General features: G+C 41.1%; 54 protein-coding genes (1 of these 54 running past the window's edge). 21 read left to right on the forward strand and 33 right to left on the reverse strand.

What is annotated here, in order from left to right; all coding sequences use genetic code 11:
• The 4 genes in view from ACXAFE_RS18260 to ACXAFE_RS18275 are tightly spaced (each overlapping or abutting the next) and all read right to left on the reverse strand, a layout consistent with a single transcriptional unit that may run on beyond the window.
• Window positions 1-540, reverse strand: partial view of a cryptochrome/photolyase family protein gene (locus ACXAFE_RS18260; protein ID WP_475155993.1) — the beginning only. The gene continues 1,020 nt to the left of window position 1, outside the view; only the first 540 of its 1,560 coding nucleotides appear in the window; its start codon is at window positions 538-540; the stop codon falls past the left edge of the window.
• The gene (locus tag ACXAFE_RS18265; protein WP_475155996.1) at window positions 530-682 is read right to left on the reverse strand and encodes a DUF2256 domain-containing protein; all 153 of its coding nucleotides are present in this window, start codon (window positions 680-682) and stop codon (window positions 530-532) included. Before ACXAFE_RS18265 ends, ACXAFE_RS18260 begins: the two co-directional genes overlap by 11 nt.
• Window positions 682-2,133: a cryptochrome/deoxyribodipyrimidine photo-lyase family protein gene (locus ACXAFE_RS18270; protein WP_475155997.1), complete on the reverse strand. Its 1,452-nt coding sequence runs from the start codon at window positions 2,131-2,133 to the stop codon at window positions 682-684. Before ACXAFE_RS18270 ends, ACXAFE_RS18265 begins: the two co-directional genes overlap by 1 nt.
• Window positions 2,134-3,492: a DASH family cryptochrome gene (locus ACXAFE_RS18275; protein WP_475156001.1), complete on the reverse strand. Its 1,359-nt coding sequence runs from the start codon at window positions 3,490-3,492 to the stop codon at window positions 2,134-2,136. It abuts the gene before it with no gap.
• Window positions 3,493-3,665: 173 nt separating this feature from the next.
• Between ACXAFE_RS18275 and ACXAFE_RS18280 the strand changes: the two genes are divergently transcribed.
• Both ACXAFE_RS18280 and ACXAFE_RS18285 read left to right on the forward strand, forming a co-directional pair.
• On the forward strand, window positions 3,666-4,715 hold the full coding sequence (locus ACXAFE_RS18280; protein ID WP_475156003.1) for a helix-turn-helix transcriptional regulator: 1,050 nt from the start codon (window positions 3,666-3,668) through the stop codon (window positions 4,713-4,715).
• A gap of 86 nt (window positions 4,716-4,801) precedes the next feature.
• Entirely contained in the window at window positions 4,802-5,926 is a 1,125-nt protein-coding gene (locus ACXAFE_RS18285; protein ID WP_475156005.1) for an alpha/beta hydrolase, read from the forward strand.
• 15 nt (window positions 5,927-5,941) lie between these two features.
• Here ACXAFE_RS18285 and ACXAFE_RS18290 read toward each other — a convergent pair whose 3' ends face one another.
• The 5 genes from ACXAFE_RS18290 to ACXAFE_RS18310 form a co-directional block, all read right to left on the reverse strand.
• The gene (locus ACXAFE_RS18290) at window positions 5,942-6,499 is read right to left on the reverse strand and encodes a prepilin-type N-terminal cleavage/methylation domain-containing protein (protein ID WP_336436471.1); all 558 of its coding nucleotides are present in this window, start codon (window positions 6,497-6,499) and stop codon (window positions 5,942-5,944) included.
• Between the two features lie 153 nt (window positions 6,500-6,652).
• Complete coding sequence (locus tag ACXAFE_RS18295) at window positions 6,653-8,128, reverse strand: sensor histidine kinase (protein ID WP_475156010.1); 1,476 nt, start codon at window positions 8,126-8,128, stop codon at window positions 6,653-6,655.
• Complete coding sequence (locus tag ACXAFE_RS18300; protein ID WP_475156012.1) at window positions 8,125-8,862, reverse strand: response regulator transcription factor; 738 nt, start codon at window positions 8,860-8,862, stop codon at window positions 8,125-8,127. Before ACXAFE_RS18300 ends, ACXAFE_RS18295 begins: the two co-directional genes overlap by 4 nt.
• A 142-nt stretch (window positions 8,863-9,004) precedes the next feature.
• Complete coding sequence (locus tag ACXAFE_RS18305) at window positions 9,005-9,715, reverse strand: spondin domain-containing protein (RefSeq protein ID WP_475156014.1); 711 nt, start codon at window positions 9,713-9,715, stop codon at window positions 9,005-9,007.
• A 12-nt stretch (window positions 9,716-9,727) separates the two neighbouring features.
• Complete coding sequence (locus ACXAFE_RS18310) at window positions 9,728-10,432, reverse strand: spondin domain-containing protein (protein ID WP_475156018.1); 705 nt, start codon at window positions 10,430-10,432, stop codon at window positions 9,728-9,730.
• Window positions 10,433-10,858: 426 nt separating this feature from the next.
• Here ACXAFE_RS18310 and ACXAFE_RS18315 point away from each other — a divergent pair, with 426 nt between their 5' ends.
• Together ACXAFE_RS18315 and ACXAFE_RS18320 are read left to right on the forward strand one after the other, a co-directional pair.
• Complete coding sequence (locus ACXAFE_RS18315) at window positions 10,859-11,194, forward strand: DUF2834 domain-containing protein (protein WP_475156021.1); 336 nt, start codon at window positions 10,859-10,861, stop codon at window positions 11,192-11,194.
• Window positions 11,195-11,203: 9 nt separating this feature from the next.
• Entirely contained in the window at window positions 11,204-11,818 is a 615-nt protein-coding gene (locus ACXAFE_RS18320; RefSeq protein ID WP_475156025.1) for a LysE family translocator, read from the forward strand.
• Here the strand turns inward: ACXAFE_RS18320 and ACXAFE_RS18325 are convergent.
• A complete protein-coding gene (locus ACXAFE_RS18325) occupies window positions 11,807-12,712 on the reverse strand; it encodes a LysR family transcriptional regulator (protein ID WP_475156029.1) in 906 nt (301 codons plus the stop codon). The two genes, ACXAFE_RS18320 and ACXAFE_RS18325, sit on opposite strands and share 12 nt — an antisense overlap.
• Before the next feature lie 102 nt (window positions 12,713-12,814).
• Here ACXAFE_RS18325 and ACXAFE_RS18330 point away from each other — a divergent pair, with 102 nt between their 5' ends.
• On the forward strand, window positions 12,815-13,318 hold the full coding sequence (locus ACXAFE_RS18330) for a lactoylglutathione lyase family protein (protein WP_010558335.1): 504 nt from the start codon (window positions 12,815-12,817) through the stop codon (window positions 13,316-13,318).
• Window positions 13,319-13,442: 124 nt separating this feature from the next.
• Here ACXAFE_RS18330 and ACXAFE_RS18335 read toward each other — a convergent pair whose 3' ends face one another.
• From ACXAFE_RS18335 to ACXAFE_RS18355, 5 genes are all read right to left on the reverse strand, one after another.
• On the reverse strand, window positions 13,443-14,399 hold the full coding sequence (locus ACXAFE_RS18335; RefSeq protein ID WP_475156037.1) for a glycerophosphodiester phosphodiesterase family protein: 957 nt from the start codon (window positions 14,397-14,399) through the stop codon (window positions 13,443-13,445).
• 73 nt (window positions 14,400-14,472) lie between these two features.
• Entirely contained in the window at window positions 14,473-14,946 is a 474-nt protein-coding gene (locus ACXAFE_RS18340) for a hypothetical protein (protein WP_475156042.1), read from the reverse strand.
• A 333-nt stretch (window positions 14,947-15,279) separates the two neighbouring features.
• Window positions 15,280-16,062 (reverse strand): hypothetical protein, encoded by a 783-nt coding sequence (locus tag ACXAFE_RS18345; protein ID WP_475156047.1) that lies wholly within the window; start codon window positions 16,060-16,062, stop codon window positions 15,280-15,282.
• A 69-nt stretch (window positions 16,063-16,131) separates the two neighbouring features.
• Window positions 16,132-16,938 (reverse strand): hypothetical protein, encoded by an 807-nt coding sequence (locus tag ACXAFE_RS18350; protein WP_475156054.1) that lies wholly within the window; start codon window positions 16,936-16,938, stop codon window positions 16,132-16,134.
• A 767-nt stretch (window positions 16,939-17,705) separates the two neighbouring features.
• Window positions 17,706-18,185: a nuclear transport factor 2 family protein gene (locus tag ACXAFE_RS18355; protein WP_475156057.1), complete on the reverse strand. Its 480-nt coding sequence runs from the start codon at window positions 18,183-18,185 to the stop codon at window positions 17,706-17,708.
• A gap of 111 nt (window positions 18,186-18,296) precedes the next feature.
• On the opposite strand from ACXAFE_RS18355, the gene ACXAFE_RS18360 reads away from it, so the two are divergent.
• Window positions 18,297-18,701 carry a winged helix-turn-helix transcriptional regulator gene (locus ACXAFE_RS18360; RefSeq protein WP_475156062.1) on the forward strand — a complete coding sequence of 135 codons (405 nt, stop codon included), beginning with the start codon at window positions 18,297-18,299 and terminating at the stop codon, window positions 18,699-18,701.
• A gap of 28 nt (window positions 18,702-18,729) precedes the next feature.
• Here the strand turns inward: ACXAFE_RS18360 and bla are convergent, their stop codons facing one another.
• Together bla and ACXAFE_RS18370 are read right to left on the reverse strand one after the other, a co-directional pair.
• On the reverse strand, window positions 18,730-19,476 hold the full coding sequence (bla, locus tag ACXAFE_RS18365; protein WP_475156067.1) for a subclass B1 metallo-beta-lactamase: 747 nt from the start codon (window positions 19,474-19,476) through the stop codon (window positions 18,730-18,732).
• A gap of 77 nt (window positions 19,477-19,553) precedes the next feature.
• Window positions 19,554-20,954 carry an alkaline phosphatase PhoX gene (locus ACXAFE_RS18370; protein ID WP_475156071.1) on the reverse strand — a complete coding sequence of 467 codons (1,401 nt, stop codon included), beginning with the start codon at window positions 20,952-20,954 and terminating at the stop codon, window positions 19,554-19,556.
• Between the two features lie 133 nt (window positions 20,955-21,087).
• Here ACXAFE_RS18370 and ACXAFE_RS18375 point away from each other — a divergent pair, with 133 nt between their 5' ends.
• From ACXAFE_RS18375 to ACXAFE_RS18400, 6 genes are all read left to right on the forward strand, one after another.
• Window positions 21,088-21,537 (forward strand): Fur family transcriptional regulator, encoded by a 450-nt coding sequence (locus ACXAFE_RS18375; protein ID WP_475156077.1) that lies wholly within the window; start codon window positions 21,088-21,090, stop codon window positions 21,535-21,537.
• Window positions 21,538-21,568: 31 nt separating this feature from the next.
• Entirely contained in the window at window positions 21,569-22,897 is a 1,329-nt protein-coding gene (locus tag ACXAFE_RS18380) for a dihydroorotase (RefSeq protein WP_475156082.1), read from the forward strand.
• A 115-nt stretch (window positions 22,898-23,012) separates the two neighbouring features.
• Window positions 23,013-23,678: a DUF1826 domain-containing protein gene (locus ACXAFE_RS18385; protein WP_475156086.1), complete on the forward strand. Its 666-nt coding sequence runs from the start codon at window positions 23,013-23,015 to the stop codon at window positions 23,676-23,678.
• A gap of 166 nt (window positions 23,679-23,844) precedes the next feature.
• Window positions 23,845-26,274, forward strand: coding sequence for a M1 family metallopeptidase (locus ACXAFE_RS18390; RefSeq protein ID WP_475156089.1), 2,430 nt, complete (start codon window positions 23,845-23,847; stop codon window positions 26,272-26,274).
• A gap of 14 nt (window positions 26,275-26,288) precedes the next feature.
• The gene (locus tag ACXAFE_RS18395) at window positions 26,289-26,774 is read left to right on the forward strand and encodes a DUF6702 family protein (RefSeq protein ID WP_475157776.1); all 486 of its coding nucleotides are present in this window, start codon (window positions 26,289-26,291) and stop codon (window positions 26,772-26,774) included.
• 51 nt (window positions 26,775-26,825) lie between these two features.
• Window positions 26,826-27,761, forward strand: coding sequence for a GTP-binding protein (locus ACXAFE_RS18400; RefSeq protein WP_475156093.1), 936 nt, complete (start codon window positions 26,826-26,828; stop codon window positions 27,759-27,761).
• Between the two features lie 77 nt (window positions 27,762-27,838).
• Here the strand turns inward: ACXAFE_RS18400 and ACXAFE_RS18405 are convergent, their stop codons facing one another.
• The 4 genes from ACXAFE_RS18405 to ACXAFE_RS18420 form a co-directional block, all read right to left on the reverse strand.
• Window positions 27,839-28,213: a hypothetical protein gene (locus ACXAFE_RS18405; RefSeq protein WP_475156098.1), complete on the reverse strand. Its 375-nt coding sequence runs from the start codon at window positions 28,211-28,213 to the stop codon at window positions 27,839-27,841.
• A gap of 29 nt (window positions 28,214-28,242) precedes the next feature.
• Complete coding sequence (locus tag ACXAFE_RS18410) at window positions 28,243-29,049, reverse strand: substrate-binding periplasmic protein (protein WP_475156102.1); 807 nt, start codon at window positions 29,047-29,049, stop codon at window positions 28,243-28,245.
• Between the two features lie 6 nt (window positions 29,050-29,055).
• Window positions 29,056-30,186, reverse strand: a complete 1,131-nt coding sequence (locus tag ACXAFE_RS18415; protein ID WP_475156105.1) for a porin — start codon at window positions 30,184-30,186, stop codon at window positions 29,056-29,058.
• A 65-nt stretch (window positions 30,187-30,251) separates the two neighbouring features.
• On the reverse strand, window positions 30,252-32,123 hold the full coding sequence (locus ACXAFE_RS18420; protein WP_475156111.1) for a methyl-accepting chemotaxis protein: 1,872 nt from the start codon (window positions 32,121-32,123) through the stop codon (window positions 30,252-30,254).
• Between the two features lie 701 nt (window positions 32,124-32,824).
• Here ACXAFE_RS18420 and ACXAFE_RS18425 point away from each other — a divergent pair.
• Both ACXAFE_RS18425 and ACXAFE_RS18430 read left to right on the forward strand, forming a co-directional pair.
• The gene (locus tag ACXAFE_RS18425) at window positions 32,825-33,034 is read left to right on the forward strand and encodes a cold-shock protein (protein ID WP_010558354.1); all 210 of its coding nucleotides are present in this window, start codon (window positions 32,825-32,827) and stop codon (window positions 33,032-33,034) included.
• A gap of 163 nt (window positions 33,035-33,197) precedes the next feature.
• Window positions 33,198-33,557: a hypothetical protein gene (locus ACXAFE_RS18430; protein ID WP_475156120.1), complete on the forward strand. Its 360-nt coding sequence runs from the start codon at window positions 33,198-33,200 to the stop codon at window positions 33,555-33,557.
• Window positions 33,558-33,696: 139 nt separating this feature from the next.
• Here ACXAFE_RS18430 and ACXAFE_RS18435 read toward each other — a convergent pair whose 3' ends face one another.
• Window positions 33,697-34,161, reverse strand: a complete 465-nt coding sequence (locus ACXAFE_RS18435) for an HPP family protein (protein WP_475156123.1) — start codon at window positions 34,159-34,161, stop codon at window positions 33,697-33,699.
• 105 nt (window positions 34,162-34,266) lie between these two features.
• Here ACXAFE_RS18435 and ACXAFE_RS18440 point away from each other — a divergent pair, with 105 nt between their 5' ends.
• Window positions 34,267-34,818 (forward strand): TetR/AcrR family transcriptional regulator, encoded by a 552-nt coding sequence (locus ACXAFE_RS18440; protein WP_475156127.1) that lies wholly within the window; start codon window positions 34,267-34,269, stop codon window positions 34,816-34,818.
• Between the two features lie 62 nt (window positions 34,819-34,880).
• On the opposite strand, the gene ACXAFE_RS18445 is transcribed toward ACXAFE_RS18440, so the two are convergent.
• Window positions 34,881-35,300 (reverse strand): acyltransferase family protein, encoded by a 420-nt coding sequence (locus tag ACXAFE_RS18445; RefSeq protein ID WP_475156134.1) that lies wholly within the window; start codon window positions 35,298-35,300, stop codon window positions 34,881-34,883.
• A 440-nt stretch (window positions 35,301-35,740) separates the two neighbouring features.
• On the opposite strand from ACXAFE_RS18445, the gene ACXAFE_RS18450 reads away from it, so the two are divergent.
• Genes ACXAFE_RS18450 through ACXAFE_RS18460 form a run of 3 tightly spaced genes read left to right on the forward strand, consistent with a single transcriptional unit; the run spans window position 35,741 to window position 40,704 of the window.
• The gene (locus ACXAFE_RS18450) at window positions 35,741-36,694 is read left to right on the forward strand and encodes an ABC transporter ATP-binding protein (RefSeq protein WP_475156137.1); all 954 of its coding nucleotides are present in this window, start codon (window positions 35,741-35,743) and stop codon (window positions 36,692-36,694) included.
• The gene (locus tag ACXAFE_RS18455) at window positions 36,684-39,617 is read left to right on the forward strand and encodes a Gldg family protein (RefSeq protein WP_475156142.1); all 2,934 of its coding nucleotides are present in this window, start codon (window positions 36,684-36,686) and stop codon (window positions 39,615-39,617) included. The genes ACXAFE_RS18450 and ACXAFE_RS18455 overlap by 11 nt, the downstream gene beginning before the upstream one ends.
• Before the next feature lie 10 nt (window positions 39,618-39,627).
• Window positions 39,628-40,704: a DUF4340 domain-containing protein gene (locus ACXAFE_RS18460; RefSeq protein ID WP_475156147.1), complete on the forward strand. Its 1,077-nt coding sequence runs from the start codon at window positions 39,628-39,630 to the stop codon at window positions 40,702-40,704.
• Window positions 40,705-40,778: 74 nt separating this feature from the next.
• On the opposite strand, the gene ACXAFE_RS18465 is transcribed toward ACXAFE_RS18460, so the two are convergent.
• Genes ACXAFE_RS18465 through ACXAFE_RS18485 form a run of 5 tightly spaced genes read right to left on the reverse strand, consistent with a single transcriptional unit; the run spans window position 40,779 to window position 45,399 of the window.
• On the reverse strand, window positions 40,779-41,438 hold the full coding sequence (locus tag ACXAFE_RS18465) for a CoA transferase subunit B (protein WP_475156154.1): 660 nt from the start codon (window positions 41,436-41,438) through the stop codon (window positions 40,779-40,781).
• Window positions 41,438-42,142 carry a CoA transferase subunit A gene (locus ACXAFE_RS18470; protein WP_475156156.1) on the reverse strand — a complete coding sequence of 235 codons (705 nt, stop codon included), beginning with the start codon at window positions 42,140-42,142 and terminating at the stop codon, window positions 41,438-41,440. Before ACXAFE_RS18470 ends, ACXAFE_RS18465 begins: the two co-directional genes overlap by 1 nt.
• A gap of 9 nt (window positions 42,143-42,151) precedes the next feature.
• On the reverse strand, window positions 42,152-42,913 hold the full coding sequence (locus ACXAFE_RS18475) for a 3-hydroxybutyrate dehydrogenase (RefSeq protein WP_475156160.1): 762 nt from the start codon (window positions 42,911-42,913) through the stop codon (window positions 42,152-42,154).
• Window positions 42,913-44,088 (reverse strand): E22 family MetX-like putative esterase, encoded by a 1,176-nt coding sequence (locus ACXAFE_RS18480; RefSeq protein ID WP_475156161.1) that lies wholly within the window; start codon window positions 44,086-44,088, stop codon window positions 42,913-42,915. Before ACXAFE_RS18480 ends, ACXAFE_RS18475 begins: the two co-directional genes overlap by 1 nt.
• A gap of 9 nt (window positions 44,089-44,097) precedes the next feature.
• Window positions 44,098-45,399, reverse strand: a complete 1,302-nt coding sequence (locus ACXAFE_RS18485) for a GntP family permease (RefSeq protein ID WP_475156164.1) — start codon at window positions 45,397-45,399, stop codon at window positions 44,098-44,100.
• Between the two features lie 258 nt (window positions 45,400-45,657).
• On the opposite strand from ACXAFE_RS18485, the gene ACXAFE_RS18490 reads away from it, so the two are divergent.
• The 3 genes from ACXAFE_RS18490 to ACXAFE_RS18500 all read left to right on the forward strand — a co-directional run bounded on the left by ACXAFE_RS18490 (window position 45,658) and on the right by ACXAFE_RS18500 (window position 50,187).
• Entirely contained in the window at window positions 45,658-47,970 is a 2,313-nt protein-coding gene (locus tag ACXAFE_RS18490) for a TonB-dependent receptor (protein WP_475156167.1), read from the forward strand.
• A gap of 110 nt (window positions 47,971-48,080) precedes the next feature.
• Window positions 48,081-48,752 (forward strand): response regulator, encoded by a 672-nt coding sequence (locus ACXAFE_RS18495; RefSeq protein WP_100914639.1) that lies wholly within the window; start codon window positions 48,081-48,083, stop codon window positions 48,750-48,752.
• Window positions 48,753-49,032: 280 nt separating this feature from the next.
• Entirely contained in the window at window positions 49,033-50,187 is a 1,155-nt protein-coding gene (locus ACXAFE_RS18500) for an IS30 family transposase (RefSeq protein ID WP_475146905.1), read from the forward strand.
• Window positions 50,188-50,527: 340 nt separating this feature from the next.
• On the opposite strand, the gene ACXAFE_RS18505 is transcribed toward ACXAFE_RS18500, so the two are convergent.
• The 5 genes from ACXAFE_RS18505 to ACXAFE_RS18525 form a co-directional block, all read right to left on the reverse strand.
• Complete coding sequence (locus ACXAFE_RS18505; protein ID WP_475156170.1) at window positions 50,528-50,974, reverse strand: DUF6714 family protein; 447 nt, start codon at window positions 50,972-50,974, stop codon at window positions 50,528-50,530.
• Between the two features lie 108 nt (window positions 50,975-51,082).
• Complete coding sequence (locus ACXAFE_RS18510) at window positions 51,083-51,553, reverse strand: hypothetical protein (protein ID WP_475156176.1); 471 nt, start codon at window positions 51,551-51,553, stop codon at window positions 51,083-51,085.
• Window positions 51,554-51,663: 110 nt separating this feature from the next.
• Window positions 51,664-51,951 (reverse strand): DUF6881 domain-containing protein, encoded by a 288-nt coding sequence (locus ACXAFE_RS18515; protein WP_475156182.1) that lies wholly within the window; start codon window positions 51,949-51,951, stop codon window positions 51,664-51,666.
• Window positions 51,952-52,434: 483 nt separating this feature from the next.
• Complete coding sequence (locus ACXAFE_RS18520) at window positions 52,435-53,676, reverse strand: EAL and HDOD domain-containing protein (protein ID WP_475156185.1); 1,242 nt, start codon at window positions 53,674-53,676, stop codon at window positions 52,435-52,437.
• A 189-nt stretch (window positions 53,677-53,865) separates the two neighbouring features.
• Window positions 53,866-57,297, reverse strand: a complete 3,432-nt coding sequence (locus tag ACXAFE_RS18525; protein WP_475156187.1) for a PAS domain-containing hybrid sensor histidine kinase/response regulator — start codon at window positions 57,295-57,297, stop codon at window positions 53,866-53,868.
• Window positions 57,298-57,671: the final 374 nt, after the last annotated feature.

The following is a 57,671-nucleotide window of genomic DNA, read 5'->3' on the forward strand; positions in this document are numbered from 1 at the left end:
ACTATCGAAGTTCCACTGCCCCGTAAGGGGTTCATCGCCATCCATTAAGACATTAAATTCCGCGCGCATTTTGCGATAAAAATGCTCTAACCGGTGTTTTTTACCTTGCTTGAAATACCCGCCTAATTGATTATCATCCAAGTAAAAATGCTCGGTATCAAATACCTTGTAGTCGATAGAAAGGCTTTTACAGTAATCAGTTAGCTGGGTGCGTAAACGGTACTCATCGGGCAGTTGATAGCAAAAGGTATGAATACCGTGCTCTTTGATTAAATGATTTAATAAGTCGGGTAAATCAGCGTACTTTTGTGTGTCGTCTAAGGTTAAGTAAATCACTTTATGACCTGCTTTTTCTAATGCGCTGGCAAATGCCTGCATTGCCGCAAAAAACGCCGATATTTTTTGAATATGATGGGTGGTGTAACTCGCTTCTTGATATAGCTCGGCAATCACATATGTCACATTACTCGACTTTTCTTTAAACCATGAATGCTGTGCATTAAGCTGATCGCCTAAAATGAAACGAAGCTCATTGGTCATTGTACTTTCCTTTTTGTCGATTACCCGCACAGCGTTTTGAGCAGTATTTTACGTTGTGCCAATCTCGCTGCCACTTTTTACGCCATGTAAAAGGGCGTTCACACACTTGGCATATTTTTGTAGGTAATTCTGATTTTTTCACTAATTCGGCCTAACATGACGGTTAAGTAACCGCTTACTTTCAATCACAACTTTTGGCTTTTTACGCCATAACCAAAGTAACGCTTGTGCATCTTTATAGCTTTGTTTTACATCAACAATCGGCTCGGGATAATCCTCACCCAATGTAAAGCCATACATCATTTGTTCCATTTGTGATAGCTGCCACGGGCTATGAATTAATGGCGCTGGTACTTCACAAAGTTCAGGCACCCACTTTCTAACGAAGTCGCCCTTTTCGTCTTTTTCTTCCCCTTGTTTTACGGGGCTATAAATTCGAATGGTGTTAATGCCAGTCACACCCGCTTGCATTTGAAATTGACTGAAATGAATACCGGGCTCGAAATCTAAAAATAGACTAGCAAGATGCGCTACACCGCTGCGCCAATCAAGCTCTAAATGATGACACAAAAAACTCACTAACATAGCGCGCATGCGAAAGTTAATATAGCCAGTTTCAATTAGGCAGCGCATACAGGCATCAACCATAGGGATTCCGGTTTGCCCCGTTTTCCAAGCATGTAATCGTTGCTCAGCTAAGTCACCTGTCACCCTTGGTAAATCGTTATAGCCTTTGTTAACGTGGCGAAACTCCATCTCACACTCGCTTTCAAATTTCTGAATAAAGTGGCAATGCCAATGAAGTCGTGATGTAAAAGCAACAAGGCTTCTACGCCAGCCCGGAACTTGCCAGTGACTGAGTACCGTTTGATACACCTGGCGCAAACTGATATTGCCCCACGCTAAATAAGGCGATAACCGAGAGCAATGGATTTGACTTAAACTAGGGCTTGAAAGGTTAAATGCATACTCTTTACCGCGAGCGGTAAAAAAGTCGTTAAGTACATTAAATGCTTCGCTTTCGCCGCCATTTTGAAACTGCCCCTGGATATTTTGAAAGCGCGTTTCAAAGTATGACAACTGGCATTCAAACTCATTATTTTTAAACCAGTTAACCTTGTTTAAATCAAGATTCAAACAAGGCGCGCGCATTACCTGCTGCCAGTTTTCATCCCAATTGGTGCGATGGGTTAAGCCCCGTTGCACCGCCCCTAAAGGGGTTTCATGCCATATTATTTGATTGCTTTTGCACCATGTAGCAAACGCTTTATCACGCTCAAAGGTGTTATCAAGGCCAATTTCTTGATGAGAAAACACCTGCGAAATACCGTATTTAAGATTAAGCGCTTGAAATACCTCTAGCGCATCCCCCTTTGCAACATACAACGCGCCTTTTGGCAGTTTGTTTGCCATATCGCGCAGTGACTGCGAGACAAACCGCCAATGACGTTCAGAATAGTGCGCATCTTCAAGCAACATGTCTTCAAAACAGTACACCAGTAATACTGGCAAACCCGTTTTTGCAGCTTCAAATAGTGGGGCGTGATCAGATAGGCGTAAATCTCGTTTAAACCATACAACTGCGATACTCATTTAAGTTACATCGCTTAAAATTGGCCAATCTGCGGCATCATTGGCATCAAGCTGTGAGCCAACCGCTGAGCCTTGCCACTTTCTAATAAATACGCCTTTTGCGTCAAACAGCTCGGTTTGCTTTTCAATATTGAAATGCCGCCCACCACGAGGGTCAACACCAACGCCAGCAATATATTGCCAATTGCCCCAATTTGATGCTACATCAAAATCAATCAGTTGCTGTTGAAAATAGGCAGCGCCATAACGCCAATCAAATTGTAATTCATTAATAAAACAACTTGCCGCAATTTGCCTGCCACGATTGGACATATAACCGGTAGTATTAAGTTGCTTCATAAGTGCATTAACTAAAGGGTAAGGGGTGTTTCCGCTACACCATTTTTGATATCGCTCAGAAAAAAAACTAGTGAGTGGTTTTGTTTCTCTGAGGCCTGAAAACGCATAAAGGCGCTTTCCTAACTTTAAGCTAAGCCACTGAAAATATTCACGCCATAACAGTTCAAACTTAATCCAATACGTTGACTCGTTAGCGCCATCTGAATGTTCATATTGTAATACCGCATGCCAAATTTGCCGTGGTGATAAATTACCTATCGCTAAATAAGGGCTAAATTTTGTCGAGTTATGCCAGCCATCAAGTTCGTTGCGGGTGTCTTTGTAGGTTTTTGCCGCGCCACTATTTAAATAACTCACTAAGTGATATTTTCCTGCATGCTCGCCAGCAAAAAACGGCATATCATTGGGCATTGAATACGTCCCATCATAACGCTCAAACCAAGCAAGCAGCGCACAATTGTTATCAACCTTAATAGCTTTGGGCCAATGCTCTGGCGTTAAAGTATTTTCCAATGAGGTTGGTGTTGAAACTGTTAATGGCATTTTCTCAACTTTATTGCGAAATTTACTAAAACTGCCCGACATACAATCAAGCTTGTCAATTTGATGCTGTGTGAATAGCGTGTGTTGCCAAAACTGCACAACATTAACTTCTGGAAATGTGTTTTTTAAGTGAAGAACTTGTCGTCTTTCGTATTCACCCACTTGCTCTGCAACCACCAGCTGATTAATGTCATGCTCACGAATAAACTCACCTACTTCACCTTGAGTCTCGCCTTCTAACACAATTAACTGATGACCCAGTGCTTGCAGCTCGTCAGCGAGTTCTTGTAAGGCATTTAAAATAAAGCGTGTTTGATGATCGCCGAGCAATTGGCTGTGATAATTGTTGGCAATTTTCGTACTTGGATCGAGCACATAAACAAAGGCGATTTGCTCACTGTTTTTCAGCGCATATTCAAGCGCAACGTTATCGCTTAAGCGTAAATCATGGGTAAACCAATAAAGGGTTTTAAGCACTATTTCAAACCGAACGTATTGCAAACTATAGTAATAGGTACGTAACTCAAGGTTAAAAAGTTCAACACAATAGAGCGCCTTTTAAAACCGCCCCATGGCGTTGTGCATTTATCACAAAGGGCTTGTTTAAACATTATTGTCAATTAGCCTTGGTATTGTGTGTCGCTAGCGGTATGAGTGAGGAAGTAAATGTGATCACTGCGATTCTATTAGCCGGTTTTGCCCAGAGTTTGGTGTTATCTGGCTTTTTGTACAATAAATCAAAACAACTTAAGCAGTTTAAAATTTTAATGCTGATCCATTTGGTCTTTGCTTTAGACCTCTTTTTGGTATTTGCAGGTCAGCATAACTGGCTTTCGTCGCGTCTAAACGCATGTTGGGGAGCAATTTACGCCATTTTATTTTTTGTTTTTATTCGCAGCTGCATCGGTTTGATGCCGTCAAAACGCGAAATCATGTGTTACTTCGCGCCTTGGCTGGCGCTTAACATTTCTGTTATTGATTTTCTTTACAACCCTAAAAGCACAGTGTTGTCATTACGGCACGAATTATCGGGCTACTTTTTACTGGTTATTTATCTTTATTTTACCATTTGGGCATGTGTAACGGTCAGGCGATATCGCAAACAACAAGGGCGCTTTTCAACTACACTTAGCAACGAAAATATTTTGTTGTTATGGGGAATATGCGCCAGCTTGTTTTTAGCTATTTCTGTTATTCCGTTTCAATATATGCTGCAAACCAGCTTACCTTTGCCCCAGTTGCTAATGTGCTGTGCGATGTATGCCATTACTTATGTGTTATTACTAAAGCCCCAGCTACTTGATTTTAAAGCTAAGCAAATAGCAAATACTAACAAAGAAAAATTGCACGCGAGTGAAGACGCATTACTTGCCGAGCACATCTTAACCTCGCTTGATGAGCAGCAGCTTTTTACCGATCCAAATCTTAATTTACAAACCTTTGCCGAACACTTGGCAATGAAACCCTATTTACTCTCGCAGGTGTTAAACCATCATTTGGGAATAAAATTTATTGATTTAATTAATCAACGGCGAATTGAATATGTTTGCAACCTAATTAAAAATCAGCCACATATGCCAATGTTAACGATTGCGATGCAAGCGGGCTTTAATGCTAAATCAACCTTTAATGCGGCATTTAAAAAATATCGCAACCTCACCCCAAGCGAGTATAAATCACAAGTATTAAGTACAGATTAGCGAATCTGTACGTACAAAAACGCCAATAAGACGACACCAAGCGCGAAACGCTGAACCATAAAGCCTTTAAATAAAAGGAGAACTTTATGAACTACAAAACACTTTTTGCGCTTAGTTTGTCACTGTTATTAATTGCATGTGATAGCGATGACGCACTGTTTGAGAACCCATCTGCACAACACGTTTACCCCGCACCAAGCGGGCAATATCGTGTTGGTATCATGGAGTTTGATATTACCGACTACCGCGAAGATAAACTGGCTCCAGAACTCGGCGAACTGCGACAGTTTACGCTTCGTGTGCATTACCCAAGCCAATTACGTTCAACTCTCTACCACCCGTACTTTGATAAATGGCAACACCAAGTCGATTACCTATCTGCACTGAGGCCGCAAAATGCGCCAATTCACCCAGAGCAACATGAACTGCAAAGCATGTTGTCTTGGTCAAATTCAAAAGCGCCAATCGCATATCATCCGGAAAATGGCTGGCCGGTGCTTTTTTACTCTCATGGCTTAGGGCTTTTTAATGCTGACAACACCGAGCTACAAGAAGCGCTTGCAAGCCACGGCTTTGCTGTGGTTTCAATTAACCATACTTATTTGGCTGGCGTTACCAGTTTTCAAAATGGCGAGCAAAAAGGACTGTATTTACCAAGTGGCAAACACGATGTGCAAACGCCCGCTGGTCGCGCATATTTTGATAATCTCGTTGCCCCTGAAATTGCCAAAGATGTGCTCGCTGCATACCAGTGGTTAGCACAAGAAAGCGGGCAATTTGAACATCAGCTCAATTTAAACAATGTAGGCATGTTAGGTTTTAGCTTAGGCGCAAGTGCTGCAATGAATGCCTGCCAGCAACTTTTAGTATGTAAGGCCGCAGCAAATATGGATGGTATCGTATTGGGCAACGTAGCACTAAATCCACTAAACAAACCACTGTTACTATTTCGTTCGGAAAATCCTTTTTCACAGCTAGAGCCAATTTATCACGCGAACCAAAATGACAGCATTTTGGTATCAATTCACGGCAGCCAGCACAATGACTTTACCGACCAAAACCGCTGGATTGTTGGTTATCCGAGCGAGGTTGATAAAAACACCATGCATAACATTGTTAAACAACATATGCAGCGCTTTTTTAGTCACTATTTAAAGGCGCAGCCATTAATACTTGCCGAATTTGAAGGTGTTAGCATTCAGCAGAAGTGATTCGGCTAATCTAAACTAGCAGCCAGTTTCTACGGTAGAGGCCACTTTACTGGTAACTTGGCTGCCATTTTCAGCAAAAGCGTAATAGGCATAGCATTCGTCTTGTAGGCTGTAGCCTTTAGGGAAAATAAATAATCCCCAGCCCTGAATACTGCTATTTACATAAGATGCCGGGGTTTGATCTATCACACACAAGCGCTCTTGGCAGTTATAGCTCGCAACTAAGCTTGCGCCTAAATCAAAATACCCATTGCCCACATAACTGAAATCTCCGTCCATTAAATCACCCAACGCGTTATTCCAAATCTCTTGCGGCGCACCAAAATAGGTATTAATGGTCACCCCATTAATGGTCACGGACTCATTGCTAACTTTGTGCTTATGTTGAATTACAGCTTTGGCGTAAATGCCATCGGTAAGCTGATCTAGCCCTGCAGCCACTTGTTTAAGTGTTGCAATGTTTGCGTCGCGACTAAGTGAAAGAAATTTAGGCGCAGCAACAACGGCTAACACGCCGAGTACAACAATCACTAAAATCAATTCAATTAAGGTAAAGCCGCGGTGAGAGGTCATAGCAGGTGTACATCTTTTAACATTAAGCATTCAATGGATAAGGGAAACCCTTATGTATGTCTTACAGAGTAAGCCTTCTGGGGGAAATGTTCAAATAATTAAAATAGCGAACATCCGTGTTCCACTAATACTGATTAAAATACCAAATAAACTTTAAACAGGTTTGGAAGCACGTAAGGTAAACGCAAATTCAGTGCCTTTGCCAAGTTCACTTTTTACTTTGATGTCGGATTTAATCAGCTGAATTAAGCGATTTGTTATTGCAAGTCCTAATCCCGCATGGGACTTTTTACAACCTAGGCTGTTACTTGCGCGGTATCGTGCTTCAAAAATATAGGGTAAATCTTCACTGCTAATACCCACGCCGGTATCGGCAACAACAATTTTGTACTGGTTCGAGTCTAAAACGACATTAACGCTAATTGTTCCGCCTTGGTTAGTATGACGCAGCGCATTTTCGATTAAATTCGTTAAAATACGCTCTAATTTTGCGATATCTGAATAAACACTAAAATCACACTCTTTCGGATGTACTTGTAATTGAATCCCCGCTTTTTCAGCGCGTAGGGCAAATTTTGCCATCACATCGTAAATCAGCTCGCCTAAGTTGAATACTTCCAGATTAATATTGGTTTGGCCAGATTCAAGATGGGCGAGTTCAAAAATTTGATCGATTAAGGCTTTTAATTGGCCGCAATTTTTAAGCGTTACATTTAAATAATGTGCAGCTTTTTCATTAGCATTAGGCGTTTCTTTATTGAGTAACTCTAAATAGCCTTGCAGCGAGGCAAGTGGCGTGCGCAAATCATGAGATAAATGGGCAAGTAACTCGCGGCGCTGCTCATCAAGTTTAGTGAGCTGCATCATTTGCTGATTAATGGTGATCAGCATGCGATTTACTGCCGAACCTAATTGATGAATTTCATTATGGTGCTTCGGCCAATCTAGTAAAGGCAATTCTGAAATATCAAATTCAGTTTTATCCACTTTTTGAATAAAGCTGCTTAAGGTTTTAAGCGGTTTAGTAATTGTGCGAAAAATCACTAACATGCTAACCAGCAAAAAGCCTAAACCTAATACTAACCAAATACTGCTTACTAAAATTTGCTCTGAGCTTTTAATCGACGCAAAAATTGAATCATAAATGGATGAGCCTATAATCACGTACAAGTAACCTTGTAGGGTATCGCCGTTATACACAGGGGCAACTGAAAAAATCTTTTTGTGGTCAAAATTGCGCGGATCATCACCGTAAATGGGTAAATTAGATTGATCTTCAATTAAAGTAACAAGCGGCGCTAAGTCGATGAACTGGCGTTTAACTTGCCCTGGTTTGGCTGAAAACGTCAGTAATTTGCCACTTGGGTCAACAAAATAAAACTCAAACGCAGGGCCAAGTACCATTAAGGTATGGAACAAATTCTCTAATGCCTTGTAATCGTATACCCCTTGTTTTAACAGTGGATTATCATTGGCTAAATGTTCGGCCAAACCCAAGTGCAGTGCTTGCTCTGCCTGTGCGCGGCTTACTTGCGATACACTTTGTGTCCACCATAAAAAAAGACTGGCAGTAAGAATGAATATGCTCGCTAATGTGAGTGAGAGCTTGGTATAAAGCGAGTTTTTCATAGTGCAGCAACAGCCAAAGATTTAGCATTGAGTTTGTAACCAACACCCCAAACCGTTTCAATTACATGCTGTTTTGCATGTTTTTCGAGCTTGCCTCGAAGCCGGTTGATATGTGAGTTGACGGTGTGTTCATAGCCACTATGGTCGTAACCCCAAACTGACTCTAATAATTGACTTCTTGAAAACACCTGATTTGGGTGTTTTGCAAAAAACACCATTAGGTCGAATTCGGTAGCGGTAAGCGGTAAGTCTTCTCCTTGAAAACGCACTTCATGGCTAAAGGGGTCGATGTGTAGTGCACCAAAATTAAGCACTTGCGGTTGCTCGCTGTTTTGCATGCTTTGTGCTTGGCTTTGCTGCAATAAGCGAATGTGCCTAATTTGCGTTTTGATACGCGCCTGAAATTCACGATAGCTAAACGGTTTGCAAATATAGTCGTCTGCGCCCATTTCTAGGCCAATAATACGATCCATTTCACTGCTTTTAGATGTGAGTAGTACCACGCTCACCTCGGGCATTTTGGTTTTTATTTCGCGGCATAAGGTTAGCCCGTCTACTGTGGGTAACATTATATCCAGTAAGATAATTTGATAATCTTGTTTTGCTAATTGGGCTAGTGCCGCTTCACCAGTTGTAACATGATCTACATGCAAGTTAAGTTCATTTAAATGAACCTGCAGTAACCCCGCAATATCTTGATCATCTTCAACAATCAGTACCGAGTGTTGCATCATCACACCTCTGCTTATTATAGAAATAAGATAGGCCGACGAAGACAACAACAAGGTACACTAAATAAGTGCGCTACAGTGGTTTAAAGTGCTAACTCGGGTTTACTGCAGCACACTATTCAACGTGGCAAAACAAATCGCCGGCCTATTTAACGCGTGTTACGGTGACAGCCAATAGTGGGTTGTCGAATTTATGAAGACTGCTTAATACCGAAGTACTCAGCCCATCATCTTGTCCAACAACACCTGGATGCATCGCAACTTTATTTATTTCTTCGCGTGCACTGTTAAAGCCTTCACCTCCGTCAGCTGGGCCCGGTATGGTACCTGGCGCTTCAGAATTGGCTTCTGTGCCCGCATCATAAGCAAAGGTTTTATAGTACTGCATATCCCCTACACTCATTGAAGAAACATCTATGGCATTAAGACCGGTAAAGCCATCATTTGTATTCACCATCATCGAAATTAATGATAATTTTTGGCCTTCCAGCATCTCGCTTGTGAGCATCAACTCAACTTTTTGCCCCGGCATTAATACTGCGTCACTTGATGTGCTTGCATTCACCACATCTAATGCCAACAGGCCCGAGTTATCACCGGATTCTGCCAGTACTTCGAGTGGCTCAGATGCCATTTCACCAATTTGCCAAAATTGGCCAGAGGTATGTAACGCACTGCCTAGCGGCGACATAGGTTGTGCCTGCGTTAAATTCACGGCAGTTACCATAAATTCATAGGTCATTGTGGTTGGCGGCGTGACTACTGGAGGCTCAACCGTCATTTTGTCGTTATCGTCGTCCCCACAGGCAACAAGCGCTAAACATGCTGCTGGGATCAAAATTTTACTAAGTCTCATAATGACCCCCAATTACTTCACAGTGACGGTTACTTTCGCAACTGGGTTTAACCAGCGGTGAACTGTATTGTGTAAGTCACTACTACCGCCAGAAGCATTGTCATCGCCAAGGTTTCCGCGGTGGACATGGATCATTTTATTCTCTTCGCTAGTGGTAACGCCTGTGCCATTTTCGCCAGGAACAACCCCAGGAGACGCCGGAATACCAAGTTCACCCGGTGCGCCAGATCCATTTTTTACTAACTCATTATTGGCTTCTGTGCCCGCATCATAGGCATTTAAATAAATGGTGTAAGTGCCCACTTCGCTTGGAATACTCCAACTGTTTAGGCCAACAAAGCCATCATTGGTTGGTAGCATCATACCGACAATTGATAACTGGGTATTGCCGTCGGTTGTCATTAAGTTGGTCATGGTACTCATGGCTGGGGCAAGTAAACCACCCGCTGGGTTTGCCATGGTGTCTGCACCAATACCATCAACCATAGCTACAAGCCCATCTAAGCTGCCGCCTTCGGCCATTGCTTGCAGTTCAGGTGAAGCCGCTTCACCTAATTTATACAACATGGCATCGCTAGAATGCGCCGTAACAAGTAACGGCGTGAAATAAATGCCTTGGGTTAAGTTAGTAATTTTTACATCTATATCTGCAGCACTTGCATTGCCAGCAGCAAGAAGTGCACTAGTAGCAAAAAGTGAAAGGATTTGTGTCTTCATAATTTGTTCTCGGTTGTTTTTGACCCTTTCACTATGAAAAACAAAGTTCTCAATGCCATCACCGAAATCTCACAAAATTATCACGATTTCATAAAAAATTTTAACTTGCGATAAATGAATAAGAATTGTTCAATTGAGCATTGGCAACCTATAAATTAATCTGTAACGCAAAATACGCCTTGGCTAGCTAACCTGAATTCGGGTTAAGAAGTTAACTAAACATTTGAAATATTTGAGCTATGTTGTTTCATACCTTCTAGCTTGATAGTTTTTCACAGTAACAAGGCAAATTTGTGCGTCAATAGCGAGTCTATTGCAAACAAATTTAACGCAGTAATAAGTAAAAATAGCTGCTAGAAAGTAATTTATTATCCCGAATTCAGGTTAGGTTATCGCATAAAACATGAAATGGATGTTCAACGTAATATGAAGCATTTTTATCTCGCAGCTGCACTTTTAGGCAGCATTATTCCTTATGGTGCGTTTCTACCTTGGGTCATTGAAAATGGCGCAAATATACCTTTATTTGTTAAATCGGCATCGGCTAACCCCATTAGCTTATTCGCTTGGCTTGATGTGTTAATTGCCGCAATTACCTTACTTGTGTTTATTATTGTCGATGCAAAAACAAATAAAGTCGCGTTTTGGTACTTAGCGCTTGTGGGCACATTATGTGTGGGCGTGTCATGTGGCTTACCACTTTATTTATATTTACGTACCCGTGAGCAAAATAAGCGCTTAACTCACGCAAAGTCATTTTAAGGAATTGACATGGATTATTTACTGGCAGTGACGCTTTTTGCAATTTCATCATCGGTTACACCGGGTCCTAACAATATTATGGTGATGACTTCTGGAGTAAATTTTGGTGTTCAAAAAAGCTTGCCACTGTTGTTAGGAATTTGTATTGGTTTTAGCTTAATGTTGCTGGTTGTAGGGTTTGGTTTTGCTCAGCTTTTTGCCCTTTATCCCACGTTACATTTCATTATTAAATGCGTGGGCGTCGGCTATTTACTTTATTTAGCCTGGCTTATTGCAAGTAGCAGCTCAGATGTTGAAAAAAGCCGTCAAGCAACCCCTTTTTCGTTTATGAAAGGTGCGCTGTTTCAATGGGTAAATGCTAAAGCATGGATTGTTGCAACAGGTGCTATTGCAGCATTTACCTCAAGTGGTGGCGATTTATTAACTCAGCAATTAATTATCTCACTGACGTTTTTTATTGTGTCGTTCCCTTGTGTTGGCGTGTGGTTATTATTCGGCTCTATGCTGCAAAACGCACTCAATAGCCAAAGCCACAGGCGCATATTTAATTTATCCATGGCTGGTTTATTGGTGTTATCGGTATTACCGATAATGCACGAGATTATTTCCCAGTTACTTACATAATACGTCGCTTGAACCGTCAAAATGCTCACTTATTACATCCATTACGAGGTCGAAACGCGCAGGTAAGTCCCGTTGATATTCTTTAACTAAATACCTTGGCTGTGAAATTGGTTTAGGTAATTCAAATTCACAAAGCACGTTTTTAAAAGGTGAATGAGCAATTGCTACTTGCGGTAAAACGGTAAAACCCAACCCTTTTGATACAGGTAACAGGATTTGATTTAGCTGGTTGATATAACCGCTAACTGGCATAAGCTCCATGCTGCTAGGGTGTTTATCAAGTTGAGTAAACACCATGCTTAGGTAGTGCTTGCCATCTGGGTGATTAATAAACCCGCGTTGGCATAAATCATCAAACGATGTAATCGTGCCCTGCCAAGTTTTTGCCATCACCACAGAAATTTTTTCATGACTTAAGCGTGTTGCTGAAAACCCTTTATCAGCTGAATAGTGGTTAACAATGCCTAAATCAATTGAGCCTTGTTGTATGTGCTCTAAAATACGTTCGTTTGGCGCAATTTCAAGCTCGCACACCAGCTTTGGCAACTTAACTTGTTGTGCAATAAGCTTTTCATAGAGTGAGAGTGCATTAGCCCCAGAGCATGCAATACGACACACCCCTCTGTGTTTATCATCAAAGCTAAGTTGCTCAAGTAAATCAATCTGCCCCTTAAACGTCGACAATGCATAGTCATATACCAACTTTCCTTGCTCGGTAATTTCAAATGCTTTGCCATAGCGCTTTATTAAAGCTTGGCCGCAATAACTCTCTAACTTTTGCAAATGTTGGCTAACACCCGGTTGTGTCATTGCTAATAAATCTGCGGTTTTGGTAAAACTTTTTGTCTCAACTAGGGTGATATAAGTTTTTAACCATATGTTATTTAACATCATAATTTTAAATTATAGGTTTTCTAAAATTTAATAATTTCAATTAATTTAGTTGATTAACTAGGCTTAGCACAAGTAATTTTTCTTATTAATAAAGGAAGCACAATGTCACACACATACCCTAGAAGTTTTTCGCACATTGGTATTTCAGTACCTGACCTAGAAGCCGCAGTAAAATTCTACACTGAGGTGTTAGGCTGGTATTTAATCATGAAACCAACTGAAATTATTGAAGACGACTCACCAATTGGCGAGATGTGTACCGATGTATTTGGTGCTGGCTGGCAGCGTTTTCGCATTGCCCATTTATCTACAGGCGACCGTATTGGTGTTGAACTATTTGAATTTAAAAACCAAGAAAACCCCGAAGATAATTTTGAATATTGGAAAACAGGTATTTTCCACTTTTGTGTGCAAGACCCAGATGTGGAAGGATTGGCTGAAAAAATTGTCGCCGCTGGCGGTAAAAAACGCATGGCAAAACCACGCTATTATTACCCAGGTGAAAAGCCTTACCGTATGATTTATATGGAAGACCCATTTGGCAATATCTTAGAAATATACAGCCACAGTTACGAATTACACTATGCAAGTGGTGCCTATAACTAACTGTTACATTCCTGCTAGGCTGATTATTTAACAGTTAGTTAAGTAATCAGCCCCTTTAACAGTCGCCGTCAAAGGCTTAAGTGCCAACAAATGTCATTCGTAGTAACGCCGTAATAGGTTTGAGCTAGCGCACGTCTTGATTGACGCGTTTGTTAGCTTGTGTTGCACGAATAAAATCAAGATCACTCGTGATAACTCCAATACCCGATGCGACAGCGTCATCGTAGGATTGGGTAATCGATTCATGTCGAGACCAAAGATAAACATCCGAACCATAGCTCTGCAATCTTGATGCGAGGCGTTCAGGATAGCCCCAAAAAAACTTTGTCATCGAGGGAGGTATAAAAAGAATGGTGTCCCTACAGGACTCGGGAACTAATCCAGCCCATCCAACTAAAAGATAATTTAATCCGCAACTCTTTACACTACCAACGCTTGCTAACCGTAAAGACGAATCCTTGTTTCGAAACCACTCCATACCTTTTGACGAGGTAATTACAATATGGTTAGATTTTTTTCCAGCTAGATACTCATATAGAGTTTCGAATGAACGTATGTCGTTATTCTTTAGGTTTAACCAAAACTCATGCTGTGGATACCGCTTGTAAAACGCCTCTAACTTGGAAATCCTAAAACCTTTTCCTCTAAATGGGAAAGTCGCACCATCATCAAACGTATATCCATATCCTGCATCAATACTTTTCAACTGCTCAAACGATGTTTTATGTACTGGCCCAGACCCGTTTGTAGCACAATCTAACGTCCAGTCATGAAAAACAACCAGTTGATCATCACGCGTTCTGTGAACATTTAAATGAATTACGTTAGCCCCCGCTGCAACGGAAGACGCCACAGCTTCTAGTGTGTTCTCAACTGAATTGATCTTTGATGCGTTTATAGAAAGAGAGGTACAGCCAGTTTTTTTTAATTTTTCATAGTTAACTGCACTTCCGCCTCCTCGATAGGCCACAATCTCGCCATATCGCTGTAGGTCAGGAACGAACACATAAGCATTAAACACTCCTAGAGCAATTATGCAAAACAGACAAATCAAAAACGTCTTAACTATTTTTATAAACATTTATTACCTGAATCCTTGATCGATGGTCGATGAAAGCAAACTCCCGCATGCGGGGCGCGACTTGATACGATTGTTAGGGCTTTTTAGCCAAAACAACATCGTAAAAATTGTCTTTAATAAACTTATACAGCCTTAGTTCAGCACCTAGCTCAACCATGTCCTTGATAGGAACTTCCCACTCTTGGAACCCTTCCATTTTGACGAATAGCTTATGCATCGGCACAGCTTCACCGGTGCGCCCTTTTGATATGTACTGAGAGTGGTGAGACTCGTAACGCATAGATTGGACTTTGTTACGCGGAATTCTGATTTCACTGAAAGCGCCATCACGAATATACAAAGTACCGGCTTTAATCCAGGCAGAAGGCTTGGTACCATTTTTAAACCAAAACACAAATGAAGCCAACATAACTACTAGGATAACAATGGGCATAAATGCCCCTAAGCCTTCAGCTTGAGCTGCCATAAACAATACAACTGGAAGAGGCGCTAAGGATGCCATGAAGATCTGAATGTAATTGCGTTCTCTTGGTAATACTGCATCCATAATTAATATTTACCTATAACCATAACGAATGCTAAGCGGATAAAAATAGTTGGCTAAAATTGAGCGACGAAGAAGCAAAAGCCAACTACTTTTTGTCTTTTTAAACTATTTGTTAGTTGCATTTTGCACCAGCTCACTAAATAAAGAGAGTGAGTAAAACAATCAGCGTTCTACATAAAAGATATAAACGCTGTATAAATACATCACTAACACTGAACTTTACTACAATTTCAAACTTCATATTTCTTACCTTTAATTAAGCTATATGAGTAGGATAAGCAGTATTAGTTATCGATATACATGACACTAAAAACAAAATTACTAAATATAGTGTCAGGGAGCAATTCTTATAATTTGTCGTTCGGTAAGTGAAGGGTTATCAAACACAGTTGCAGTGGTGATTGTAACAACTTCCCGTAAAGGCTTCCCTGTTTTATCACGCAATAATTGCGTTAATTTTTTTATAAAATAACTACGTTTTGCATTAGGATGATTTGGTTTGTCTAGTTTTACCGGTTCCCTCGAGTCGCTCCCTATAAAGCCAATATCTTTGTCAGAATCGAGTGTAACTATTTTATTTAATGTTTCGCTAAGGTAACCGGGAGCTAGATCCGGCCACGACTTATATGATGGTTGAGTTTTTTTATGTTCTTCTATATCAATATCTGGTCGAAGAACTTGTAGAGAATGCTTAACAATACTTGCTAACATCAATTTTTGTCGTTTTTGAAGATAAGCTTCCTGCAAAATACGGTCATAATCACTATGCTTTACTAAATTTCTAAGCTTTAATGCGGTAGCTTTTACATCGTTAAGCCATTCAGTATATTCTTTAGGAGTAAGATTATGTGGTTTAGCATCTATGTAAGAGTTGGATAATTGAACCATAGAACTAAATAAAGTTGGTTTAATTTTATATTTAGTTAATTTTTTCCATACTCCTTTCATATCTTCGTATGTCAAAAGCCTAACTAATAAATCAGCCTCTTCTGTTTCAGGTTCTACGGTTGGGAATTTTTTAAACCAATGCTCTATTTCTTCAACTTTTTCTTTCCACTCAGAAATAACCTCTTCTGGTGCCCATTCAGGAAAATTTGGTTTAATAATACTTGCCATATAACATCCATAATTGGCGTAATAATACGATTTGCAGCTAACGCTTGCGTCCTTTGGTTGAGGCACTTGTTAGTTTTTATTTGCTTGAGGAAACTCAAAATGATTTCTATAACCGAAATTATAATTTTGCAAGTTATTGAACAAGGCCTGAGAATTTGTTGGGAGCTCAGCTGTACCTCTGAATTTGGTTAAAAATTCTTTCACAAGTTCAGTAAAGTGATAAGACAAACTGGGGTGTTGCAAGACATCTAACAAATCTAAGTCAAATTCTTTTTTTACATAAACACTTAGACTCTGGAGTTTTCGCTGCCATTTAAATGGATAATCGGCTTCACTACCATCATCTAATTTTTCTTTAGGAGTTACTATTGCTGTACCATGAGCCGCAACATTTCTTAAAGTAAATATAGAGTTTAACCCTGATGTCTTCTCTTTATCTAAAACTGAGTCGATCTTTTTATCAAATACTTCTTGGTATTGCCGCTTTAAATTATCCCACCCCCCTTTAAACTCAACATCTTCTTTATATTTTTTTGTGACAGAGTAAGCTCGACATATTGCTCCATATTCATCATCAGACTTTTTAGATATTGATAGCTCTCCAATTTTACCTGAGTCAATTTCCATAATCTCACAGATAAGTGTTCTCAGTGTACCTTCCAAAACGGCTGCGAGCTGATTAATATAGATCAAATTTAAGCCAATAATTTCGGTACTTAACTTAATGTCTGAATACTTTTCAGTAAAAATATAGTTCGGATAACCTTCACCAGTAAAACGGGCTTTTTTGCGTAATTGAAGTGCAACCTGGTCACATGCTTGCAACAAATAGGTGCTCGTATTCATTTGGATATAACTATAGGTGCTTCTTTCCATGAATTAAAACTCCAATGGTAAGGGTGATTACGAAAACTAACAATTTAATATCGACCCAATGGGTCGTTTTTCTACCGATCCACGGGTTACTTTTATCATTGTACCAGATCTATCACACTTACTAACTTGTTGCTACATATATACTTTTAATCATTATAGAAATTATGAAAAGGATAGAAACAACCAAATGGGTCGTTTTCCTGAATATAGGAGAAACTCATAGCAACTGAACATAATATCAATGCTGAAAAATAATTTTCTAATGACCGCTTTTCAATCAACTGTGACATTGAAGGTTGTTGCTGAGAAAAACTTCCACCTTAAATCCAACCTGAAACTATCGCTTAAATTGATGATACGAGACAGGAAATCTAGCGAGTCGAGTAAGCCATGCTAAGGCATGGGTGAAGAGCGTCTTGAAACGAGCGAAGTTCGGCTAGCTATGAACGTGAGAAATGGCTTTCAAGTTGGCAAGCTTACAGGGATGATGAGCGTGCCGATTGATGGCGTTTATGTTCACATTTAAGTGATAGATGAAGAATTGTTTGATTTTGTGTAGGTTTTTTACGAAATACATCCTTGTATTTTACCCTTCGGGCCAGCTTCGCTGTTCAAATTTATTCTCAATAAATTTGTGGTTCGTTTTTGTGGTGTAACAAAAATAAACAAGAGCGGATCATGGATGATGAGAAAGGGATTTTTATATCTAAACAGCTATAAATTAACGTCATCTTTGCTATTAAGACCTGTAAGGTAATACCTAGAAGCTAAAACACGCCATTACTATTACGCACTTTACCGCCGACCATCAAACTATAAAGGCGCATCGAAAAACTTAAACCTTGCACGGCATCCCAGTGCTCGACTAACTTTCCATTTTCCAAGCGCCATGTATCAATAATATTAAAACCTTGGGTATCATCGCCACGATGTTTACGTTTTAGCGTTGCATGCGAATGAATAATAACGTAGTCCCCATCGACAAATGCATGTTTAACATCATAACTAAATTCCGGCGCTGTTTTTACAAGATCACGCACGGTTTTCACTACCCCTTCAATATTGTCAGCCATAGTACGATTATGTTGTTTATAACTATTTTGCCCATATTGTTTGGTCACTTGGTCGAAATTATGGTCATTCATTATCAGTTGAACAAAGGCGATAACGGCCTCAACTTTTTCTCTGTCTTGTGCTGACCAGTGAGGCTTGATTAACGCTGCAACACTAATATGTGGTTTGCTCATAAATACTCTCAAATATGGGTGATAATTTAACTTTCATTTTGCAAGTTAAATTATTTGCTTGCAGTTTGCAAGTAAATTAAACTCTCTAAAACTTATTCAATGAGTATATTTATGACTAAACGATCACTTTGCCCTATCTCGAATGTATTGGATCACCTTGGTGATAAATGGAGCTTACTGATCCTAAGGGACTTGATTTTTTTCAATAAAAATTCTTATTCGGAGCTACAAAACTCTGAAGAGAAAATGGCAACAAATATTTTATCGAGCAGGCTAGAAAAACTAGAAAGTGTTGGCTTAATAAGCAAGCAAACAGCGAAAAATGATAAGCGAAAAAAGCTGTATACACTCACTCAAGCGGGCAAAGATACCTTGCCAATATTGCTTGAAATGATTGTGTGGAGCAGTAAGCACGGTGAGAATTTAAACCTACCAGAGCAACTTTTAACGCGTATGAAAAACGACCGCGAAGCATTAATAAATGACTTGCTGGCAAATATAAAAAGCGCCCCTTAGAGCGCTTAAATTATTGCCCCTGAGCTAATTATTTACTTTGCTCTGCCAAGTAGTTTTTGGCTAGTTTGGCGGTATGAAGTAGTAACGATTTATCGCCAGCGCGGCCGTGCCCCGGAAATACATGCTTGATATGCGGATACGCACTGAGCGTATTTTCAATTGATGTTGGCCACGTTGAAACACGCGCATCTTCAAGGTTGCCCAAATTTTTGCTGTTAAGCCCCTTTACAAAACAGCCTGCAAAGAGAATTTGTGGCTTTTCAAGCCATACCACAACATTATCAGCGGTATGCCCGCCACCAGGATAAAATACCTCTATTTTATCTTTGAGCAGCGAAAATTTATCTTCTTCAATTATATGTGTTGCCGACAGCCCTTTATGCTTTTCCAATAGTTGATTCGTTTTTTTATAGGCATAAGTTGGAATATTTCGCTGGTTTAGTGCAGTTAATCCGCCACTTGCATCTTGATGAAAATGCGTCACAACAGCGGCTTTCAGTGTAAAGCCTTGCTCTTTTGTCCAATTAATCAGCTTTTCAGTGTCACTGTTAGACCAAGGCGTATCAATCATGTAAGCCTCTTTACCGTCAACAACAACTAACCCGCGCGCAGCAACATTTCCCCACTGACCAACGTGCTGATAGGAAATATGCTCATAAACCCCATTTTGTATTAGCTTTATCGTTAATTTCGGTTCCGCGGCGTTAAGATTAAAGCTAATAATAAAAAGCACGCATAGGGTAAATTTACCCAGCGCATTAATTGAACTAAACATGTAAAAACCAGTAACGAGAAATAAAGCTATTACCTTGCAAAAACAAACAACAAAGGTCAACTTATGTTGTTAACAGTTTATGCTTCGGCTGCTTCATTTATAAAGTTTTGCCAAGGACCCGTAATTGCCAATGTGCGCGTTGGCGAATACAAATTAACAAATAGCACCTCACCATTTGGCGAAAAACACGCTCCTGCAGGCTCTGTATTAATGTTTATTTTGGCAAATGGATAAACCGCCCCACTTGGCGTTACACCGCGTAAATAGTTATCAGGAAATAAACTATATTGGTCTTCACATACCAATAAATGGCTATTTGGCATCACCGTTAAGTTATCGCCAAAGTTATATAGTGATTTATCACTACTTTCTAAAAACAGCTGTAATAACGCAGGGTGTTCTGCCTCGTTATCCGTGCCTTCAAAAGCAGACGGTTGATATCGCATTATTTGACCAAGCTGCTTTGTACCACCATTGGTGCAGCAAAAATAAAGTTCGTTATCACCAAAATGAATACCTTCACCACGAGCAAAAACCGCCGCGCCCGCTTCATAACCGCGTTTACGCAGATCATCTTCTGGGCTTTCAGGGTTATCAAGGTTTATCCATTCCACCTCAAACCACTTTGCAAGTGGCAAAGTGGTTAGCTGCCAATTGCGTGTATCGAACTGTTTGCTGTGTTTAAAAACAAGTGCTTGTAATTGACCACCTAAGTGCAATTTTTCTTTAACGATAGGAATAAAACGATAAAACAAGCTATCTCCTCTATCTTCTGTGAGGTAGACAATGCCTGTACGCGGATCAACTGCAGCCGCTTCATGATTAAAACGGCCCATAGCGCGAAGTGGTTTTGCCTCTACCAAGCCCGTAGCAGTTGCCGGCACCTCAAATACATAACCATGAGATTTGTTTATTTCACCATCGGGTGTCGCCACCGACTCTTCACACGTTAGCCAGCTTCCCCAAGGCGTTGTGCCGCCCGCACAATTTCGAATCGTGCCAACTAAACTGTAAAACTCACGCTCTACTTTTTGCGTACGCACATTGTAAATGATGTGCGTAGTACCTCCGGGGAGTGCAACTTTGCCATGTTGTGAGTCATAAGCAAGGTCGCTTACGTGATGTTTAATCTCATTTGATGCATCATCTAAATGCTTTGGGCTTAGTTCATGATTGCGCACAAGCGCAACCCGGTTTTCATCAAGCGCAAAACAGCCCATACCATCGGCGCGATCGGGTACCGTTAAACCATCACTCATTTCATTATTCAAAGAAGATATAACGCGGTAACTAAATCCTTCTGGCAGATCAATTAACCCTTTTGGATCTTCAACTAAATCACCATAACCGCGCACACTGGGGGTGCTAGCACGGTTTAAATTACTCGATGGCGAAATTGCACAGCCGAGTAAACTACTGCTCAACCCCATAAACGCTAATGTCACGGTATTTTTAGTAAATTGCCTGCGTGAAACCATTATAAATGCCCTCTCTCGTTATAAATTTCAGCCTACCCTATAAAGACGACATTTTCATTAAATCGCTGTGTATGTTGCCTTTGATTTGTTTTGTTATATTATAACATTTCACAAATTCATAACAGGGGCGAAAATGTTATCAATTGAAAAGGAAGCCGAACTGAAAAAGCGGTTCAAACTCGCAGGTGTAAAAGCAACACAAAAGCGCATGGAAATTTTCCATACCTTAGTGCTGGCTAATCGGGCGCTTTCACCTTACGAATTAGCACATTTTTGTGAGAGCGATTTCTCACTGTCAATTCCTGTAGTGTCAATTTACCGCACGCTCGATTTACTCGTTTCGGTTAACCTTGTTCATAAGCTCGACCTGGTAAACAAATACATTGCCTGTGCCCATTTAGAGTGCCAATCACATCACCCTCACAGCCAATTTTTGATTTGTAATGTGTGCCAAAAAGTCACCGAAATCCATATTCCACACACCATTACATCTGAATTAAGTGAGCATATTGCAAAACACGGATTTCAACTCAAATCACCTCAATACGAATTTCAAGGCATTTGCCAAGCATGTTCGTCTTAACCCTTTAACACCGACACTTTGCGGAATATAAATGAATTTAACCCTTTTAAAAAATGCCAAAATTGTTAATGAAAACAGCATATTTGAAGCCGACTTACGAATAAATAAAGGCCGTATAGAACGCATCGAAAAACACCTTAATGCACAGCCAAACGAACAAGTCATCGATTTACAAGGTGACTGGTTGCTACCTGGTATGATTGATGATCAAGTTCATTTTCGCGAGCCAGGCCTTGAGTGGAAAGCAAACATCGCTAGCGAATCGCGCGCGGCGGTAGCGGGCGGTATTACAAGCTATATGGAAATGCCCAATGTAAACCCTGCAACTACAAACCATGCGGCTTTAAGGCATAAACGCGATATTGCAGCAGCCAATTCACTGGCAAATTACGCATTTTACTTAGGTGCGACTCCTGACAACCTTGATCAAATTAAGGCCTGCGATCCAAAAACAGTATGTGGTGTAAAAGTGTTTATGGGTGCATCAACAGGTGATTTATTAGTAGAGCACCCAGCTGCGCTTGAAGCAATTTTTAAAGAATGCCCAACACTTATCGCCACACATTGTGAGAAGGGCGATATTATTGCCAACAATTTAAAAGGATTGGCAAATAGACCGCTAACGATTCACGACCATCCGATTATTCGCGATGTTGAAGCCTGTTATGCCTCGTCTTCTTACGCTGTAAATTTGGCTAAAAAATATAGTAGCGACTTGCATGTACTGCATATCACAACAGCCAAAGAGCTGGCGCTATTTGAAGCAGGCCCCATCGATAACAAACACATTACCGCAGAAGCCTGTGTCCATCATTTATGGTTTAACCAAGATGATTACACTCGCCTTGGCAACTTAATTAAGTGTAATCCAGCAATTAAATCAGAGCATGATCGCCTCGCTTTATTAAGCGCGTTAAACGATGGCCGAATAGACATTATTGCCACCGATCATGCACCGCATACATGGCAAGAAAAACAAGTGACTTATTCAGACGCACCTGCAGGATTACCACTGGTGCAACATGCTCTGCTGAGTTTATTTGACCAAGTAAAACGCGGCGCATTAACTATTGAGCAAGTTGTTGAAAAAACAGCTCATAACCCAGCTAAACGCTTCAAAATAAATGAACGCGGTTTTATCCGTGAGGGCTACTTTGCCGACCTAACTGTGGTAAGTAGTAATGCGAGTGAAACTGTAACACACGACAACACCCATTATCACTGTGCATGGTCGCCATTCGCTGGGCATCAGTTTTCACATAGCATTCGCTACACCTTTGTAAATGGTCAATGCGTATACAGCCATGGCGACATTATTGACGACACCACCAGCGCAATGCCATTGGTATTTAACCGTTAACGTCACATTTCAATATTTGCTCTTGAAAAATGTTACAGTATAACATTACAATTGGAAGTATATATTATATGTGAATAAGCTCATTTGAGCTTATTCACTTTTTTGGGGCAATAAAATGAGCGTTCAAGCTATTCAAGAAAGTTATGATCTGGATATTCGTCGTGCAGCGATGTCAGATATGCCAAGTGTACTGGCAGATATTTACCGTGAAGATATCAATATCGCTATTTGGCAGGAAAGTTTAAATCAACAAGCAATCGACGACGCAAACACTATTTTAGCGAATAGTGAACATCTCAATCTCGTTATTGCTGCAACACCAAACGACATAATCAAACAGCTTTCAGAGCACAGCGAATTAGCAAGTCACACCGCACTTTGCCAGCACATTCACACGTTACTTGATATGTTTTGTACGTTGTTTGAGCTAAAACGGGCGGGCTTACGCTTAACGATTCTAGGCAAAGCGATGTGCCCAAAGTTTCATGTCGATAAAATACCGTGCCGCTTGGTATCAACTTTTAGTGGACCGGCAACAGAGTGGTTACAACATGAAGATGTTGACCATAGTAAATTAGGTGCAGCAAGTGTCGGTTTAAGCGATGAAGAATCAGGTGTTTACCAAAATGAGTCTCAAATACAACAATTAACAGCAGGTGATGTTGCGCTATTAAAAGGCTCAGGCTGGATTAATAATGAGCACGCGGGACTTGTTCATCGCTCACCCTACCAAGCAAAAGATCAAAGACGATTGGTGATCACTCTAGATTTTATCGATTAAGCAAAAATATTTCATAGCAAGCATCTGATATTCAGTCACTTAACGCAAATACTCATGCATTATGTCGAACCGCATAGTGTAGTTTAATGCCTTGATATCAGCTTGCTTCTTTTTCAATAAAAAACTAACCATAAGACCTGAAATTATGACAATAAGAAAATCGTTGATGTTTACGATCTTTCTTCCTCTCACTCTTATCGCTGGTGCACATGCGAGCGCTATAAAGCAAACAAAGGGGGATTTTGAAGACAAGTTCCGTCAACTGGAAGAAGTCCTACCAACACCGAATGTATATCGCAATGCTTCAGGTGAACCAGGCGAGCGCTATTGGCAACAAAAAGTCGACTACAAAATTAAAGTGTCACTTGATGAACAAAGACGACGCATCACAGCTACAGAAGATATTACCTACCAAAATAATTCTCCTTACCGCTTAAAATATCTATGGGTGCAGCTAGATCAAAACCGCTTTAAAGATGATTCAATTGCAAACATGGCAACTGACTTTGGTGGTTTAGGTCGTCGTGGGCCGGTAAACACAGTTGGCGATGCAACGAAAGCAACAAAACTAAACCTCAATGAATTGCGCGCAATGCACTTTAAAGCCGACAATGAATTAGGCTATGAAATAAAAGCGGTAAAAGACAGCCGCGGTAATGCGATTAAATTTACCGTGGTTGGCACGCAAATGCGTATTGACCTACCTAAGCCTCTTAAATCAGGTGATGACGTAGAATTTACTATCGATTTTGCTTTTAACATTGTTGAAGAAAATGCCGTTTCAGCGCGTTCTGGTTACGAAAAGTTTGAAGACGGTAACGATATTTTCTTACTTGCTCAGTGGTTTCCGCGTTTACATGCTTACACTGACTACGAGGGTTGGAATAATAAAGAGTTCTTAGGCCGCGGCGAATTCACACTGGAATTTGGCGACTATGAAGTAGAAATAGATGTTCCTGCGGATCACATTGTGAGCTCAACGGGTGAATTAGCAAACCCGAAAGACGTACTGACTAAAACACAACGCAACCGTTTAAAACAAGCTAAAAAAGCGAAACGTCCTGTTTTCATCGTAACTGAAGACGAAGCGCTTGAAAACGAGAAAGAAGGCACAAACAAGCGTAAAACGTGGAAATTCAATGCTAAAAACGTACGTGACTTTGCTTGGGCTTCATCACGTACCTTTATGTGGGATGCCAAAGGCTACCAGCAAGGTGGCGATGACCAAGAACACGTTATGGCAATGTCTTTCTACCCAGTAGAAGGGGGCGATTTATGGAAAAAGTATTCGACAGAATCAATCATCCACACAATGGAAATATATTCGCGTTTTTCATTTGATTACCCATACCCAACCGCACAGTCAGTAAATGGCCCTGTTGGCGGCATGGAATACCCTATGATCACCTTTAATGGTCCGCGTACCGAATTACAAAAAGATGGCAGTCGCACCTATTCACAAGCTGAAAAACGCTTCCTAATTGGCGTTGTTATCCATGAGATTGGTCATATTTACTTCCCAATGATCGTTAACTCAGATGAGCGCCAATGGACCTGGATGGATGAAGGTTTAAATAGCTTTTTAGATGGTGTTGCTGGTCGCGAGTGGGATCCAACCATTCCTTGGGGCGTAGAACCACGCGACATCACAGGTTATATGAAATCACAAAACCAAGTACCTATTATGACGCAATCAGACAGCGTGTTGCGCCTTGGTCCAAATGCTTACACTAAACCTGCTGCGGCGCTTAATATTTTACGTGAAGTTATTCTAGGCCGTGAACTATTTGATTTTGCCTTTAAAGAGTACTCTGAGCGCTGGAAGTTTAAACGCCCAACGCCTTCTGATTTTTTCCGTACCATGGAGGAAGCATCAGGTGTTGACCTTGATTGGTTCTGGCGTGGTTGGTTTTACTCAACCGATCACGTTGATATTTCAATCGACAAGGTTTATCAAATGCGTTTAGACACGCATAACCCTGATATTGATTTCGCGCGTTTACGCGATATAGAAAATGACAAACCATCGTCACTATTTGTTGAGCGCAATAAAGCGGAAGGCAAAACGCTTTGGGTTGATCGCAATAAAGACGTAACAGACTTCTACGACGAAAATGACCGTTTTACGGTTACTAATAAAGAACGTAACAAGTATCAAAAATTCCTAAAGGACTTAAAACCTTGGGAGCGTGAAACATTAGCCCGTGCGATTGAAGAAGACAAAAACTACTACGTATTAGAGTTCTCAAATATTGGTGGTTTGGTGATGCCAATTCTACTTGAGCTAACTTACCAAGACGGTACGGTGGAAGAGCAGTATATTCCAGCGGAAATCTGGCGTCGTAGCCCGAAAAAGGTACGCAAGCTAATTGTAACAAACAAAGAAAAAGAATTAGCGAGCGTTGTGGTTGATCCAGGTTGGGAAACCGCTGATGTAGACGTTGAAAATAACCACTACCCACGTCAAATTATTCCATCACGTATCGAAGCGTATAAATCGAAAAAGAGCAAAGCTAAAGTTCATCGCGATATTATGCAAGATATTAAAACGGAACTAAAAACTGACAAAGAAGAAACAAAGAACAAGGGTAACTAACGTTGAAAAAGTCAATTTATACCCTAATTGCTGTGCTATTTTTGCTGGTTGCGAACAATACGTTCGCACACCAGCTAAAAGCAGCTGAAACAACAGTGCTTTTTAACAAGCAATCGAATCAACTTGAAGTGATGCACCGCTTTTATCTGCATGATACAGAGCATGCCGTGCAGCACTTACTTGATAAGACAGCCGATATCATCAGCTCAAAAGAAACCCAGCATGACTTCGCAAACTATGTGGCAACGCAGTTTTTTATTAAAGATCTTGCTAACAACACATTAGCGCTAAATGATGTTGGCTTTGAAGTAGATGGCAAGTTTTTTTGGGTTTACCAAGAAACGAAGTTACCAACCGATATCACCGGCATAAAGCTATTTAATGGCGCATTAAGAGAGCTTTGGCCAACACAAGTAAATATGGTCAACATAGAAGGTAAGGGCGAGGTAAAAACCTTGTATTTTACAAAAAATGAAGACTGGCTAGTAACAAAGTTTTAATCGTTAAAGTACGTCGAATTATCTCGACGTGCACTCTATTGGAGATATTTAATGGAAGCAATCATCGTCATTGTTGGATTTCTTGGCGCAGGAAAAACAACTTTACTTAAAAAGCTCGTAGATAACGCTGTTGAACGCGATTGGAATCCATTCGTAGTGCTTAATGACTATGAAAATGCCAACCTCGATGTGGCACAATTAAGTGAAAAAATAGACTCAAAATGGCTAAAAGCACTCAGCGGTAGTTGTATTTGTTGTAGCGGTATTTCTGAACTCAGGGATTCTGTAAATCGTATACCTGAACGCAAGAATGGCATCACCTTTGTCGAAGCGAACGGCACAACCGATGCATGTTCGTTAATGGGTTTTTTAGGCGTTGGCATAGACGAACGATTTCTCCCGCCCGTTCAAATATCGGTTGTTGACGTGAAAAATTGGCAACTGCGAGGGGAGCATAACGAGCTTGAGGCTAATCAAATACAGGTTTCGTCAATCTTGGTATTAACCCATGAAAGTGGTACTGACAGCGCACGAATTGAAGCTGTAAAGACTCAGTTACAAGCGCTCAACCCAAGCGCTAAAATAATCAATGCAGATGAGTTAGACATCACCCAGCTGCCTGAAGTCGCACCGTCTGAAAATAGTGCAACAAAACTCGACCATCATAAAGCGCATTGGGCATCGAGTTCGGCCGATTTACCACATTTACCCGATTACCTATGTGTAAAAGACATTTGCGATGCGTTACCTAGCACTATTTTACGCATAAAAGGCTGTACCACTATCGCCAATGAGCCCCATTATGTGTATTTTGAGCGTTGCCCAGACGGAGAAGTATATGTAAGACCTTATCGCGGCAAACCTGACACCGGAACAAAATTACTTACCATTGGCCCAGGAAGCGATAAAGTGCTGTTAGAGCAAGTTATTAAAAATGCCTTAATAACCGCTAAACAACGAGAAAGCCAGAAGGCCTGTAACCTTTAACGCAAAACCACTTTGCGATAATTGAAAATAGCGCATAAAGCGCTATTTTTATTGCTTATCGAAAAAACAGCACAACGCTAACCATTGGCTGCAACCACGGTCAAAGCACTAACTACCGCAAATAACATCCACGACAAGTGTTTTGCTTTCGACCCCACTAACGCCACGATAAAGTGAATCGCAAACGTCACCGCAATAATATAAAGCACCGTAAGCTTATTAAAGTTTGGCTCTGCAAGTGCCAATAAAATCGCAGCAAAACCAATCCAAGTAACCGAGGTTAAATGCCAAGCAAAACGCAATGTGCGTTTGGTAAAATCATCGTTACCAAAAAGCTTAGGTAAGTTATCCCGATTAAATAACCGTATCAGAATGTAACGCTCACCAAGGTAAGAGTGTGCAAACGATACAAGTAACAGTAAGCAAGCAGAAATGTAGAGTAGAAACGTCATATCCTTATGTACCACTTTATAGATCAAGTTTATTGCTCAACTGAGTCAGTCGTTCGCTGCTGATTAGATATCTGTTTAATGGCGTTATTTAGCTCACCCAAAAACAACTCAAAATCAGTAAAGTGCTTCACATATTCTTTTGAAAAACCAATATGTGCAGACTGTGAAGAGATAGTTTCCATTACAATAAAATCATCATTATTTGGTATATCATTTTTTTCCATGGTTTCCTTGAGCACCAGTAAGATGGATGTTTTATCGTTTATATAACAATCAACTCGCCGTTTCAGTAATTTTTCAACATTATGCTCAGTGCTCTTATTGCTTTCTAGCAAAATTGTGCCCTGATTAACTGCTTTAGAATATTTATCATTGAGCAGTATATAGCCCGCATTGATGCCTAAACTAAGCGGCTTTGAGGTTTTATTTTGAGAGAAATAATCAACTAATCGCACATTTTTATGGCACAACACTACCACTTCTTCTAATCCAATTTTTTCCGAATAATGAGAAATAAAGGGGCGTGTTTCAGGGTGTTTGTAAGGAGGCAAAATGGCAAGCTCTTTGCCTTGGTCAACAAGCATTAATGCACGCTTCCATGGCAGTGGCACAAACGTAATATGATAATTAGGTGCAAGTTCACGACTTACTTGGCGTATAAAATCAATGTAGATTCCTTGCACTCTGCCATTTTCAATGTAGCTGTAGGGCGGATAATCATCGTCAACTAAGATGCGTACTTCTTGACTATCTGCCGCAAATAAATGGGCACTGCAAAAAAGCAACAAACTAAATGCAACTAATGGGCGTAAGCGCAAATAGTACTTAATTTTCATGTGGTTTTAATACGCCCACTGCTGAGAGTAATCATAACGAAAGCCTACCGAGATTGACTGAGTATCGTTCAAGGCATCAAAGTCTTTTGTTAAATATTCTAAATGAAAGCGTAGGTTATCGCTTGGCAGCCACTCTAATGTTAAGTTGGCTCCTTGGTGGCTCTTACTTTCAAGATTTAAATTTCCGTCATCGAAATCAAAGAAACCTAATTTAGCGCGATACAAAGGGTGAAAACGGTAGGCGAGTGATACATCAAGCGTGGCGCCACTTCTGGAATTAACCCGCTGATAATCAACATCCTGGTACGCAATAGCTGCGTAAAGATTGTCGCTAATATCAAGCGCTGCCATGCCCGCTACCACTTCCGTTTTCCCGATTTTTATTTGTTGCTGATCATAATCATCTTGCGTTGAATAGGTTAGCGCTAAGTGCAAGCCATTTCGGCTGTAACCTAAACCGGTATTAACAAAGTCGGCAAAATCATCGCCACTATCGCCGTCAAACTGTCCACCTATCATAAACTTAAAATCATTAATCTGGTTTTCATAGGTGACAAGGTTGTTAACAAAAAACGGGCTTTCAACATCGTAAGCAAAGGGACTACTGCGATGGTTAAAAATATCTACATATTCAGCAATCAAGGTGTATTGCACCGGTCTTTGTTTACCAAGACCGAACTGGCCAATTGGCGAGTCTAGCGCAACGTATACTTGTCTGGCCTTGCCAAAATCACCATTGTTACCAAGGTCGATACTCCATTCGCCATGAGCGATTGCCTGCCAACCGGGTTTAAATTGGTAGGTAGATTTAAATCCTGCATGAGACAACGCATCCTGAATGTCCCAAAAATCATCGTTATGATCTTCAATATAACCGTAAGTTGGCCGCAACGTCGCATACAGCTTAATACTGCCGTTTTCGCTCTTTTTGGGCTGTGAAACCTCAGTATTTTCCGGTGTATCGTTTTTATTCGTGGGGGCTTGCTGGCTGGCTTTCACTTCTAAATCTGCCAGTCGTTTTTGCAACTCAAGTAACTGCTGTTTAATAAGCTCAATTTCGTTTGCTTGGTTATTATTAGCATGTGCAACATGGCTAAAAAGTAATGGCGCACAAAGCAAAATGTTAAAACGTTTCATCGGTGTATCCTCACTATGGCTAACTGACTAAACTACTGTCCATTGATTAAACAGGCGATTATCCGTTACACCTTAAAGCGATCCAGTATCTGCTTCTGTTCTTGAATACTATTCGCTTGCAACTCAATTGATTCGCTCGTTTGGTGTGCATAATTAGAAACATTGACGGAAATATCTCGGATCCTAACGGTGTTTTCATTAATTTCTTCCGACACCGAACTTTGCTCTTCGGCCGCTGATGCAATTTGCGTATTCATGTCGTTAATTAAATTAATTGCAGCGCAAATTCTATCGAGTGCTTGCTGTGTGCTTTTTGCTTGTTCAACGGTTTCTTGTGCAGCGCCTTGGCTTACTTTCATAGCCTCTACAACCGTTTTTACGCCCGATTGCAATTGGTCAATCATGGCGCGTATTTCAGTTGTGGAATCTTGGGTACGAGAGGCGAGTGTGCGAACTTCATCTGCCACCACGGCAAAACCACGCCCCTGCTCACCCGCCCTTGCCGCTTCAATTGCAGCATTAAGTGCAAGCAAGTTAGTCTGTTCAGCAATCTCGTTGATCACCTGCAAAATGGTTTCAATGTTATGGGTGGCATTTTCTAAAATTTCGACATTACCAACCGCATGCTCAATGCGTGTCGATAATGTGTCAATCAATGACGTTGTTTGTTCTACGATTTGCACGCCTGTTTGGGTGGCGTTATCAGCTTCTTTCGTTGCTTCAGCGGCACTTTGCGCATTATTGGCAACCTCAGAAGCGGTTACCGTCATTTGATTCATTGCTGTGGCAAGCAAATCAATTTCTTGCAACTGCGTCGATACCGCAGCATTCGAGTCATGCACACCTTGTTGCGATACTTTCATACTGCTCAAAACATCATCGCCAGTCGACTTTAACAGTTTAATCTGTTCTCTCAGGTTTTCTTTAAACAAGTTAAATCCGGTGGCCAGCTCAGCAAATTCTTGGTCAGTATCGGTCGATAGGCGTCTTGTTAAATCCCCTTCACCAGTTGCGATATTCTCTATCGCACTGTTTAGTGCATTAAGCGGTGTCAATAATTTTTTAATTATAAACTGCAACACTAACACGCTCACAATTAAGGCAATAATACTAAAAATAACCACTTGGTTACGCATATCGGTAACCGCTTTATACGCAATTTTCTCGTTAAGTAGTACGCCTATATACCAATCCTGTTCAGGAATTTTGGCAAACCTAAGGTTAAACTCTTCGCCATCAACGATTGGGTGTTCAATGTTGTTAACCTGAATACGAGTATTGGGTAAAAACTCACTCATATTTTTACCATTCTTACTGGAATCGGGGTGGGCTATCACCACACCACTTTCCGATACAATAAAAATGTAACCCGCGTCGAACAGTTGCACGCGATTAACCAAATCCGATAAACCAGACAGACTCAAATCAAAAAAGATTGAACCGATAAATTTATTGGCTTTAATCAAAGGTGTGGCAACGGAAATCAGTATTTCACCTGTAGCCGAATCCGCATAAGGTTCGGTAATAATCAGTTGCCTTTCATTTTTTGCTTTTACATACCAAGGCCTTACTCTTGGGTCCCAACCAGCTCCTGGTTCCCAATCAGGATCACTTTTAAAGTTTGAACCGTCAGATTCGTAGCCACCGCCGATCAGTAAAAACTCTTGTTTAATTTCAGGAATACGAATGACATCGGTAATGTGCTGATGAGAGGGGTCTAGTTGTGCAAGCGATGTAGCATAACTGGCAATTGCTTTTTTTCCACCAAGCTCTGACGAAACAGTATTTTTAACACCGTGCACAATGTCTTGAATACTTTCTTCGATGGTTGTTTGAAGTTTTGATTTAACAGTGAAAAATTGAATGGTGCCAAGAAAGGCAATGGTGATGATCAGTAACAGTGAAGATGCAATTGCAACCTTATGAACAAATTTCATAACATTCTCAACCTAATGTTTGCTACATAACTAAAAAGCGTCTAAGCAAGTAGGTTGCTTAGCCTCTTTTTATGAGATGTCTTTAACATTAGTTGATAAATTTACATTTTTCCTACTCATCATCCCATATATACCTTCTATTTTTTGTCGTTACGAAAGCGATTTTAACAAGATCTGTAACCCTGAAAACAACTATCCAACTCGAGGAATGCACCTCTAACTGAAGTCGCATCAAAGCGAACTATCCGTTGCAGTTTAAGGTAATAAACTGCAACGTGTTAACGCCGGATTTGAGCGCTTCGCAAATGCCACCGCAGTGTCTTTTACACACTTAGCACTACTGTAATCAATGTAACGTCTTGTCATTATCACAACATTTAAATTAATTACTTATACTTCAAGTATTAAACCATCAGAAAAGCCAATCTTTCTGTGTATATTGAGGCACACAAAGCGCTCACTTATCAAACAAAAGTTGAGTAAAATTTTCCCAACATTGTCATTAAATTATCATTGACTTTAACTTGCATGCCAGTTAACTTGAGTTAGTAGCTAATAAGTTGAGTTACAGTATTATTTCTTCATTTCGCCGAATATGATGTACGTCGTTCTGTTGTGATTAACACTTTGCTTTATTTTGACGCTATTCACGCTCATGGTGAGCAATTGTTACACCCCTATTTATATACTGGATTTATATCATGTCAGAAAAAGTAAACGGCACTGTAAAGTGGTTTAATGAATCAAAAGGTTTTGGCTTTATCGAGCAAGCATCAGGACCAGACGTATTTGTACACTTTAGTGCTATTACTGGTGACGGCTTCCGTACCTTAACTGAGGGTCAGAAAGTTGAGTTCACTGTAACGACAGGTCAGAAAGGACCTCAAGCTGAAAACCTAGTGGTTTTATAAGCAAAAATTCCGGAGGCAAGTAATCTATTTGCCTCAGCTCCACCCAATAAATTCGTATTAAATTCCAACTGATATCTGTCACTAATTCGGTTACAATTATATTTTTCACCCCTAATCACCGAAAATGAAAGTCAATTCATCAAGCAGCTATGGAAAGTTCACCGTGTCCCTATTAAGTGAGCGCATTATTTACGCCAAACTTATTGGCAGCTTTAGTGAGCGTGGTATTAGTGATTACATCAATCAGGTGAAAACAATAATCAGTGACTTTGCCGGCAAGCCGTTTGCAATGCTAATCAATAATCTAGAAATTGAGGGTGGCACACCAGAGGCTTACCAAGCCCTCGATAACTACAATCACTGGTTAAATCAGCAAGCTATCGTTGCAAAAGCATTTATCATTGATGACAACGTCACAAAACATATTTTGTTAACGCGCACGCCATCATTAAAACAGCAAAACATCGCCTTTTTTAAAACAGTAAATGAAGCACAGGACTGGCTAGAAGCCGATTTGCATTAATTTTTCACTGCAATATTTGCCTGAGATAATCACTTCATAAGCAGAGTAAAAAAGTAGCATCTAGTCGTATTTCACATTTACCGATGCAACTCATCACAATGCGCTCGCAATAAAAGTCGCTTTCGCATCAGACAGGCATTTAAGCACGCTTTAACATGCTTACCCCATTGCGTTTTACAACCAACATAAATTTTCCAACTAACACTAACAGCACCGCGCCAATCAGCACCGGAGTCACTAAAAAGCTCCAACCTTCTCCCGCCAACATTATTAATATTGGGTTTGCTCCCGCTGGCGGGTGTGTTGTTTTAGTCAATAACATTGCGGTTACCGCAAGCCCTGTTGCCAATGCTAAAGTAAAAGGTGACACGCCAATATACAAGGTAAATATAATACCAATCGAAGCCGTAATGAGATGGCCGCCAATCACATTTTTCGCTTGTGCTAATGGGCTTTCTGGCACACCGAAAACTAATACGGCGGTTGCACCAAACGGCGCCATTAGTAAGGCAAAGTCCATTATTGACGCATCAAAAAACGAGAGTAAAGCGATGCCTAAAAACGCCCCCATACCTGCTAGTATCGGTAAAAATAATGTGTTCATTTCAACTCCAAATAAAAGTAGACCGTTCTGTCTAAATTTTTAGAGTAGACAAAACGGTCTACTTTTGTCAATATACTTTTCAGACAAAGCCATACAAAGATAAACATGAGTAAAAAACGTCAATTGCTTATTGATACCGCCCTAACGCTTTTTTATAAGCAAGGCATTCACGCCATTGGGATCAATGAAATACTAACTACATCTGGCGTGGCAAAACGCACCTTATATAGTCATTTTGCAAGTAAAGACGCTTTGTTAGAAGCGGCACTCGAAACGCGCCATAACACCTTTATGGCATGGCTAAATGATAAGTTAGATGGCGCAAATTCGGATCAGCACACTATTGAACTGCTTTTTAACGCGTTGGCGAGTTGGTTTACACACAATGAACCCAAATTAGGGGATTTTAGGGGCTGTTTTTTTATCAATACATCAGCTGAATTTAGCGATACCCAATGTAATATTTATGCACTATGTCAGCAACATAAAGCCGAAGTAAAAACCGTAATTGAAAGTAAGTTACAAGGCACTAACTCATTATTAGTAGATGCCATTTGTATTATGAAAGAAGGTGCCATTGTCAGCGCACAAGTCTCAGGATACAACCCAAAACACATAGAAAGCTGTATTACAGCCTTGCAAGGTATGCTCGATTAAAACACCAAATTACTGACGTAAATTAACCTAGTCGCAAGCGAGCTCTTAACGTGCTCGCTGTATTAACTAGCAGCTCGAAAATTTACATTTCGCCTTATTAGATTTGCAATCGGCCTTTCAAAATATTGATACGACAAAAAAGCAACAAGCCCACTTAAAACCAATGAGAGTAGCAATTTAATCTCGATAGACAGTTGAAGTTGATTCACTTTAGTAATAATCGGCATATGCAATAAGTACAATGAATACGATATTTTGCCAATAAAGTCACCAAATCGGTTTGCCAAAAGCACATTGTTATTCGGAACCAAAAATACCACACAAAAGAACACCGTACTCATAACAAGCAGCACTTCGTAGCTAAGCCACATTCTCACTTTATCGACAGTAGTACTGCCATAAATAAAACACTTAAAAAGCACAAGAGCAGCGCTCCGCTTACCTTGTTTTTTACTAACTAATTCATTGACACCAATACCCATTGTGCATTCAAGTAACAAAATATTGCATTTTTGAAAGCAGTAAGTGAGATTGAAAGCTACCCCAATACATAATTAGCTAAACGTTAATACACAATAAAATATTTGATGGCGTCAACATTTTTATGAGTTAGCCTCAGGCTCGTTTTACTTGACCTACAAAAGAAATACTTAGTTTTCGACACAAACTAACTCGTCGCTATCTACTACTTATGACTCCCGCTATAACCTAAATTGATACCGAAATAAAAATAGTCTTCCCTCTTGAACTTTTTTAATTTGCCCATATCAGAAAATACGACTCGTTCTTTACTTTGTTTGGGGAATTTACCCTGCAACTATGGAGATAATAACAATGTATTTTTCGATAACGTCTCAAGCACTCTTTTCAAATAAAAATCTATTTATAAACAACCAGTAATAAGCTTAATTCGGAGACTTCCATGTTAGAGGTGAGTAATTTAACTCGCAGCTATGGCAGTTTTAAAGCTGTAGATTCTGTGAGTTTTAAAATCCAAAAAGGTGAAATTATCGGGCTGCTTGGGCACAACGGCGCGGGTAAAACCACCATAATGAAAATGATCAGCGGCTATCTTGAAGCCGACACTGGCGACGTCAGCTTAGATGGCGTAACGCTTTCTAAAGACCCTAAAAAACTTCAAAGCCAACTTGGTTATTTACCCGAAAGTTTGCCTGTCTATCCAGAAATGAGCGTGGCCGAATACCTAGATTATGCCGCTGATTTAAAAGGGTTAAAGGGCAACACTAAAGTAGCTGAAATTAAACGTGCCATCAAAGCTACGGATTTATCTGCAAAATTATTGGCACCCATCGAAACCTTATCGCGAGGTTATAAGCAGCGTGTGGGTGTAGCACAGGCTATTTTGGGGCAACCAAAACTATTGATTTTGGATGAGCCAACCAATGGCCTCGACCCAGAGCAAACACAGCATATGCGTGAGCTGATTAAAGACATAGCCAAAAAAGCCACAGTGATTTTATCGACCCATATTATGCAAGAGGTGAATGCTTTATGTGATCGCGTGTTGATCTTGAAATCGGGGCAACTGGTGCTCGATGAACAACTCGAAGCATTGCAGCGAAGCAAACAGCTGGTGGTCGAAAGCGACTTAGCAGAAGTGAAAAAGCTCACCGACATCAAAGGCATTTTTGCTGTTGAACAAGAGCCGCAAAAATTTATCGTGAGTTTAGAGGACAAGTCGAGCATGCAGCAAGTTTCTGCAAATATAAGCAAAACCATCATTGAAAATGGGGCGCAATTGTTTGCCCTTTATCCGCAAAAGCGAGACCTAGAAACCGTCTTTAACCAAATCAATAACGACGAATTCGTCGCAACCGCGAATAACACTAAGGGAGGAGCCGAGCATGCAGCCTAGTCAATCTGCGCAGTTTAATGCTGTTCGTATCGCGCAAAAAGAAATCGCGCTATTTTTCTCATCGCCCATAGCTTACTTGTTTATTGGTGCATTTGTGTCGTTAATCTTGTTTATCTTCTTCTGGGCTGAGGCATTTTTCTCTCGCAATATTGCCGATGTGCGCCCAATGTTCGAGTGGATGCCCATTCTACTGATCTTCTTATCGGCAACCTTAACCATGAAGCTCTGGAGTGAAGAGCGACGCAGCGGCACCATTGAATATGTCCATACCTTATCGGTGCCGCTGTGGCATTTTGTGCTAGGCAAGTTTTTGGGTTGCTTGGCGCTGCTGGCGATTGCGTTACTAATCACATTGCCTTTACCGATCACAGTTAGCTTTTTGGGCGAGTTAGACTGGGGCCCCGTTATTTCGGGTTATTTAGCGGTGTTGTTACTGGGAAGTGCCTATATTGCCATTGGTTTAGCTGTATCGGCGCGCAGTGATAATCAAATTGTTAGTCTGATCACTGCATGTGTGATTGGCGGGATTTTTTACTTTATTGGTACTGCTGCGATAACCGACTTTTTCTCTCATCAAGGGGCTGAATTTTTAAGACAACTCGGCACCGGTGCGCGCTTTGACGACATCACCCGTGGTGTCATTGATGTGCGAGACTTGGTGTATTATGTGTCGTTAACTTTAGTGTTCTTGGCTTTAAATACTTACTTTTTAGAGCAAGAGCGCTGGGCGAAAAACGACAATAAAGCAAATATACAATCAAGTCACCATAAAACCTGGCAACTAGTAACAGGTTTGCTGGTAGTAAATTTACTTACAGCTAACGTGTGGCTCAGTCAGTTACCGCAATTGCGTTTAGACACCACCGCAGGCAAACAATACTCAATTTCTGAGGCGACCGAGTCTTATTTGGCGCAATTACAAGAGCCTATGTTGATCCGAGGGTATTTCAGCAACAAAACCCACCCGTTACTAGCGCCACTGGTGCCGCAAGTGAAAGACTTATTACACGAGTACGAAGTTGTTGCCGATGGCAGAGTGCGCGTTGAGTTTATTGACCCACAAATGCACCCTGAACTTGAAGAAGAAGCTAACACTCAATTTGGCATTAAACCAATGCCGTTCCAAGTGGCCGACCGTTATCAAGCGTCAATTGTCAGCTCTTATTTTAATATTCTGGTGCAATACGGCGACGAACATCAAGTATTAGGGTTTAGGGATTTAATCGAGGTTAATGCCCGCGCCGAATCAGATGTTGAAGTACTTTTACGTAACCCAGAACACGACATTACCCGTGCGATTAAAACCGTACTACAAAGCTATCAAAGCGGCGGTAACTTATTCGACACCGTGAAGCAAACACTGACCTTTAACGCCTATGTGTCGGCAAATGACAAATTGCCAGAGCAATTACAAAGCTTCAAGCAAGGCATTGAAAAGCACTTAAATGATGTACAAGCAAAGTCTTACAATAAGCTGGATGTAAACTTTATTGAGCCAGAAGCCGAAGGCGGTAAAGTTGCAACTCAAATAGCCGAAGACTATGGCTTTGAGCCAATGGCAACCAGCTTTTTCTCAGATCAAACCTTCTACTTTTACCTGACTTTGGCGGGCGAAGATCAAATCGTACAAATTCCTCTGGATGACTTTAGCGACGCAAGCTTTGAGCGCAACCTAGATGCGGCAATTAAGCGTTTTGCCTCTGGATTCACTAAAAACTTAGCGCTGGTAAAACCCGCTTCAGCCCCGAGTTATGGCTACGGTATGCCAAGCAGCAGCTTTAGAGAGCTAGAGCGTATGCTAGGCAGTGAGCTGAACATCATCAATGAAGATTTAAGCGATGGCAGTGTTTCGGGCGAAGCCGACATTCTAATGCTCATCGCGCCTAAATCACTGGATGAAAAACAGTTATTTGCTGTAGACCAATTCTTGATGAAAGGCGGGACAGTGATCGCAGCAACGTCGCCTTATAGCATCAACCTTGCTGGTGGCAGTTTGAACATGAATTCAGTCGACAGTGGGCTGACAGACTGGTTAGCGCATCATGGTTTAAACATTGAAAACAGCCTAGTGATGGATGCTACCAATGCGGCATTCCCAATTCCGGTGAACCGTAATGTTGGAGGTTTCCAGTTGCAAGAAATGCGTATGTTGGATTACCCGTACTTTGCAGATATCCGTGATGGGTTAAATCCAGACAATTTAATCACTTCTGAGCTACCGCAGCTGACCATGGCTTGGTCGTCGCCCATTACCCTTGCAGAGAATAAAGACAGCGTGACTTTCACTAAGTTGATTGAAAGCTCTGACAAAGCGTGGACGTCATCGTCTCTTGATGTGATGCCACAACTAAACGCGCAAGGCGAGACAAGTTACATCTCAGAAGGGGATACTGCGAAGCAATTAATGGGTGTGATGGCACAAGGTAAATTTACCTCATACTTTGCGGATAAAAACTCTCCGCTTTTAGCTGCCAAAGAGTCCAATTCTCAAAGCGATGCATCGGCTGACAACGTTGAGAATGAGTCTGAAAACAGTGAAACTCAGAGCAACACACAGTTTGATGTCAGCAGTGTGATTAAACATGCGCCAGACAGTGCACGCATTATCTTGTTCAGCTCAAATGACTTTGTGCAAGACCAAGTGCTGCAACTGACCGCAGGCGTATCGCAAAATGATTATTTAAATAGTTTGCAGCTGATGATGAACGCCGTGGATTGGTCGCTTGAAGACCGAGCGTTAATGAGCATTCGCGCGCGCGGTAACTTCAACCGCACCCTACCACCGATGGAGCACGACCAGCAGCTTATATGGGAATACGGTAACTATGCACTGGCATTCACATTGTTAATGGGCTTAGCCCTATTTGATCGTCAACGTAGAAAGCGCAAGCAGCGTGAGTATTTAACTTGGATTTCGCAATAGGAGTGCAACCATGAATAAAGCAGTAACTATTTTATCTGTGGTCTTAGGCGCGCAGGTGATTTTAGCTGGCTCACTATTTTATAACGGCCAAAATAGCTTTGAGACGCAAACGCCAGTGCCATTATTAAGCCTAGAACAGCAAACCATCAACGAAATTACCTTAGAAGAAGGTGATAATGATAAGCCGCTTACATTGGTGAAAAACGGTGGAGATTGGCATTTAGCTGATTACCCAAATTTACCTTTACTTGATTATAAAGTGTCAGCTCTAACCGACACTTTAATCAACAGCAAGGTGAATTGGCCTGTGTCACGCACTGAAGCTAGTCACGAACGTTTTAAAGTGGCCGATGACAATTTCGAAAAACGCATTACCTACAAGCTTGGTGATGATGAAGTTGACATATTGTTAGGTGAGTCACCCAGCTTTAAAAAGCTCTACGTGCGTAATGGCGACAAAAACGATGTGTTCACCATAGAGTTCAGCGGCTATCAGCTTAGTGTCGATAAAAATGATTGGTTGAGTAAGTCATTGCTGTCGGTAAAAGATATCAGCGAAATCAGCCAAGCAGGATTAGCGTTTGAAAAAACCCAAGTAAAGCAAGATGCTGACCTAGACAAACGCACTGAGTCTATCGCAGATAAAAGCGCTGTCTTACCAGATATCATAAATGCAAACGCCAGCTCAAAGACCCATATTGAAACCATTTGGCAAGTTAAAGCGCCTGCAAAATTGCCTGAAGGTCAAACACTCGATACCGAGCGTATTGATGAGCTGCTTGCGCAATTTTCGAGTTTAACGGTCACGTCAATCGCCGAGCAAGAAATCGCTTTTGCAGAGATTGAAAAGCTCAGCGTGAAAGATACCGACGGCAAGCAGTTCGACTTTGAATTTGCTCAACATGAAGACAGCTATTATGTAAAACGCAGCGACTTTGCACATTGGTTTAGCCTTGGCAAAGCGCAGTTTGACAACCTAGCTAAAATCAATGCCAATGACTTTTTCATTACCCCAGATAATGACGAAAATTCGCAGCAATTGAGTCAGGAAACGGGCCAACAAACCGATACTGAAACATCAGAATAGTTTGACTGCATGTTTCGATGAAAAGGGGAACTATTACGTTCCCCTTTTATTTTGCGCTACAACTGGAAATTAATTTAACTAAACACCATTTCTGGCACACACTCTGGTACTACTAACTTGCCTTGAGTTTTGCTGACGATTTCATCCACGCTAATGCCAGGTGCGCGCTCTAATAAATGGAACGCACCGTCTTTTACTTCAAGCACTGCTAAATCGGTGACAATTTTATTAATGCAGTTCACCCCTGTGAGCGGAAGGCTGCAATGGCTGAGTAATTTAGACTCGCCGTGTTTGTTCGCGTGGGTCATTACACAAATAATGTTTTTAGCACCTGCCACTAAATCCATTGCGCCGCCCATGCCCTTCACCAATTTTTTTGGGATCATCCAGCTGGCAATATTGCCATGTTGATCCACTTCAAATGCACCTAACACAGTTAAATCAACGTGGCCGCCGCGGATCATCGCAAAGCTTTCTGCCGAGCTAAAAATCGCAGCGCCAGTGGCTGCGGTAACGGTTTCTTTACCCGCGTTTATCATATCGGCGTCTACTTGGTCTTTTGTTGGATAAGGACCCATACCGAGTAAACCATTTTCTGATTGCAGCATCACTTCGATACCCTCCGGTACAAAGTTCGCCACAAGTGTTGGAATGCCAATGCCAAGGTTTACATAAAAACCGTTTTCAAGTTCACGCGCCACACGTTGTGCAATTTGTTCTCTGGTTAACGCCATTAGTTTTGCTCCTGTGTCACAACGCGCTCAATGCGTTTTTCAAATTCACCTTTAATAACGCGGTTTACATAAATACCTGGGGTATGAATTTCGCTTGGCGCAAGCTCGCCAGGTTCCACAATTTCTTCTGCTTCTACCACGGTAATTTTGCCTGCGGTAGCTGCCATGGGGTTAAAGTTCATAGCAGTATGGCGATAAACGCAGTTGCCATAGCGGTCAGCTTTCCACGCTTTAATAATGGCAAAATCACCAACAACACTTGGCTCTAACAAATAATCGCGGCCATTAAATTGTTTAACCTCTTTATCTTCAGCCACTAAGGTACCCACACCCGTTGCGGTATAAAATGCGGGAATGCCCGCCCCCCCTGCACGCATTTTTTCAGCCAAAGTGCCTTGTGGGGTAAGTTCTACCTCCAATTCACCTGCCAAAAGTTGCTGCTCAAATAAAGCGTTTTCACCTACATAAGACGACACCATTTTTTTAATTTGTTTGTCTTCAAGTAAAATACCCAAACCAAAGCCATCCACACCACAGTTGTTTGAAACTACCGTAAGCCCTTTGGTTTGCTGGCGTTTAATTTCGTTTATTAAGCCTTCGGGAATACCACACAAGCCAAAACCACCCGCAATTACCGTCATGCCATCTTCAAGCCCAGCCATTGCCTCACTGTAACTTGAAACTACCTTATTAAATCCTGCCATTTTAAACTCCTATTGTGCGGTCCAGCCGCCATCTAGCGCCAAGGTTTGCCCGGTAATATTGCACGCCTCTTTTGCCATTAAAAAACGAACTGTGTGAGCGATTTCTGCAATATCGATAAAAGATTTTTTTGGCATTGGCGCTAGCATAATTTGCTCAATCACTTGTTGCTCGCTAATGCCATGGTTTTTTGCCTGATCGGCAATTTGCTTTTCAACTAGCGGTGTTTTTACATACGCAGGGCAAATGGTGTTAATGGTAATATCGTGCTCGGCGGTTTCTAACGCCATCACTTTCGAAAAGCCCACTAAACCATGCTTGGCAGCCACATACGCCGACTTAAAACGCGACGCCACTAAACTGTGAATTGAGCCAATATTAATCACGCGGCCAAAATTGCGCTCGCGCATGCTCGGTAATACCGCTTTGGTCATCAATGCTGTGCCGGTAAGCATCACATCCACCAGCAAGCGCCACTGGTTTTGTGGAAACTCTTCAAGCGCCGCAACATGTTGAATACCCGCATTATTGATTAGTACATCAACCGGTGCTGGTAGCTCGCTAAGCAACTGAATAATCGCCGCCTCATCGGTCACATTTAGTGCTACACCGAGCGCGTGATAGCCTTTGCTACTGAGTTTTTTTGCCGCCTCAAGCGCAGCCTCTTGGTTAAGATCGGTTACAGTGATCAGCGTTTCGCTATCGGCGAGCGCTTCAGCAATACCCAAACCAATGCCACTGGCTCCGCCGGTAATCAAAATATGTTTTTTCATTACTTGGCCTCCAAAAACGCTTGAATACGTTCTTTTTGTGCTGAGATTGCAAATACCCCTTCTAAATGCCCCCAATCGCCGGTGAGTTCTGCCAGCTCTGTTTGCTTGCCCTGCTCTTTTAATGCGTTATTAAGGGCACGGCCCATCTCTGGACGCAGCAGTAAATCTTTGCTGGCAGGAATAATTAAACTCGGTGCACTGATTTTGCTAAGGCTTGCTAAGTAATCATCTTGATGGCCCGCAACAAACAACTGTGATGCGCGCACTAAATAAAGTACGTGGTTGGCATCTTGCGTTTTAGCACGCAGCTTGGCGCGGCTTAACAGGGTTTTCACTACCTCAGGTTGAGTGCGAATATCGCTAAGTGCGCCTTTATCCATCACTTTAAAATTAGGGAAGCTAAGCGCAAACATATTCGGGTGCATCGCATCTTGAGTGATATTGAGCATGGTGGCAGTTAACCCGTCAATAGGCGCAGCTTTGTCGTAGTAATTACCGTTATTCCAGTTTTTATCTAGGCGAATTGGCAATGCCCAGTGCTCTAGCGCCGAGACACTCCATGCATCCATTTGGCCAGCACCAATCACATGGACTAATTTGCCAACCCAATCTGGGTAAGTCACCGCCCATTCAAGCGCTTGAAACGACCCCATTGATGCACCCATCACCGCATGCAGTTTTTGTATACCTAAACTCTCAAGTACTAACTTTTGCACGTTAACAAAATCGCGAATGGTCACCACTGGGAAATCAAGGCCATACGGTTTGTTTGTAGCAGGATTGATTGACGCAGGCCCTGTTGTAATGGTGCGGCCATCATGCACATTGGCATTGGCGAGCGAATCCACACTAATTACAAAATATTTATTGGTATCAATGGTTTTGCCAGGGCCAATAATCGCATCCCAATACCCCGGAAGTGGGTCGCTTTCGGCATATTTACCTGCGGCATGTGAATTACCCGAGAAAAAATGGGTAATTAAAATGGCATTATCTTTTTTATCGTTAAGTGTGCCGTAACTTTCAAAACCCACCGTTACTTCGGCAATGCTTTTACCGCCAAAGGTTTTAAAGTTTTGTGTAGTAAACGTCTGTTTTTCAACAAGTAGCGTTTGTGCATTTAGTTGAAAGCAAACCAGCAAAAACACCAAAGTCATCATTTTTATTATTTTCATAATCAGCCCTTAAAACCAAATAAACAAACACAACGCCAATGCAACACCCAGTAACGGCACCACCGCACTTAATGCCGCCATAGACCAATATGCCGCCTGATGGGTTTCTTTACAAATTGCGCGGATGGTTGTTACCACATAACCGTTGTGTGGCAAGGTATCGAGCGCACCCGATGAAATTGACACTACGCGGTGTAATTGTTCTGGATTGACCCCAGCATCTAAATAGTGCGGCGCGACTAACGGCAGCGCAATGGCTTGCCCGCCCGAGGCAGAACCCGTTAACCCCGCAATCACACTTACCGCTACCGCTGCACCAATTAACTCGTTGCCCGGAATTTGCGTCATTAAGTCAACCGCGACGGTAAATGCGTCTGATGATTTCGCAATTGCACCAAACCCCACCACTGCCGCAGTGTTACCAATCGCAATGAGTGCACCATTGGTACCTTCGGTGGTGGCTTTGGCGATATTGTGAAAGTGTTTAAAGTTAATCACCACTATCGATAATACCCCACCCAATAACGCCACAATCAGTGCTGCTTGCTGCAAGCTGTCATGCAAGGTGAACGAGAGTGCTAACACCACGAGTAGTGGAATAAGCCCTGTAATTGGATGTGGATAATCACGCTCAGGAATTTCAGGGTCATCCTCGCGTGCGACAAATTGCTCGCCATTGGCAACCGCTTTACCAATCATTTTTTTCAGCCACCAGTAGCCAAAACACGCCATAAAAATAGCCACAACCAAACTTACCTCCCATGCAGCATATGGCGAAGTGCCTAAATACTTAATCGGGATCCAGTTTTGAATTTCAGGCGAACCAGCTGATGTCATGGTAAAAGTAACCGAGCCAAACGCCAGCGTGGCCGGTATAAAACGGCGCGGTAAATTGGCATCTTTAAACAACGATAACGCCATCGGGTAAACCGAAAACGCCACAATAAACACGCTAACACCACCGTAGGTTAATACCGCACACGCAATCACTATTGCCAGTACCGCGTGTTTCATACCAAGTTTATCAACAATATAGCGAGCTACACTGTCGGCAGCGCCGGTGTCTTCCATAAATTTGCCAAACAAACTGCCCAGCAAAAACATAAAAAACCATGCACTGACAAAATTAGCAAAGCCATTCATATAGCCTTGAATAAAATTATCAGCGCCAGCGCTTGGAAAAATCGCCAAATTACTAGTGAGCGCCACAATCAATGCACATGCTGGTGCGGCAATGAATAAATTCATACCGCGCAGCGTTAACACAATCAAAAGCACTAGACCACCAATCAGGCCAAGCATACTTAACATAAAATATTCCTATTTGAATCACTAACAAGGGTGACTTGGCTGCTAGTGCGTCAAATTACTGCTGAGTATTAATGTGGCTAACGGTGGCGATTTAAACAATAGCACTATAGTTATACGTGAACGATTTATTATTTAAAAACAATAAATTAACAGTGGATAGCACTATAGTACTAAAGCAATTTAAAAGATTACCCACTAGATTGGTAACTGACTTGGCTGTGCGATGTAACGTATAACAATAAAGATAGGAACAACATTATGACCAAGGCAAATATCAACAGCAGCAAACACGCTTGCCTGCGCTCACTGTCTGCAGTAAGTGGTGCTGTATTACTGGCATTAGCAACCCCTACATTTGCAAATCAACAGGAAAACGGCGAGAAAAAGGCAGAGCTTGAACGCATTCAAGTAACTGCCCGTAAAACCGTTGAAAATTTACAACAAGTACCAGTTTCAGTAACCTCGATAGGTTCAACCGAGCTTGCCGAAAAAGGCATTGCCGAGCTTATTGAAGTACAACAATTCTCACCGAACACTACGCTACAACGCAGCCGTGGCACAAACTCTACTATCACGGCGTTTATTCGCGGCGTAGGCCAGCAAGACCCGCTTTGGGGCTACGAGCCAGGTGTCGGTATTTATATTGATGATGTGTATTTAGCGCGCCCGCAAGGTGCCGTGCTCGATTTACTTGATGTTGAACGTGTTGAAGTACTTCGCGGCCCACAAGGCACACTTTACGGTAAAAATACCATAGGTGGTGCAATAAAATACGTAACTAAAGAAATGTCAGGCGACCCAACATTTAACGTATCGGCAAGCGTAGGGAGCTATAACCAGCGCGATATTAAACTCACAGGCCAATACCCTCTTATTCAAGACACTCTTTATGTAGGCGTAGGTTATGCCAACTTAAATCGCGATGGCTTTGGTGAATATTTACAATCAGACTTACCAAATCAAGATAGCGAAAACTACAACAAAGAAGTCGAAGCAGCTCGTGTTACGCTCGAATGGCATGCCAATGAGGATTTATTCTTCCGCTTAAGTTGGGATAAAACCGACGATACGTCAAATGCCAAAGGCGGCTACCGTTTACTACCAAGTTTATTAACAGATGCACCCGTTCCAAATAGCGTATATGACTCCTACACCAGCTTACCAACATGGAACAAAGTGGAACTTGAAGGCTACAGTCTACTTGCCAACTGGGATTTAACAGACGCCACCAGTGTTAAATACGTCGCATCGAAGCGTGAAAGCTATTCGCCAACTAATATCGACTTTGATAATACACCACTTCGCATTTTTGATGTGCCCGCGGTGTATGACGACAATCAAACCAGCCATGAGTTACAACTAAACCATGCTGGTGAAAACTACAAATTGGTGTCGGGCCTGTATTACTACGATGGCGAATCATGCGGCCAGTTTGAAGCCATTTTAGAAGTACTAGGCAATGCGATTTCATTGCCAAGCTTAACCCGTGAAGTATCGGGTTGTAATAACTCATCAAGTAAAGCCGCGTATATTCAAGGCAGCTACTATTTTAACCAACAGTGGTCGGCAACCCTTGGTGCCCGTTACACCCAAGATGAAAAGGAGGCCAATGTTAGCAACGGTTTAGTTTATGAAACGGTTTATCCGTATTCGGGCTGGATCCCAGGTTATGTTCGCCCTGAAGGCGAATTAGTACCTGAAGTACTGAACGATAACGAAGACTGGTCGCGCTTTACGCCACGTGTTGGTGTGGAATATCAATATTCAGATGACATGATGTTCTTTGCAAGTTACGCACAAGGATTTAAGTCGGGTACTTATAATCCACGTGCAACCACTGCAGAACCAGCTGCCAACCCAGAGATTGTAGACTCATTTGAACTCGGTATGAAAAGCGAGTGGAACAATAACCTGCGCGCTAATATCACCTTATTCTCATTACTGCATAAAGACCGCCAGTATATCTCGATTTTACCGGGTGAAACCTCGGCGGACCTCAATCAGCGCCTAGGGAATATTGGCCGTTCAGAGTCGCAAGGTATTGAAGCAGAATTGACCTATGTTGCTACTGAAAACCTGAATTTTAATGCCTCGCTAGGTTACATCGATGCAGAGTTTACTGAAGTGATCGACACCAACCCGGAAACAGGTGAAGAATTTGATAAATCAGAATTTTTCGATATCGCCAATACGCCAGATTTAACCTTTAACTTAGGTTTTGATTATTCGATTGAATCAACAATTGGTGATTTTGTAGTGAATGGTAATTACTACCACCGCGGCGATTACGTGTTGTTTGAAGAAGCTAGCCTACTTTCGCAAGATGCCTATGGTTTAGTGAACTTAGGTGTTACTTGGTACTCGAATGACGGTCACTGGAGCGCATCACTAACGGGTAAAAACCTCACCGACGAAGAATACCTTGTTGGCGGTTATCAATTTGTCACCCCTGATCCTACAGACCCAACGGATACAAGCAAATATACGCCGGGGTTAGGTGGTGACAATACCTTAATTGGTTATTACGGCGACCCGCGTACCGTTACGCTCACCGTTAATTACCGCTTTTAATTAACACTCCCCCTTGGGTCACCACAGCATAGTGCGGTGACCCAGCTTTGGGGAAATGCTTGTAACCGTATTTCGAATACCTTATAACAGGAAGAATTGGAGTTAATTGGATGACAACGCAAGTGAAAGCCATTATCGCAGACGATCACCCGCTATTTCGCAGCGCTTTAAGCCAAGCGGCGGCAAACTATCTCGAAAAAGACAATATTCAAGAGTGTTATGATTTAGCGAGCTTGTTTTCTTTGCTGGAAACTCACCCTGAAACCGAACTGATTTTCCTCGATTTAAATATTCCAGGCGCCAAAGGCCTGCAGGGGCTCACGCAAATTCGCAACCAATACCCTGATATTTTAGTGATTATGGTATCGGCAACGGAAGACGCCAAAATCATCAACCACGCCATGGAAGCTGGTGCCTGCGCCTACATTCCAAAATCGACCTCGCTGAGCAATATTGGCAAAGCCATTGAAGTGGTGATTGATGGCGATACGTGGCTACCTGAAAACCTCGATCTCGAAGCGCACCCAATCGACAACGAACAAACCGAATTTGCACAAAACTTAGAAAAGCTCACACCACAGCAATACAAAGTGCTGGCAATGATTGCCGACGGCCTGTTAAACAAACAAATTGCCTACGAAATGTCAGTGCAAGAAACCACAGTAAAACAACATGTATCCGCCATTTTACGTAAACTTGGCCTAAACAACCGCACCCAAGCCGGCATTTTATTTAATCAACTCAGCCAAGTAGATACTAAATCAGCTGAAGGCTTTGCGTGATTTTCGGAGTTGATAAAAGCAGGAATGATTCTTAGCAAGAACTTTCATTATGGCTACTGAGTGAGAAACTAACGGTCGGTCTAGCTCTTTTTTGGATATAAGAGTGTTAGAGCTGAAGAACAGTTGTGCGCCATTAGCGGAAAAATTCAAATAACACCAAAATACTTACTTCCATGTATTTTTATAACCCCCTCCATGGGGTCATGTCACTTTTCTTTGCTTCTGTAGATTCAATTAATCAGTGCAACACTTTATTTATTCATAAAAGTGGAGCCTGTTAATGAGTAATAGTTCAGCTGTTCGTTTTACCGATAAAGAAAAAGATGAAGTTTGGCGAAGATGGAAGTCTGGTGAATCTTTGAGTGCTATCGGCAATATATTGGGACGCAAAGCGCCTTCAATTTATCATGTTTTATCTAAATATGGTGGTGTAAAACGGTTTAAACGAAAACGCTCTAAGAATCATCTGTCTTTAAATGAACGAGAAGAAATATCACGAGGTATAGCTCAAAATAAGTCTTTTAGGGTAATTGCTAAAGAACTCAAACGAGCGCCTTCGTCTATAAGTAGAGAAGTATCACGTAACGGCGGTATTCATAAATACAGGGCTTGTGCCGCTGACGATAAAGCTTGGAAACGTGCTAAAAGACCTAAACTTTGTAAACTAAAATTAAATCAAGAACTCGCATTATTAATAGCTGATAAGTTAAAAAATTTGTGGTCACCTGAACAAATAGCTGGTTGGCTAAAGTTACAATACCCAAATGATAAGAGTTGGCACGTGTCTCACGAAACAATCTATAAAAGCTTATATATCCAAACTAGGGGAGTATTGAAAAAAGAGTTACTTAAATGCCTTCGCTCCAAGCCAAGAATAAGAGGAGCTAGAACTAAAGAAAAAAACCAAAGAGGTCATATTCAAGAGCTAATTTCAATTAGTGAACGCCCCGCTTCGATTGAAGATAGGGCTATACCAGGTCATTGGGAAGGTGACCTTATTGAAGGTAGTCAAAAAAGCTATATAGCAACATTAGTTGAAAGGCAAACTAGGTATGTATGTCTTGTTAAAGTAAAAAATAAAAGCACGCATAATGTCATTCCTCAACTAATAAAGCATGCTCAAAAATTACCTAGTAGTTTATATAAATCGTTGACTTGGGATCGAGGTACAGAGCTCAAAGGTCATAAAACGTTTTCAGAACAAACAAATATTGATGTGTACTTTTGCGATCCTCAAAGTCCTTGGCAACGAGGCTCAAATGAGAATACTAATAGATTGTTAAGACAATACTTCCCGAAGGGTACAAATTTATCAATATATTCTCAGGAGGAATTAGATGATGTAGCACAAGCACTTAATAGTCGACCGAGAAAAACTCTTGGATTTTGTACACCGTTAGACAAATTTAAAGAGTGTGTTGCATTGACTGATTGATCACACATCGCCAAAGATAAAGTAACCAAAAGAAAGGCGACCGTAAAAATCAAACGATTTCCTCAAATCAGATTTTAATTTAAAGATAAACGCCATAAATCGATGTCCTTATCTCAGTATGGCTTGCGCGACTCGCTCCGCTTCCTGTCTCACATTATCTATTTAAATCTGATACTCGGGTTTGATTAAAACGGGAAATACACCTGAGTTAAAGGACGGTTCAGTGCCAACAACTGACATTCGTAACGCCTGAATAATGTGTGAGCGTAGTTTGGCAATTTTATTGCGTTGTTTGCAACTAAAAATGCCAAACTAACGCGAATCACGATTAATTCTCTTGTTAGCTGCCATTTAAAACTAGATTAATTTTATGAGCTACTTTGCTAAAGTCATAAAAGTATTCGTCATCATATAATTTTGAGCAATATTGAAAAAATGCGAGCATAGCCATTAATTGCTCTGAGCTAAAACCGATCTCTTTAAATTCAAAGTTAGATAGCCCAACAATTCTTGAAGCTACAGATTCAGCGATTATGTCAGCTAGATCTGGATCATCTAATTCCGCAATCATATAAGCAGGAATGTAATACCTAAACGCTTCAAAAGTAAAAAAAGAAATAGCAGAGTAGTGTTCTCTTAGTCTGTGGATCTCATGCTCATTCCACTTAGTCCCTGAAAAGTATTCATGAGTATTTTCATCATCATAAGTATCAGTACTCAATTTCCCTTTGGGTATAGTTGATATTGGGAACGCATTTATAATTTGGTCTTTAATCGATTCTTCCATGGCTGCTAACGCCCCGTTCAGGGGCTTTTAATTGTTGGCTAAAATATCGAACGCAGTGAGGAAAAGCCAACTGTTAAAAGTCCCGCACTGCAACGGCTTGTTATGTGCCTATTTCCACGCTGCTTCCCTGCAACTCTTAAATTTACTCTGGGTTAACTTGTATAATTTTAAACTCAAATCATCCCATGATTTATCAACAGTGAGTTTTCTACATTGTTTAGAATTAGGAAATTTTTTACCAACTTCAAAGAAAGTTCCATCTGCTAGTTCGGTAGATGCGAGAATAAAAAAACGAAGTCCATCCTTACATTGGTTGTTGAATTCTCTTTCATATGGGGCAGAAGGTAAACTTTGAATCAATTGTGATAACTCGGCAATTTCAATTTTCTCAAGATTTGTTTTACAAGGCATTGCATTTGAAAAGAATGAAGTAGCCCAATAAAATTCGCCTTGATTATTTAACCAAATACGATCAGTGGTTCTCATAGTCTCCATTTCTGCACGAAGAGTCCAATCACCCTCTTTAGCCGTAACTGATAAAGATAAGAAAAATATTAATGCAAAGACTAAAAATTTCACAATACCATCCTAGGTACATAACGCTTCCGCCATGCGCAGCTTGCAGCTGGCGGAATTTTTATTGTTCTACAAAAATTATGACAGCTCATGCTGTCGCCTGGGCGGACTTGTTATGAGTTGCAGCGAGGAAGATATTTTCCCCAAAGAGCTTCAAACTCATCGCGTGAAATTTCCCTGCCCTGAAATTCGGATTCCAAATTAATGACGTCGAGGCTAGGCACCTCAACTACGCCTAACTCAGTACTACCACTACAATACTCGCGGTCAGCATAAGTTACGCGGCCATCGACAAAGAATTCAAGCTTCCTAGTTTCAAATCTGGTGCTATCCAGTTCAGATACAAGTCTAACTGGATATTCTGAATCATCGTGAAACCAAGCCACATCAATGTATTCCACGAGTAAAAACCCCTAGACTCATAACAATCTAATAGTGCGCAAATTGCGCATATTTCTGATTTGCAATCGCGCACTTTTCTGAATGCTTTAGTTTTAACAAAGTTGATAACTAGTTGCCAGTATTATTAAAAATACATGTGGTTAATTTTTGAGAAAGATAAAAATGCGCAATTTGCGCATTTTCTTGAATATGGGGGAAAGGTTTAAATTCAGAGGCTGAAAAGTAAGGGTTTTAAAAATCTAAACGTCCGTTATTCGCTCTTTTTAAGCATTGGCTTAAACACATTTTGGGGCAGAAACGAGTTTAGCTTGAAGGTCCGCTGTTGGTTAAAGCTGTATAAAGACTGACTTTTCTTTTTTAAGTGAACTAAGTTAGAAGTCCTCGTAGAATATTTTGTTCGCGATATTTTTCCCTATGTGTAGTTTTTCTGGGCATAAGCGAAGTTATTTGATCTATTATTCTCTAGTGGTTTTATTGAACCTTTATCCCGAAACAACTGCAAACACATCATCCGCGTAGGTGCGGCTTTGCTCTGCCAATTCAAAAATACTCGAAATGGGGGTTGCAGGTCTTACCTCAGCTAAAATGGATTCCGCTGTTTGCCAATTATTTTCTTCAATCGCCATTGCGATTTTTAATGCACCACCTAACAACCCTTCATAGTTTAAAAGCGCTCCGCTTGAATTGCTGTCTAATGAAAATTCGCTAATAACAGTATTAAGATCCATATCTAATACAGCGCCTAAAATAGACATTAAACCAATCAGGTACCCTTCTTCGGCCATGCCTTTACCGCCCGGCGCTAGAAATAGCGACATAAACCTTGCTCGCATTAAGCCAAATTTGGTCAATTCTGAGGGCTTATCAACACCCAAATCACTGAGCGCTAACACGCGAATAAATTGCCTTAGTGTGTCTTCTCCCAAATACACCACAGCCTGCGAAATTGACTTCATTTCTTGTTTATCAAGGCCTGAACGAGCATTAACAAGTTTTAACACGCGTGCAGTGAGGCTTAAGTCTTTTGCAATCTTACTTTCGATTTCTTTGAAATTGAGATTTGGTTGAGTTGTCGATTTTAATAAATCAAACACCACCAGTTTTGATGGCTCAACATTGCCATGGGTTAGCATTTCGGGTTTAGCAAAAAAATAGCCTTGAAACAAATCAACGCCCGCGCCTTTTAAGTATTCAAACTCGTCGTAGGTTTCGATTCTTTCAACAACAATTTTAAGTTTTGGGTATAAACGCTTGAGCTTTTTAACTAAGGTAGTGGTTTTTATAATTGGTTGTTCTAGCTCTAATTTAACGTAAGACATATGCGGCAACAAAGGCTCCCATCTTGGGTCTTTGTCATAGTCATCAAGGGCAAATTTATAGTGCTGTTTTCTGAGCGATTTCACAATTTCCAGCAATTCTTCGATATTCTGCGAGCGTTCAACAATTTCAAGTACGAGATTATCAGGTGTGATTAGTCGCGGAATTTCTTGCAGTAACGTGGTGTCAGATAAGTTTATAAATGCACAATGATTGGCAACCAATTTATCTTTGCCAACTAAAATAAGCGAGTTAAAAAACACGCGTCCTGTAGCTTGTTCATCGGTAACACCAACAGGAAAGGCATTATTGTCTGAATCTCGATACAACAACTCATAAGCAAATATTTGCTTGTTCGCATCGAGAATGGCTTGTCGCGCAATAAACTGGGTTACAGGTTTCGTCATAAATACAGCCAATTGAGTAGAGCAGAATCTAACAAAATATTTTAAATTATATCTACTACAGTTCTGATTAAAATATCAACACCTTTACTTAGGTTACGACAGCTGTAGTTTTTGAGCAAATAGAATCTCTAAGGTTTAGAGTTAATTGACCATAAGTAATATTAGCCTTTTAACCAAACCACTGCCCTTTTAAGCACATAGCTTTTTAATTAAACGCTTTAACGCGGGTGCTTTAACTGGTTTATAAAGTAGCGGATATCCCGCATCGGTTATAAGCTCTCGCACCGACTCGTCATGCTCGGCGGTATTTATAATACAAGGCAGATGGTTCAAACCGCATTCGTGCAGTAATTCCACCCCTGTTACACCGTCATCAAGGTGATAATCGGCAATGATCAACATAGGCAGTACTTTTGTCTCTTTAAGTGCCGTTAACTGAACTTTATTGGTTACCGTTTGCACATTACAGCCCCAGGTTTGTAACCGCTTGGCTAAGGCTTGTAACACCGTTTCATCGTTATCAATCAGCCACACGGTTAAGCCAACAAAACTCGCTGCTTGCTCAGTATTTACAGGTGTTGGAGTAAACTCTTGTCGATTTTTATTTTCTACGACAAGTGGCAAAGATATAGAAAACTGCGCGCCGCTACCTATATTTGACCGTAAAGTTAAGTCTAGATTAAGCGCATCAGAAATACGCTTTGTAATGGCTAAGCCAAGGCCAAGTCCTTGCGCTTTATCATGTCCATCAAGTTGTTTAAATTCTTGGAATATCAGAGTTTGATCCTCGACTGCAATACCTGGGCCTGTGTCTTTGACTGATAACTTTAGGTGCTTGCCTACTTTTTCAGCGCAAAGTGACACCTCACCTGATTGGGTATAGCGCACCGCATTGCTTAACAAATTCTGCACTACGCGGCGCAGTAAAGTACGATCAGAACTGACAGTCACGTCATCAAATTGCGATGTAAAAACAAGGCCTTTTTCATACGCGAGGGCAGAGAATTCAGCGCTAAGAGGCGTGAGCAGTTTGGTAATCGAGAATTCACTTTTTTCAATTTTTAAACTACCCGATTCAAGTTTGGTTAGCTCTAAAATGCTGCTCAGTAAGTCTTCTGCCGAAGTAAGGGAGTTTTTAATATTGCTTGCAAGCTCCGCATATTCTGAGCCTTGCGACTTTTCTTCCATTACTGAACAAAATAAGCTGGCAGCATTAAAAGGCTGCAATAAATCATGGCTCGCCGCGGCAAAAAAACGGGTTTTACTCTCAGTTGCTTGCGCTAATTCTAAATTGGCCTGCGTTAATGCGTGTGTGCGCTCGTTAACCTTTTGCTCAAGGTTAGTATTGGCTTCTTTAAGCGCGTCCTGAGTCTTCACAAACTCAGTTACATCGCTAAAAGTAGTTACAAAGCCGCCACTTGGCAGTGGATTGCCTTGCATTTCAAATACTCGGCCATTTTGGTGAGCGCGTTGGTATTTATAGGCACTGCCGGTTTTTAAAAACGCTAAACGTTTAGCTATTTCGCTTTCAATGTCGCTTGCTTTAAATAACCCGCGTTCGGCATTAAAACGAATAATATCGGCAATGGGGCGGCCGATATACAGCGCGTTTTCAGGGTAATTAAACATGGTTTGGTATACGCTATTCCACGCTACTAAATTTAAATCGCCATCTACCACACTAATGCCTTGGTTAACATTTTCAATTGTCGATTGCAGTAAATCGCGATTAAATTTAAGTACTTGGCTAGCTTCATCCACGATGGTTGCCACTTCGCTTAGCTGCCCGTGTTTATTTTTCGCAGCCGTAAGCACCAAATTTGCTGACGAGCCGCCAATCACCGCAGCCATTTCTCTAGCAACCAAAGATTCTAACTCCATGCTAGCGGGTTTTTGCCAATCGCTTGAGATTAACGGAAAATACTGCTGAATAATTTGCGTACCGGTCACGCCATCTACAAAACGCAGTAGTAGACGGCTCAATTCATCAACGCTTAGCTGATGTTTAGTATTGTTGGCATGTTGTTGCTCTACCGAGAATACAAATTTTTCAGCTTGCAGCTGCTCCGCCACTTCCGCGCCGCGCTTTAATGAAATATAAACAAATACTAAGGTATTAAAGGTGAGTGATAACAATAAAGTTTGCGAAATGCTATCAAGACCAAGCCCTAAAAAATCCGCAGGCGCAAGAAAGTTTAATCCTAACGGGCCAGACACTAACCACGCGCTTTGCCAATTTAAACTAGTAGCGACTGAGGGTAAAAATAAGCCATAAACCCATACAGCAAAGCCCGTTAAAATGGCGTATTTTGCAGCCTTACGCGATGCCCCCCGCCATACTAGCCCTAGCAATAACGCAGGCGCAAACTGTGCAACCAAAGTAAACGACATTAGCCCCACATTTGCCAAACTATTAGTACCACTGAGTAACTTATGGCAAAAATAACTGGCAATAAGCACCATCAGAATAACCGCTTTTCGCGCACGTAAAATTCCTGTGGGTGAAAGCCCTGCCGCGGCACTTTCCTCTTTATTTTTAGTTAACAGTAATGGGTTAATTATGTCATTTGTTATCATTACTGAGAGCACAATGGCCGCTAAAATCACCATACTGATTGCAGCTGAAAAGCCACCTAAATACGCAACCATTGCCAAAGTTTGATTTTCAAATGCAAGCGGCAACGCCAGCACAAAGGTATCTGACGCAACACTTTGTGGCTCGAGTAGCAAAAGCCCAGCATACCCAATGGGCAGTGTACAAATATTTAGCAAAAGCAAATATATCGGAAATATCCAGCGTGCTTTTTTAATGTCAGTTTTATCGTCGCGTTCAACAAAACTCACGTGGAATTGACGCGGTAAGCAGAGCATTGCCAATACGCCTAAAATCATATGGCTTATGTAAACATAATTAGCACTACCATGATCTGCTACTTGTTGTTCTAACCCTGCAGATTTTGCGCTCTGCAACAGCGCTTCTGGGCTCTCAAATAGTTCAAAACACACATACAAACCAATCGCTAAAAACGCGAACAGCTTAACTAATGATTCAAACGCAATGGAATTCATCAGGCCTAAGTTATGCGCATTAGGGCGCAGTTTATTAGCGCCAAATAACATCGCAAAAATCGCTAAGACTAGCGTTATATAAAACGTTCCATCGTGCCAAATTGAATGTGTTTCAGCGCTGCCAGCAATTAATTGGGTACTTTGGCTTATGGCACTTAACTGCAGCGAAATATAAGGAATAATGGCAAACACTGAAATAGTGGTAATTAAGCTCGCCAGTGAGCTAGATTGCCCGTAGCGTGTGGCAATAAAATCGGAAATCGAGGTAATTTTGTGTGTTTGGCATATATCACTGATTTTTAAATACACTTGCCAACCAAAAATAAACAAAAGCAAACTGCCTACATAAGTTGGTGCTAGCCACCAGCCATTATTTGCCGCTTGCGCTGTGGTGCCATAAAACGACCAAGAGGTACAGTAAACCGCTAATGTTAGCCCATAAACCATGGACTTAAATGACTGGAACTTATACTTTTCACTAACATAAGCAATCGCAAATAACAGTGCTAAATAAACAAATGCAATTGCACTAACTGACCAAATTGTAAGCATTATTTTCGTTTTTATTTATATGCGTAACACTAGACTAAGTCATATTGCAGCAATTAGCTCGTATAACTTTAGTACTATCAGCGCATTCATTAATTGTGCTGCAAAAATAAAATCGTTTACATTTCAAACACTCCCCCCTTCATTGTAAAAACTAAAATACCGAACCCAGAAATAAGTGCGAGCATAATTTGATCAGAATCAATAACCCTTTGATTTATAGAAATTCCTTAATCAAGATGAAATAAAATAAACTTAAAATGAATTTTTAGTGAATTCAACAATGTACTTTTCTCAACAATAAACCATACTTAAAACTGGTTTAAGGCTTGTTTTGTTTTTCACATTGGATAGGGAGGACCATTTCAACAAAACAG

It is taken from the genome of Pseudoalteromonas sp. ABV4_021 (assembly GCF_056159365.1).

Bases quoted from the DNA above. Each gene is read 5' to 3' on its own strand.
- ACXAFE_RS18270 (WP_475155997.1), bottom strand. From the start codon at position 2,133: ATGAGTATCGCAGTTGTATGGTTTAAACGAGATTTACGCCTATCTGAT.
- ACXAFE_RS18280 (WP_475156003.1), top strand. From the start codon at position 3,666: ATGAGTGAGGAAGTAAATGTGATCACTGCGATTCTATTAGCCGGTTTT.
- ACXAFE_RS18285 (WP_475156005.1), top strand. From the start codon at position 4,802: ATGAACTACAAAACACTTTTTGCGCTTAGTTTGTCACTGTTATTAATT.
- ACXAFE_RS18290 (WP_336436471.1), bottom strand. From the start codon at position 6,499: ATGACCTCTCACCGCGGCTTTACCTTAATTGAATTGATTTTAGTGATT.
- ACXAFE_RS18295 (WP_475156010.1), bottom strand. From the start codon at position 8,128: ATGAAAAACTCGCTTTATACCAAGCTCTCACTCACATTAGCGAGCATA.
- ACXAFE_RS18300 (WP_475156012.1), bottom strand. From the start codon at position 8,862: ATGATGCAACACTCGGTACTGATTGTTGAAGATGATCAAGATATTGCG.
- ACXAFE_RS18305 (WP_475156014.1), bottom strand. From the start codon at position 9,715: ATGAGACTTAGTAAAATTTTGATCCCAGCAGCATGTTTAGCGCTTGTT.
- ACXAFE_RS18310 (WP_475156018.1), bottom strand. From the start codon at position 10,432: ATGAAGACACAAATCCTTTCACTTTTTGCTACTAGTGCACTTCTTGCT.
- ACXAFE_RS18315 (WP_475156021.1), top strand. From the start codon at position 10,859: ATGAAGCATTTTTATCTCGCAGCTGCACTTTTAGGCAGCATTATTCCT.
- ACXAFE_RS18320 (WP_475156025.1), top strand. From the start codon at position 11,204: ATGGATTATTTACTGGCAGTGACGCTTTTTGCAATTTCATCATCGGTT.
- ACXAFE_RS18325 (WP_475156029.1), bottom strand. From the start codon at position 12,712: ATGATGTTAAATAACATATGGTTAAAAACTTATATCACCCTAGTTGAG.
- ACXAFE_RS18330 (WP_010558335.1), top strand. From the start codon at position 12,815: ATGTCACACACATACCCTAGAAGTTTTTCGCACATTGGTATTTCAGTA.
- ACXAFE_RS18335 (WP_475156037.1), bottom strand. From the start codon at position 14,399: ATGTTTATAAAAATAGTTAAGACGTTTTTGATTTGTCTGTTTTGCATA.
- ACXAFE_RS18340 (WP_475156042.1), bottom strand. From the start codon at position 14,946: ATGGATGCAGTATTACCAAGAGAACGCAATTACATTCAGATCTTCATG.
- ACXAFE_RS18345 (WP_475156047.1), bottom strand. From the start codon at position 16,062: ATGGCAAGTATTATTAAACCAAATTTTCCTGAATGGGCACCAGAAGAG.
- ACXAFE_RS18350 (WP_475156054.1), bottom strand. From the start codon at position 16,938: ATGGAAAGAAGCACCTATAGTTATATCCAAATGAATACGAGCACCTAT.
- ACXAFE_RS18355 (WP_475156057.1), bottom strand. From the start codon at position 18,185: ATGAGCAAACCACATATTAGTGTTGCAGCGTTAATCAAGCCTCACTGG.
- ACXAFE_RS18360 (WP_475156062.1), top strand. From the start codon at position 18,297: ATGACTAAACGATCACTTTGCCCTATCTCGAATGTATTGGATCACCTT.
- bla (WP_475156067.1), bottom strand. From the start codon at position 19,476: ATGTTTAGTTCAATTAATGCGCTGGGTAAATTTACCCTATGCGTGCTT.
- ACXAFE_RS18370 (WP_475156071.1), bottom strand. From the start codon at position 20,954: ATGGTTTCACGCAGGCAATTTACTAAAAATACCGTGACATTAGCGTTT.
- ACXAFE_RS18375 (WP_475156077.1), top strand. From the start codon at position 21,088: ATGTTATCAATTGAAAAGGAAGCCGAACTGAAAAAGCGGTTCAAACTC.
- ACXAFE_RS18380 (WP_475156082.1), top strand. From the start codon at position 21,569: ATGAATTTAACCCTTTTAAAAAATGCCAAAATTGTTAATGAAAACAGC.
- ACXAFE_RS18385 (WP_475156086.1), top strand. From the start codon at position 23,013: ATGAGCGTTCAAGCTATTCAAGAAAGTTATGATCTGGATATTCGTCGT.
- ACXAFE_RS18390 (WP_475156089.1), top strand. From the start codon at position 23,845: ATGTTTACGATCTTTCTTCCTCTCACTCTTATCGCTGGTGCACATGCG.
- ACXAFE_RS18400 (WP_475156093.1), top strand. From the start codon at position 26,826: ATGGAAGCAATCATCGTCATTGTTGGATTTCTTGGCGCAGGAAAAACA.
- ACXAFE_RS18405 (WP_475156098.1), bottom strand. From the start codon at position 28,213: ATGACGTTTCTACTCTACATTTCTGCTTGCTTACTGTTACTTGTATCG.
- ACXAFE_RS18410 (WP_475156102.1), bottom strand. From the start codon at position 29,049: ATGAAAATTAAGTACTATTTGCGCTTACGCCCATTAGTTGCATTTAGT.
- ACXAFE_RS18415 (WP_475156105.1), bottom strand. From the start codon at position 30,186: ATGAAACGTTTTAACATTTTGCTTTGTGCGCCATTACTTTTTAGCCAT.
- ACXAFE_RS18420 (WP_475156111.1), bottom strand. From the start codon at position 32,123: ATGAAATTTGTTCATAAGGTTGCAATTGCATCTTCACTGTTACTGATC.
- ACXAFE_RS18425 (WP_010558354.1), top strand. From the start codon at position 32,825: ATGTCAGAAAAAGTAAACGGCACTGTAAAGTGGTTTAATGAATCAAAA.
- ACXAFE_RS18435 (WP_475156123.1), bottom strand. From the start codon at position 34,161: ATGAACACATTATTTTTACCGATACTAGCAGGTATGGGGGCGTTTTTA.
- ACXAFE_RS18440 (WP_475156127.1), top strand. From the start codon at position 34,267: ATGAGTAAAAAACGTCAATTGCTTATTGATACCGCCCTAACGCTTTTT.
- ACXAFE_RS18445 (WP_475156134.1), bottom strand. From the start codon at position 35,300: ATGGGTATTGGTGTCAATGAATTAGTTAGTAAAAAACAAGGTAAGCGG.
- ACXAFE_RS18450 (WP_475156137.1), top strand. From the start codon at position 35,741: ATGTTAGAGGTGAGTAATTTAACTCGCAGCTATGGCAGTTTTAAAGCT.
- ACXAFE_RS18455 (WP_475156142.1), top strand. From the start codon at position 36,684: ATGCAGCCTAGTCAATCTGCGCAGTTTAATGCTGTTCGTATCGCGCAA.
- ACXAFE_RS18460 (WP_475156147.1), top strand. From the start codon at position 39,628: ATGAATAAAGCAGTAACTATTTTATCTGTGGTCTTAGGCGCGCAGGTG.
- ACXAFE_RS18465 (WP_475156154.1), bottom strand. From the start codon at position 41,438: ATGGCGTTAACCAGAGAACAAATTGCACAACGTGTGGCGCGTGAACTT.
- ACXAFE_RS18470 (WP_475156156.1), bottom strand. From the start codon at position 42,142: ATGGCAGGATTTAATAAGGTAGTTTCAAGTTACAGTGAGGCAATGGCT.
- ACXAFE_RS18475 (WP_475156160.1), bottom strand. From the start codon at position 42,913: ATGAAAAAACATATTTTGATTACCGGCGGAGCCAGTGGCATTGGTTTG.
- ACXAFE_RS18480 (WP_475156161.1), bottom strand. From the start codon at position 44,088: ATGAAAATAATAAAAATGATGACTTTGGTGTTTTTGCTGGTTTGCTTT.
- ACXAFE_RS18485 (WP_475156164.1), bottom strand. From the start codon at position 45,399: ATGTTAAGTATGCTTGGCCTGATTGGTGGTCTAGTGCTTTTGATTGTG.
- ACXAFE_RS18490 (WP_475156167.1), top strand. From the start codon at position 45,658: ATGACCAAGGCAAATATCAACAGCAGCAAACACGCTTGCCTGCGCTCA.
- ACXAFE_RS18495 (WP_100914639.1), top strand. From the start codon at position 48,081: ATGACAACGCAAGTGAAAGCCATTATCGCAGACGATCACCCGCTATTT.
- ACXAFE_RS18500 (WP_475146905.1), top strand. From the start codon at position 49,033: ATGAGTAATAGTTCAGCTGTTCGTTTTACCGATAAAGAAAAAGATGAA.
- ACXAFE_RS18505 (WP_475156170.1), bottom strand. From the start codon at position 50,974: ATGGAAGAATCGATTAAAGACCAAATTATAAATGCGTTCCCAATATCA.
- ACXAFE_RS18520 (WP_475156185.1), bottom strand. From the start codon at position 53,676: ATGACGAAACCTGTAACCCAGTTTATTGCGCGACAAGCCATTCTCGAT.
- ACXAFE_RS18525 (WP_475156187.1), bottom strand. From the start codon at position 57,297: ATGCTTACAATTTGGTCAGTTAGTGCAATTGCATTTGTTTATTTAGCA.